Origin of the sequence: Virgibacillus sp. LDC-1, from assembly GCF_030137545.1 — a bacterium.
Lineage (GTDB): Bacteria > Bacillota > Bacilli > Bacillales > Amphibacillaceae > LDC-1.
The window spans coordinates 1-57,671 of the sequence record NZ_JARUVL010000013.1 but is presented as its reverse complement, the minus strand read 5'-3'; the positions used below and the strand labels follow the sequence as shown (position 1 = coordinate 57,671).

The 57,671-nt window shown below is 37.9% G+C and carries 62 protein-coding genes, 3 pseudogenes and 1 other annotated feature (1 of these 66 running past the window's edge); of the genes and pseudogenes, 14 read left to right on the top strand and 51 right to left on the bottom strand.

What is annotated here, in order from left to right:
• The 7 genes from QBK89_RS11625 to QBK89_RS11595 form a co-directional block, all read right to left on the bottom strand.
• On the bottom strand, positions 1-452 hold the 5' end (the start) of the coding sequence (locus tag QBK89_RS11625; protein WP_284141218.1) for an ABC-F family ATP-binding cassette domain-containing protein. It extends 1,435 nt beyond the left edge of the window; the window shows 452 of its 1,887 coding nt (coding positions 1-452); its start codon is at positions 450-452; the stop codon falls past the left edge of the window.
• Between the two features lie 44 nt (positions 453-496).
• A complete protein-coding gene (locus QBK89_RS11620; protein ID WP_284141217.1) occupies positions 497-673 on the bottom strand; it encodes a hypothetical protein in 177 nt (58 codons plus the stop codon).
• Positions 674-863: 190 nt separating this feature from the next.
• The gene (locus QBK89_RS11615; RefSeq protein ID WP_284141216.1) at positions 864-1,958 is read right to left on the bottom strand and encodes a sensor histidine kinase; all 1,095 of its coding nucleotides are present in this window, start codon (positions 1,956-1,958) and stop codon (positions 864-866) included.
• Entirely contained in the window at positions 1,945-2,628 is a 684-nt protein-coding gene (locus QBK89_RS11610) for a response regulator transcription factor (protein WP_284141215.1), read from the bottom strand. The genes QBK89_RS11615 and QBK89_RS11610 overlap by 14 nt, the downstream gene beginning before the upstream one ends.
• Positions 2,629-2,706: 78 nt before the next feature.
• Positions 2,707-3,300 (bottom strand): TlpA disulfide reductase family protein, encoded by a 594-nt coding sequence (locus tag QBK89_RS11605; protein ID WP_284141214.1) that lies wholly within the window; start codon positions 3,298-3,300, stop codon positions 2,707-2,709.
• Between the two features lie 17 nt (positions 3,301-3,317).
• Positions 3,318-4,061 carry a cytochrome c biogenesis CcdA family protein gene (locus QBK89_RS11600; RefSeq protein WP_284141213.1) on the bottom strand — a complete coding sequence of 248 codons (744 nt, stop codon included), beginning with the start codon at positions 4,059-4,061 and terminating at the stop codon, positions 3,318-3,320.
• The gene (locus tag QBK89_RS11595) at positions 4,062-4,709 is read right to left on the bottom strand and encodes a hypothetical protein (protein WP_284141212.1); all 648 of its coding nucleotides are present in this window, start codon (positions 4,707-4,709) and stop codon (positions 4,062-4,064) included. It lies immediately after the preceding gene.
• A 271-nt stretch (positions 4,710-4,980) separates the two neighbouring features.
• Here QBK89_RS11595 and QBK89_RS11590 point away from each other — a divergent pair, with 271 nt between their 5' ends.
• Both QBK89_RS11590 and QBK89_RS11585 read left to right on the top strand, forming a co-directional pair.
• Positions 4,981-5,961 (top strand): DmpA family aminopeptidase, encoded by a 981-nt coding sequence (locus QBK89_RS11590; protein WP_284141211.1) that lies wholly within the window; start codon positions 4,981-4,983, stop codon positions 5,959-5,961.
• A gap of 21 nt (positions 5,962-5,982) precedes the next feature.
• Positions 5,983-6,672, top strand: a complete 690-nt coding sequence (locus QBK89_RS11585; protein ID WP_284141210.1) for a copper homeostasis protein CutC — start codon at positions 5,983-5,985, stop codon at positions 6,670-6,672.
• Between the two features lie 198 nt (positions 6,673-6,870).
• Here QBK89_RS11585 and QBK89_RS11580 read toward each other — a convergent pair whose 3' ends face one another.
• From QBK89_RS11580 to QBK89_RS11550, 7 genes are all read right to left on the bottom strand, one after another.
• A complete protein-coding gene (locus QBK89_RS11580) occupies positions 6,871-7,101 on the bottom strand; it encodes an excisionase family DNA-binding protein (protein ID WP_284141209.1) in 231 nt (76 codons plus the stop codon).
• Between the two features lie 394 nt (positions 7,102-7,495).
• Complete coding sequence (locus tag QBK89_RS11575; protein WP_284141208.1) at positions 7,496-7,906, bottom strand: hypothetical protein; 411 nt, start codon at positions 7,904-7,906, stop codon at positions 7,496-7,498.
• Positions 7,907-8,072: 166 nt separating this feature from the next.
• Positions 8,073-9,527, bottom strand: a complete 1,455-nt coding sequence (nagE, locus tag QBK89_RS11570) for an N-acetylglucosamine-specific PTS transporter subunit IIBC (protein WP_284141207.1) — start codon at positions 9,525-9,527, stop codon at positions 8,073-8,075.
• A 128-nt stretch (positions 9,528-9,655) separates the two neighbouring features.
• Positions 9,656-10,477: a PRD domain-containing protein gene (locus QBK89_RS11565; RefSeq protein ID WP_284141206.1), complete on the bottom strand. Its 822-nt coding sequence runs from the start codon at positions 10,475-10,477 to the stop codon at positions 9,656-9,658.
• A gap of 106 nt (positions 10,478-10,583) precedes the next feature.
• Positions 10,584-11,075 carry a PTS sugar transporter subunit IIA gene (locus tag QBK89_RS11560; RefSeq protein WP_284141205.1) on the bottom strand — a complete coding sequence of 164 codons (492 nt, stop codon included), beginning with the start codon at positions 11,073-11,075 and terminating at the stop codon, positions 10,584-10,586.
• 278 nt (positions 11,076-11,353) lie between these two features.
• Positions 11,354-11,602: a DUF3949 domain-containing protein gene (locus QBK89_RS11555; protein WP_284141204.1), complete on the bottom strand. Its 249-nt coding sequence runs from the start codon at positions 11,600-11,602 to the stop codon at positions 11,354-11,356.
• A 46-nt stretch (positions 11,603-11,648) separates the two neighbouring features.
• Positions 11,649-11,933 (bottom strand): GNAT family N-acetyltransferase, encoded by a 285-nt coding sequence (locus QBK89_RS11550; RefSeq protein WP_284141203.1) that lies wholly within the window; start codon positions 11,931-11,933, stop codon positions 11,649-11,651.
• A 154-nt stretch (positions 11,934-12,087) separates the two neighbouring features.
• Between QBK89_RS11550 and QBK89_RS11545 the strand changes: the two genes are divergently transcribed.
• The gene (locus QBK89_RS11545) at positions 12,088-12,849 is read left to right on the top strand and encodes a glucose 1-dehydrogenase (RefSeq protein WP_284141202.1); all 762 of its coding nucleotides are present in this window, start codon (positions 12,088-12,090) and stop codon (positions 12,847-12,849) included.
• A 48-nt stretch (positions 12,850-12,897) separates the two neighbouring features.
• On the opposite strand, the gene QBK89_RS11540 is transcribed toward QBK89_RS11545, so the two are convergent.
• The gene (locus tag QBK89_RS11540; RefSeq protein WP_284141201.1) at positions 12,898-13,248 is read right to left on the bottom strand and encodes a YflT domain-containing protein; all 351 of its coding nucleotides are present in this window, start codon (positions 13,246-13,248) and stop codon (positions 12,898-12,900) included.
• Positions 13,249-13,425: 177 nt separating this feature from the next.
• Here QBK89_RS11540 and QBK89_RS11535 point away from each other — a divergent pair, with 177 nt between their 5' ends.
• Positions 13,426-14,643 carry an MFS transporter gene (locus QBK89_RS11535; RefSeq protein WP_284141200.1) on the top strand — a complete coding sequence of 406 codons (1,218 nt, stop codon included), beginning with the start codon at positions 13,426-13,428 and terminating at the stop codon, positions 14,641-14,643.
• 95 nt (positions 14,644-14,738) lie between these two features.
• Here QBK89_RS11535 and QBK89_RS11530 read toward each other — a convergent pair whose 3' ends face one another.
• Positions 14,739-16,217, bottom strand: coding sequence for a SulP family inorganic anion transporter (locus tag QBK89_RS11530; protein ID WP_284141199.1), 1,479 nt, complete (start codon positions 16,215-16,217; stop codon positions 14,739-14,741).
• Positions 16,218-16,548: 331 nt separating this feature from the next.
• On the opposite strand from QBK89_RS11530, the gene QBK89_RS11525 reads away from it, so the two are divergent.
• On the top strand, positions 16,549-16,965 hold the full coding sequence (locus QBK89_RS11525) for a universal stress protein (RefSeq protein ID WP_284141198.1): 417 nt from the start codon (positions 16,549-16,551) through the stop codon (positions 16,963-16,965).
• Positions 16,966-17,264: 299 nt separating this feature from the next.
• Here the strand turns inward: QBK89_RS11525 and QBK89_RS11520 are convergent, their stop codons facing one another.
• The 14 genes from QBK89_RS11520 to QBK89_RS11455 all read right to left on the bottom strand — a co-directional run bounded on the left by QBK89_RS11520 (position 17,265) and on the right by QBK89_RS11455 (position 31,088).
• Entirely contained in the window at positions 17,265-17,756 is a 492-nt protein-coding gene (locus QBK89_RS11520; RefSeq protein WP_284141197.1) for an OsmC family protein, read from the bottom strand.
• A 76-nt stretch (positions 17,757-17,832) separates the two neighbouring features.
• Positions 17,833-18,486: a Crp/Fnr family transcriptional regulator gene (locus QBK89_RS11515; RefSeq protein WP_284141196.1), complete on the bottom strand. Its 654-nt coding sequence runs from the start codon at positions 18,484-18,486 to the stop codon at positions 17,833-17,835.
• A gap of 66 nt (positions 18,487-18,552) precedes the next feature.
• Positions 18,553-19,785 carry a peptidase U32 family protein gene (locus tag QBK89_RS11510; protein WP_284141195.1) on the bottom strand — a complete coding sequence of 411 codons (1,233 nt, stop codon included), beginning with the start codon at positions 19,783-19,785 and terminating at the stop codon, positions 18,553-18,555.
• 86 nt (positions 19,786-19,871) lie between these two features.
• A complete protein-coding gene (locus QBK89_RS11505) occupies positions 19,872-20,789 on the bottom strand; it encodes a peptidase U32 family protein (RefSeq protein ID WP_349774630.1) in 918 nt (305 codons plus the stop codon).
• Between the two features lie 228 nt (positions 20,790-21,017).
• On the bottom strand, positions 21,018-21,839 hold the full coding sequence (locus QBK89_RS11500; protein WP_284141193.1) for a metallophosphoesterase: 822 nt from the start codon (positions 21,837-21,839) through the stop codon (positions 21,018-21,020).
• A complete protein-coding gene (locus QBK89_RS11495) occupies positions 21,836-22,843 on the bottom strand; it encodes an ABC transporter ATP-binding protein (protein WP_284141192.1) in 1,008 nt (335 codons plus the stop codon). The genes QBK89_RS11500 and QBK89_RS11495 overlap by 4 nt, the downstream gene beginning before the upstream one ends.
• Positions 22,840-23,820, bottom strand: coding sequence for an ABC transporter ATP-binding protein (locus QBK89_RS11490; RefSeq protein ID WP_284141191.1), 981 nt, complete (start codon positions 23,818-23,820; stop codon positions 22,840-22,842). The genes QBK89_RS11495 and QBK89_RS11490 overlap by 4 nt, the downstream gene beginning before the upstream one ends.
• Before the next feature lie 11 nt (positions 23,821-23,831).
• Positions 23,832-24,650, bottom strand: a complete 819-nt coding sequence (locus QBK89_RS11485) for an ABC transporter permease (RefSeq protein WP_284141190.1) — start codon at positions 24,648-24,650, stop codon at positions 23,832-23,834.
• Between the two features lie 6 nt (positions 24,651-24,656).
• Complete coding sequence (locus QBK89_RS11480) at positions 24,657-25,601, bottom strand: ABC transporter permease (RefSeq protein WP_284141189.1); 945 nt, start codon at positions 25,599-25,601, stop codon at positions 24,657-24,659.
• A 20-nt stretch (positions 25,602-25,621) separates the two neighbouring features.
• On the bottom strand, positions 25,622-27,181 hold the full coding sequence (locus QBK89_RS11475) for an ABC transporter substrate-binding protein (protein WP_284141188.1): 1,560 nt from the start codon (positions 27,179-27,181) through the stop codon (positions 25,622-25,624).
• 15 nt (positions 27,182-27,196) lie between these two features.
• On the bottom strand, positions 27,197-27,931 hold the full coding sequence (locus QBK89_RS11470) for an MBL fold metallo-hydrolase (RefSeq protein ID WP_284141187.1): 735 nt from the start codon (positions 27,929-27,931) through the stop codon (positions 27,197-27,199).
• A 15-nt stretch (positions 27,932-27,946) separates the two neighbouring features.
• Entirely contained in the window at positions 27,947-28,789 is an 843-nt protein-coding gene (locus QBK89_RS11465; RefSeq protein WP_284141186.1) for a MurR/RpiR family transcriptional regulator, read from the bottom strand.
• Positions 28,790-29,497 carry an HAD family hydrolase gene (locus tag QBK89_RS11460; RefSeq protein ID WP_284141185.1) on the bottom strand — a complete coding sequence of 236 codons (708 nt, stop codon included), beginning with the start codon at positions 29,495-29,497 and terminating at the stop codon, positions 28,790-28,792.
• Between the two features lie 415 nt (positions 29,498-29,912).
• Entirely contained in the window at positions 29,913-31,088 is a 1,176-nt protein-coding gene (locus QBK89_RS11455; protein ID WP_284141236.1) for an NAD(P)/FAD-dependent oxidoreductase, read from the bottom strand.
• A 200-nt stretch (positions 31,089-31,288) separates the two neighbouring features.
• On the opposite strand from QBK89_RS11455, the gene QBK89_RS11450 reads away from it, so the two are divergent.
• The 3 genes and pseudogenes from QBK89_RS11450 (at position 31,289) to QBK89_RS11440 (ending at position 33,243) form a co-directional block, all read left to right on the top strand.
• Complete coding sequence (locus tag QBK89_RS11450) at positions 31,289-31,558, top strand: (2Fe-2S)-binding protein (RefSeq protein ID WP_284141184.1); 270 nt, start codon at positions 31,289-31,291, stop codon at positions 31,556-31,558.
• Positions 31,551-31,856 (top strand): annotated as a pseudogene (locus tag QBK89_RS11445) ((2Fe-2S)-binding protein); the annotation flags it as partial. The gene QBK89_RS11450 and the pseudogene QBK89_RS11445, both read left to right, overlap by 8 nt.
• Positions 31,857-31,950: 94 nt before the next feature.
• A complete protein-coding gene (locus QBK89_RS11440) occupies positions 31,951-33,243 on the top strand; it encodes an NAD(P)/FAD-dependent oxidoreductase (protein ID WP_284141235.1) in 1,293 nt (430 codons plus the stop codon).
• Positions 33,244-33,329: 86 nt separating this feature from the next.
• Here the strand turns inward: QBK89_RS11440 and QBK89_RS11435 are convergent, their stop codons facing one another.
• Entirely contained in the window at positions 33,330-34,595 is a 1,266-nt protein-coding gene (locus QBK89_RS11435; RefSeq protein ID WP_284141183.1) for an MFS transporter, read from the bottom strand.
• An 89-nt stretch (positions 34,596-34,684) separates the two neighbouring features.
• Positions 34,685-35,440 (bottom strand): SDR family NAD(P)-dependent oxidoreductase, encoded by a 756-nt coding sequence (locus QBK89_RS11430; RefSeq protein ID WP_284141182.1) that lies wholly within the window; start codon positions 35,438-35,440, stop codon positions 34,685-34,687.
• A gap of 196 nt (positions 35,441-35,636) precedes the next feature.
• Here QBK89_RS11430 and QBK89_RS11425 point away from each other — a divergent pair, with 196 nt between their 5' ends.
• The 3 genes from QBK89_RS11425 to QBK89_RS11415 all read left to right on the top strand — a co-directional run bounded on the left by QBK89_RS11425 (position 35,637) and on the right by QBK89_RS11415 (position 39,471).
• Positions 35,637-36,233: a TetR/AcrR family transcriptional regulator gene (locus QBK89_RS11425; protein ID WP_284141181.1), complete on the top strand. Its 597-nt coding sequence runs from the start codon at positions 35,637-35,639 to the stop codon at positions 36,231-36,233.
• Positions 36,234-36,676: 443 nt separating this feature from the next.
• Positions 36,677-37,543 carry an ATP-binding protein gene (locus tag QBK89_RS11420; RefSeq protein ID WP_284141180.1) on the top strand — a complete coding sequence of 289 codons (867 nt, stop codon included), beginning with the start codon at positions 36,677-36,679 and terminating at the stop codon, positions 37,541-37,543.
• Positions 37,544-37,557: 14 nt separating this feature from the next.
• Positions 37,558-39,471 (top strand): vWA domain-containing protein, encoded by a 1,914-nt coding sequence (locus QBK89_RS11415; RefSeq protein ID WP_284141179.1) that lies wholly within the window; start codon positions 37,558-37,560, stop codon positions 39,469-39,471.
• 58 nt (positions 39,472-39,529) lie between these two features.
• On the opposite strand, the gene pdxR is transcribed toward QBK89_RS11415, so the two are convergent.
• A complete protein-coding gene (gene pdxR / locus QBK89_RS11410) occupies positions 39,530-40,930 on the bottom strand; it encodes a MocR-like pyridoxine biosynthesis transcription factor PdxR (RefSeq protein WP_284141178.1) in 1,401 nt (466 codons plus the stop codon).
• 124 nt (positions 40,931-41,054) lie between these two features.
• Here pdxR and pdxS point away from each other — a divergent pair, with 124 nt between their 5' ends.
• On the top strand, positions 41,055-41,930 hold the full coding sequence (pdxS, locus tag QBK89_RS11405) for a pyridoxal 5'-phosphate synthase lyase subunit PdxS (RefSeq protein ID WP_284141177.1): 876 nt from the start codon (positions 41,055-41,057) through the stop codon (positions 41,928-41,930).
• Between the two features lie 150 nt (positions 41,931-42,080).
• Here pdxS and QBK89_RS11400 read toward each other — a convergent pair whose 3' ends face one another.
• The 4 genes from QBK89_RS11400 to QBK89_RS11385 form a co-directional block, all read right to left on the bottom strand.
• Complete coding sequence (locus QBK89_RS11400) at positions 42,081-43,376, bottom strand: hemolysin family protein (protein WP_284141176.1); 1,296 nt, start codon at positions 43,374-43,376, stop codon at positions 42,081-42,083.
• 96 nt (positions 43,377-43,472) lie between these two features.
• Positions 43,473-43,877: a MerR family transcriptional regulator gene (locus tag QBK89_RS11395; protein WP_284141234.1), complete on the bottom strand. Its 405-nt coding sequence runs from the start codon at positions 43,875-43,877 to the stop codon at positions 43,473-43,475.
• A gap of 252 nt (positions 43,878-44,129) precedes the next feature.
• On the bottom strand, positions 44,130-44,666 hold the full coding sequence (locus tag QBK89_RS11390) for a hypothetical protein (RefSeq protein ID WP_284141175.1): 537 nt from the start codon (positions 44,664-44,666) through the stop codon (positions 44,130-44,132).
• A 196-nt stretch (positions 44,667-44,862) separates the two neighbouring features.
• Positions 44,863-45,411 carry a hypothetical protein gene (locus QBK89_RS11385; protein ID WP_284141174.1) on the bottom strand — a complete coding sequence of 183 codons (549 nt, stop codon included), beginning with the start codon at positions 45,409-45,411 and terminating at the stop codon, positions 44,863-44,865.
• Positions 45,412-45,699: 288 nt separating this feature from the next.
• Here QBK89_RS11385 and QBK89_RS11380 point away from each other — a divergent pair, with 288 nt between their 5' ends.
• Positions 45,700-46,221, top strand: coding sequence for a hypothetical protein (locus QBK89_RS11380; protein ID WP_284141173.1), 522 nt, complete (start codon positions 45,700-45,702; stop codon positions 46,219-46,221).
• A gap of 32 nt (positions 46,222-46,253) precedes the next feature.
• Here the strand turns inward: QBK89_RS11380 and QBK89_RS11375 are convergent, their stop codons facing one another.
• The 13 genes and pseudogenes from QBK89_RS11375 to QBK89_RS11315 all read right to left on the bottom strand — a co-directional run bounded on the left by QBK89_RS11375 (position 46,254) and on the right by QBK89_RS11315 (position 55,196).
• Positions 46,254-46,847 carry a sugar O-acetyltransferase gene (locus QBK89_RS11375; RefSeq protein WP_284141172.1) on the bottom strand — a complete coding sequence of 198 codons (594 nt, stop codon included), beginning with the start codon at positions 46,845-46,847 and terminating at the stop codon, positions 46,254-46,256.
• Positions 46,840-47,676 (bottom strand): aminoglycoside adenylyltransferase domain-containing protein, encoded by an 837-nt coding sequence (locus QBK89_RS11370; protein ID WP_284141171.1) that lies wholly within the window; start codon positions 47,674-47,676, stop codon positions 46,840-46,842. The genes QBK89_RS11375 and QBK89_RS11370 overlap by 8 nt, the downstream gene beginning before the upstream one ends.
• A gap of 136 nt (positions 47,677-47,812) precedes the next feature.
• Entirely contained in the window at positions 47,813-48,568 is a 756-nt protein-coding gene (locus QBK89_RS11365) for a phosphotransferase family protein (protein ID WP_284141170.1), read from the bottom strand.
• A 34-nt stretch (positions 48,569-48,602) separates the two neighbouring features.
• The gene (locus tag QBK89_RS11360; RefSeq protein WP_349774629.1) at positions 48,603-49,016 is read right to left on the bottom strand and encodes a GNAT family N-acetyltransferase; all 414 of its coding nucleotides are present in this window, start codon (positions 49,014-49,016) and stop codon (positions 48,603-48,605) included.
• A gap of 367 nt (positions 49,017-49,383) precedes the next feature.
• Positions 49,384-49,947, bottom strand: coding sequence for a GNAT family N-acetyltransferase (locus tag QBK89_RS11355; protein ID WP_284141169.1), 564 nt, complete (start codon positions 49,945-49,947; stop codon positions 49,384-49,386).
• Positions 49,948-49,978: 31 nt separating this feature from the next.
• Positions 49,979-50,811, bottom strand: a pseudogene (locus QBK89_RS11350) (lipid II flippase Amj family protein).
• Positions 50,812-50,972: 161 nt separating this feature from the next.
• Positions 50,973-51,461 carry an HIT family protein gene (locus tag QBK89_RS11345; RefSeq protein WP_284141168.1) on the bottom strand — a complete coding sequence of 163 codons (489 nt, stop codon included), beginning with the start codon at positions 51,459-51,461 and terminating at the stop codon, positions 50,973-50,975.
• A 278-nt stretch (positions 51,462-51,739) separates the two neighbouring features.
• Positions 51,740-52,288, bottom strand: a complete 549-nt coding sequence (locus QBK89_RS11340) for a GNAT family N-acetyltransferase (protein WP_284141167.1) — start codon at positions 52,286-52,288, stop codon at positions 51,740-51,742.
• Between the two features lie 227 nt (positions 52,289-52,515).
• A complete protein-coding gene (locus tag QBK89_RS11335) occupies positions 52,516-53,118 on the bottom strand; it encodes a GNAT family N-acetyltransferase (RefSeq protein WP_481937831.1) in 603 nt (200 codons plus the stop codon).
• Positions 53,109-53,663 (bottom strand): histidine phosphatase family protein, encoded by a 555-nt coding sequence (locus QBK89_RS11330; RefSeq protein ID WP_284141165.1) that lies wholly within the window; start codon positions 53,661-53,663, stop codon positions 53,109-53,111. Before QBK89_RS11330 ends, QBK89_RS11335 begins: the two co-directional genes overlap by 10 nt.
• 5 nt (positions 53,664-53,668) lie before the next feature.
• Positions 53,669-54,214, bottom strand: coding sequence for a histidine phosphatase family protein (locus QBK89_RS11325; protein WP_284141164.1), 546 nt, complete (start codon positions 54,212-54,214; stop codon positions 53,669-53,671).
• Positions 54,215-54,291: 77 nt separating this feature from the next.
• Complete coding sequence (locus tag QBK89_RS11320) at positions 54,292-54,942, bottom strand: uridine kinase family protein (RefSeq protein ID WP_284141163.1); 651 nt, start codon at positions 54,940-54,942, stop codon at positions 54,292-54,294.
• 59 nt (positions 54,943-55,001) lie between these two features.
• Positions 55,002-55,196 (bottom strand): hypothetical protein, encoded by a 195-nt coding sequence (locus QBK89_RS11315; RefSeq protein WP_284141162.1) that lies wholly within the window; start codon positions 55,194-55,196, stop codon positions 55,002-55,004.
• A 216-nt stretch (positions 55,197-55,412) separates the two neighbouring features.
• Positions 55,413-55,672 (top strand) — a binding site (T-box leader).
• A gap of 57 nt (positions 55,673-55,729) precedes the next feature.
• On the opposite strand from QBK89_RS11315, the gene metG reads away from it, so the two are divergent.
• Positions 55,730-57,367 (top strand): methionine--tRNA ligase, encoded by a 1,638-nt coding sequence (gene metG, locus QBK89_RS11310; RefSeq protein ID WP_284141233.1) that lies wholly within the window; start codon positions 55,730-55,732, stop codon positions 57,365-57,367.
• 146 nt (positions 57,368-57,513) lie between these two features.
• Here metG and QBK89_RS11305 read toward each other — a convergent pair.
• Positions 57,514-57,671, bottom strand: a pseudogene (locus QBK89_RS11305) (IS256 family transposase); the annotation flags it as partial.

Sequence of the window (57,671 nt, the reverse complement as noted above, 5' to 3'; positions counted from 1 at the left end):
TCAAAGTTTATAATTCCTAGCTTTGTTAAAACCGTTTTAGCTACGGTATTTGCTTCCCATGCTTCCTGTTCATCCATTCGTTGCTGCTGCTTAAGCAGTTCTTGTTGTGCATCCTCGCTCTCTGGAAAGCGTGATAACTGCTGCAACGCACTTTCATAAGCACGCATCGTTTTCATAATGGTGGAATCTCCGTAATAAATTTGCTCTAATACGGTAAGCGTTGCATCCAAGCTTGGCTCCTGTGCTAAATACGTAATCTGATAATCATTTGCATGATGAACCGTTCCGGATTCAGGCGAATCGAGCCCTGCAATCACCTTTAAAAAGGTCGACTTTCCCGTTCCATTAACACCAATTAAGCCGATTCGATCCTGTTCCTTAATAACACAAGAAATCTGGTCGAACAAGGTTTTTTCACCGTACGTTTTTTGCAGGTTCTCAATTGTAAGCATATGTTTCCCTTCTTCTATTAAAAATAGTTACATTACGAAATACATTAATCCTTGCGCCTGTCTCTTACTACTTTTTTTCCTAACAGTACGATTAAAAATAGTAACCAGGATGTCACAACATAAAATATTAACTTACTCATTTCATCCATTTTATCAAAAAAGATAGCCATCCCTGTCCATATAATACCGATTCCTATAATTTGATATATGTAAAATTTCACGTTAAAATCCTCCCCCATTGCCAACTATCCGTACTCTAGTGTATCTTAGAACAGCGCTTTTTTCCATTAATTCATCGCAAATGAATCAATCTCTTAATCCCTCACATGAAAAATCCGAACTATGATTCAACATTCGTTTGAATCAGCTCGGATTTTCAACAATTCAAAATGACTTCTTTCGTTGGGGAAATTAACTTTCTTCGTCTTGTGGAATTCGAAACCAAAATCGATTTTGGTTTCCTTCTGTCCTTACACCTATCGTACCACCATGCATTACAACGATTTCCTTGGCAATAGCTAACCCAAGACCGCTGCCAGCACGGTGGTCTCGTTTTGCTTGTTCTGATCGGAAGAATCGATCAAAAATACGCTCCTGATCCTCTATAGCAATAGGCGCTCCAGGTCCGGCAACTTCAACATAATAGCTATGCTTGCTAGACTCACCCGTTATTTGAATTGGACCTTCTCCATCATAATAATGGATCGCATTTTCAAGTAAATTATTTAATATTTGCTGGATTCCTTCTATATGTACAAGCATGTCTTTATCTTGAATATGGATTTCAATTGGAATATTCCGTTGCTGTAGCGTATATTGAAACATTGCACAGCATCGCTCGATCTCCGCTTTCATGCTCACCCATTTTTTCTCAACAAAAAGAGTTGTACTTTTGTAATCCCATTCCTTCAGCAGTTCTAATTGCTCTACCATAGAGGTTAGTCGCTTTGATTCTTCATATAGGGATTTAAATAGCTTTTCATCTCCGTGAATGACCCCTTGCTCCAATGCTTGTAAATATCCATTTAAGTTCGCTAATGGCGTACGTAATTCATGGGAAAGATCGGTTACAAGCTTTTTTCGTTGCGCCTCATTTGTTTGCAACTGTAAAAATAAATCATTCACATGCTGCACAAGCTGCCCAACCTCATCATTTCCTGTTTTTTCTACAGGTGCTGGATATTCTCCTTGCCGCATTCGCTTTGTAGATTCGATAAGCTGCCGAATTGGTTCAATGAGCTTGTTAATCATATAAAAATGCAGCACGCCTCCGATAACGATAAAGAGAACGCTAAATATTAATACATATTGAAGTAGTGTCGCATTAAATTGACGTTGTCTTTGTACATCAAGGTTACCAATTCCTTGCGCAAGAAAGCATGCCGTATCATACACTGCCCAACCACTTATACCGATCGCAGCTGTAATGACCAGTAAATTTATCGCAGACAGCCTCCACACAAATCCCTTTGGAATAATGGAATGTCTCCGTTTATTTACTGGCAAATTTATACCCCATTCCTCGAACCGTTTGAATGCGCTCAGGCATCGACGGATTGTTTTCTATTTTTCGGCGCAGCTTTTTAATATGGGCATCAATCGTACGGTCAGATACATCCTGCTCGGCATATGGATATATCTCATCCATGAGCTGTTCTCGAGACAGCACAACATTTGGATGCTGCATAAAATAATACAACAAACTGAATTCATGCTTTGTTAAATGAATTGGCGCATCATGCAACAGTACCTCTCCTTTGCGTGGTTTAATACAAAGGCCGTCATGGACAATTTTTTGACAATACTGCCCTGTTCTACGCAATACTGCTTCCACATGTGCCACAAGCTCATTCGGGTCGAATGGCTTTGTAATATAATCATCCGCTCCCATTCGTAATCCTTCGATGCGATCATCAATACGAGCCATTGCAGATAATAGAATGACGGATACATCTTTGTTTTCCTGATCCTGCAGCCATTCTAAAAACTGCTCTCCAGGTATGTTTGGAAGCATCCGGTCTAAAATAATTAAGCAAGGATGATAAGTTAAAAAAGCTGTTTTTGCTTCTTCCCCATCGCTTGCTTCAATTACTTCATAGTCTTGTCTTTCTAAGTAGATACGGACAAGATCACGTATCATCTTGTCATCCTCTACTACTAAGATCGTCTGTTTCATAAGAAGACCCCCATCTAGGCAAACTATCTTAAGCTTCGACTAGCTTGCTCACTTCTTATTTTATACGATAGAGGCACTTTATTTCATCTTTTCGAATTCCTGCACCATGAGCTCATAATTTAATGCACCAAAAGCCTTATTGTGAATAATCCCTTTTGAATCTATTAAAAACGATGTTGGAATAGGCTGTATTTGATACGTGGTTGAAACAGACAGATCTTCATCCATTAAAATACGGAAGGTAAGACCAAAATCCTTTGTAAAATCAGGTACATCCTGCCTGCTACTTTCGGTATCTGTCAGGTTTACAGCTAGGATGACAACATCTTTATTTTCATGAAACTTTTGCATATCTGGCATTTCAGCTCGACAAGGAGGACACCATGTCGCCCAAAAGTTGAGCATCACACGCTTGCCTCGAAAATCAGATAACTTAACCGATTCACCATCGAGTGTTTTTAATTCAAAATCTGGAGCAATGTCTCCTTTTTCCAAACCTACTTTAGGTTTCTCCGTCTCTTGGTCTTTTGTCACAGCTTGATCAGCAGATGGCTTTTCCTCCTGTTCAGTGGTTTCATTTTCGGAAGCAGACTTTCGATTGTCCATCGTAAAATCATACACTGCCCAAGCAAACATCCCTACAATAACAACAATTAAAATCGTTTTTTTCATCTATAACCCTCCATTCATCAACCTAAGTTCATTAGCCATGTATCCTGCACAAGGCGTAACAAGAAATTAGAAATCCGTGTCATTTGTCCGGTAAATAAAAGCACTCCCATTGCAATCATAATTGCTCCGCCAACCTTCATGATTTTTTGACTGTGACGAACAATCCATCGTGTTGATCCAAGAAAAAATGAAAGAACAAGAAACGGCACAGCAAAGCCAAGTACATAGCTTAGTGTATAAATGGTTCCTTGCGTAGGATTTGTAGCCGCAACAACAAGAATGGATGCAAAGATTGGACCAATACAAGGAGTCCATCCAGCAGCAAAGCCCATTCCTACAAATGTGGTTCCAATATAGCCTGCCGGTTTTTTACGAATGTTCCAGCGCTTTTCTTTCATAAATGGTTTAATCGTAATCCAGCCTGCTACAAACAATCCCATTACAATGATAAAAATCCCTGCAATTCGCTGAATGAAAATACCTGTTGTGCCGGCTAGTAAGCCTTGAATCCATTGTCCAAGAAAAGATATTCCGATACCTAAGCCGATAAAAACCGATGAAACACCGATTAAGAAGAAAACCGAGTGAAGCATTAATTTACTTCGAATCTTTATCGCTTTATTGTGTTCTAATTCTTTCACACTTATCCCAGTAATATACGAAAGATACGCTGGAAACAAAGGCAATGTACATGGAGAAAGAAAGGATAAAACCCCTGCCCCAAATGCTAGCCAAATCGTTATGTCTGCCGCAGCACCCATCTATATCAACCTCCTCTTAAATTCTCTTATCAATACACTTAAAAACAAAATTGCGCTTACCGCATAGAAAATCGGATGTAACATATATCCAAAAACACTCGTATAAGGCTCGAAGAACAAGAGAAGTAGCTTTCCTATACTCCATAGAAACATGACGAAAAAAGAAGCTGTCATCCATCTTGTTTTCCCTTGCAGCAACAAATACAGCAATACTAAGAAAACGAGTAACACGATGTAACTAAAGGCGATATCATCGCCAAGTGAAACCATTTGAATAAACTCATACGTTAACGAACCGAACAAAAAAATGGGAATAAATGAAGTAACTAAAAGATACCCATCTAATTGCTTCCGCTTTACTTTATAAGCAACCTGTACGCATATCGCTAAAATGGCAAAATAAAAAGCCTTGGAATCACTTGGATACGCTAATATAACAAGTGGATCCTTTATAAACAAAGCGATATTCAATACGATCTTCCCTACCCAAATAAAAATAACAAAATTAATAAGAAGAGAAAGTATTGTTTCGGCTTGTTTTTTCTTTTCTTTTTTTGCTGATAGACTTGTTACATAATAAAAGATAAAACCCGCTAATAAACTTGCGATAATAATCCCAATCACACTTAACTTCCACATTGCTGCCATTCGACATCCTCCATTACCTACTCATCTGTATTTCAGCATAGCGAAGCAATGTGAAAATTTGATGAAAGGCGGTCCATTTTTTTCTACTTACAGAAAAACAAAAGGGTAAACGTTCATCTCGTCCTGCCTAAACTCTATAACAAGGTAGCTTTTTCCTAATCACGATATTGAGTCAATGGCTCAAAAACCTCATGAAAGAAGCATGTCCCCACTTCAACCTTTTGTTATAATAAAGGTATTAGATCCTGATACCTTTCATAGGGGGGATGCAATGAAGCTGACAAAAGGAACGTATAACGCCATTACAGATGTGCATGGTGTCAACGTAGGACATGTTACATTATATGAACAAATTGATGAAGCGAATACTATTTGCACCGGAGTAACTGCTATTCTTCCTCATGGAGGAAACACCTTTCAGGAAAAGCTACCTGCTGGCTGTCATGTTATCAACGGCTTCGGAAAGACTACAGGTCTCGTTCAAATGGATGAGCTAGGGCTTTTAGAATCTCCTATCATGCTAACGAATACATTTTCTGTTGGAGCCGTTTTACAAGGGACGCTTGATTACATGCTGAAAGCGGATAAAACAATAGGAGATACAACAAGCACGATCAATATTGTTGTTGGTGAGTGCAATGATAGTTACTTAAATTCAATTCGACTGCAGGCCGTTCAACGTGAGCATGCCTTCGAAGCAATTAAGCGCGCAGCTAGTGGTCCTGTAGAGCAAGGTGCAGTCGGTGCTGGAAAAGGAATGGTTTGCTTCGGTTATAAAGGAGGCATTGGTTCTTCTTCGCGCATAGTCGATCAATATACAGTCGGTTGTCTTGTATTAAGTAATTTTGGTAATCGGGAGGACGCACTATTTGCAGATTGGGCAACAAATGACATAGAAACTCCTGATGGATCGATTATGATTATCGTTGCAACTGATGCACCCTTATATGATCGTCAGCTTAAACGGCTTGCGAAACGTGCAACAGCGGGGTTAGGAAGAACAGGAAGCACGATTGCGAATGGAAGTGGTGATATTGCAATTGCATTTTCCACCGCTAATCGCCAAGCACATACGGAGAAAATGCCTCTTACAGCGTACTCGTTTATCCGGGATGACCATCCAATAATGAACAAGCTCTTTCAAGCTGTCATTGAAGCAACAGAAGAAGCGGTTATAAATTCATTACATTATGCAGAAACAACTTATGGACGAAAAGGAAGAGTTATTTCCAAAGCACCAATAATCGATTAACATAGAATGGAGCGTTGCAGAATGAAATTAGAAATCATTACCCTTCATGAGGAAGATACATTACAAGCACAGCAGCTAGGTGCAGATCGCGTCGAACTCGTCAGTGCCATGCAAGAAGGCGGACTCACACCAAGCTACGGCACGATTAAGAATGTATTGCAAGCCGTTACGATTCCCGTACAAATCATGGTTCGTCCCCATAGCTTTGGATTTGTGTATGATGAAAAGGACTGGAAAACAATCAAAGAGGACATCTCTATCATTCGCGAGCTTGGAGGAAATCGAATTGTATTTGGAGCAATTACTTCTGAAGGGGAAATTGACGAACCGTTACTCGATAAAGTAATCTCCTTTGCACCTGATTTTGATATAACCTTTCACCGTGCCTTTGATGCAGTGGAATCACAAACTAAAGCCTACCAAACATTAACGAAATACAAGGAAAACATTAAACGTATTCTTACTTCTGGAGGAAAACCAAAAGCTGAGGAAGCAATTGAAGAGTTAAAACATCTTATAGCGCTTTCCAAGGAGCTTGATGGACCATCCATTTTAGTAGGAAGCGGAATAAGCACAAATAATATTGAATTGATTCACAACCAACTTGGAGCATCGGAATACCATGTTGGTTCGGCTGCCAGAATCAATCATGACTTTAATAACCCTTTAAGTAAGGAAAATGTAGACAAAATTACCCGCGCACTGAACTAGAAGTTCCGTGCACGGGTTTTATGATCTCTGGACTTTTGCTTTTTCAAATTTTAATCCTAAAGATTTCCTAATATAGATGATCCAACTTCACAAACGATTGCACGAAGCCAATTTCATATCGGATTAAAAAAAGTTCATTGTGAGGGTTAGTCTTCTCTTAGGTCAGCCGCTATGGAAAAAGCAGTAAGCTGTATCTTCTTAATCTTCATCTTTCACATCAATATCTTCAGGAATTGGCTCCCGTAAATAGGCTTCGATCATTTCACGGTATTTTTCTACCTGCTCAAAATGGGTTTTAAATTGCGCTTGATTAATTAAATATTGCTTCCCATCATGTACTGCTCGAATACGTCCTTGAAGAACGAGTTTTTCAATTTTTGCTTCATCTATCGATAAATACTCTGCCGTCTCTTTTATTGTTAAATACATTCGAATCACCTCACATATGCTTCCTGTTATTTTACCACGAAGCAAGCGCGAGCGTCTGTTCAGAGAACGTAAAAGAAGAAACCTAATATACGAATGCTTTCCATTTCACGTAGATTATAGCAGCTGTCTAACGTTTCTATGTGAATTACGACTAAAAAGCCACCTCATTTCAACTAATGAGATGGCTACTGTTTCTATTTGATTGATGTTCTCGATGAAATTATTGTGACTGAATAATTTGGTCATTAACAAATTGCTTTAAGAAAAATAATTCATTATCATTAGGATCCCTGTTATTTTCTGCCTTAAAGGACACTATCGAATTTTCTAGTGAAGTGGAATTAACAGCTTGACTTGCTCTCGTCAACTCTTCCCAATAGCAACAATTTAAGTTTTAATCAATATACTTTGTCAATTCACCTAATTCCTTTTTGGAAATAAACCGATGCTCGTAAGATAAAACACTGTATTTAGAGTCTTTTTCTCCAGGTATTCGAATTGTCGTACGAATCAACTTGAAAGGAGGATTATGTGGGCCTTCAAATCCAATCACTCTTAATGAAACATCATACGAATCGTTTTCTATATCCCTTGATATTTTTTCAATTCGCTCGTATGTAAATAATTGTCTATCATCATGTGCATCCATCACTTCAAGAATTGTACTACCAAGAAATCTTAAAAAAGCTAACTCCATTATAGAAGGATATTGATTTTGTGGGATTATTTCTGTTTTGGCTTTAGACTCCACGCTATTTGCGAACAAGAATATAGGGATAAGTAGGAACAATAAAGTTTTTTTCATTTTAAAATCTCCTTGTATTCAGTTAAATTAGTTTTTCACGAGAATAAAAGCTTTTATTCATAAAAATCCTAATTAGACTAAAGGAGACTTTAATTGAATATGACAAAAAGCTTGGGGATATCCCCAAGCTTTTTAGTCAATTGTATTTACTTCTATCTTTGAATGATTATTTTTTACCACGTAGCTTGCCTATTTCATCGGCTACGAATTGAACATTTGTACCAACTATGACTTGGATACTATGTTTTCCAACTACATTAATTCCAGGTACATTTGTTGCTTTAATTTTTCCTTCATCCACTTTATCCATATCTTTTACTTCGACTCTTAATCGCGTAGTACAATTATCTACTGAAGTAACGTTTTCTGCACCGCCTAAACCTTCGTAGATTTTAGCAGCCATTAGAGCGAATCTATCTTGCTTATCTCCACTCTCATCTCCTGTTACTTCTTCCACAATTTCTTCATCCTCACGACCAGGAGTCTTTAAATTGAATTTTGTAATTAAGAAACGGAATAAGAAATAGTAAATTACCGCAAAGACAAGTCCTTGTACAATAAGCATATACGGTTCATTAGCTAATGGAAGTTTTGAGCTTAGGAAAAAGTCGACAAACCCGGCACTAAAACCAAATCCTGCTGTCCAGTTAAACATTGCCGCAATGGCTAATGATAGTCCTGTTAAAACCGCATGAACAAAGTAAAGTGCAGGAGCAAGGAACATAAATGCGAATTCAATCGGCTCTGTAACACCAGTAAAGAAAGCTGCAAAACCTGCTGCAAGCATTAAAGAAGCAGTTTGTTTTTTACGTTTTGTTTTTGCAGTGTGGTACATTGCCAAAGCTGCTGCTGGTAAACCAAACATCATGATTGGGAAAAATCCTGCTTGATACATTCCAGTAACACCTTTTACGCCTTCACCTGACCAAAACTTACCGATATCATCGATTCCGGCAACATCAAACCAGAACACCGAGTTTAAAGCATGGTGTAGTCCAGTTGGAATTAAAAGGCGGTTAAAGAAGCCGTATAAACCAGCACCTGCAGCGCCTAGCTTACTAATCGATTCTGCAAAGTTTACTAATCCAGTATAAATAACCGGCCAAACAAAGAATAATACCGCTGCTGCTAAGATCATAGCAAAGGATGTCATGATCGGAACTAATCGCTTTCCACTAAAGAAGGCAAGTGCATCCGGTAACTGCACATGACTAAAGCGATTATACATATTCGCTGCAACAATACCTGAGATAATCCCGATAAAAGCGTTACTAATTTTTCCAAATGCTGCGTTGACACTCTCTGGATCTATCCCTTGTAAAAGAGCTACTGTATTCGTAGAGAGTAGAGTTGTTACAACTAGAAAAGCAACTAATCCACTTAATGCAGCGGAACCGTCCTTTTCCTTCGCCATTCCTAACGAAATACCTACCGCAAATAAGATTGGGATATTATCAATAATTGCTGATCCTGCTTTAATTAAGAAAGCAGCAACTGCACTTCCTTCCCCCCAGCCTGAAGGGTCGATCCAATATCCAATACCCATTAAAATCGCTGCTGCCGGTAATACTGCAACTGGTAGCATTAATGAACGACCGAGTCGTTGAAAATATTTCATCATTTTGTTTTCCTCCCTTTCATCATTTAAATGCTTACTTACATTTTCCTGCCGTTCTATTACACTTCACTTCTAATCAAAGCAGATGAATGTGTATCCGCTCTCAAAAAAGATATTAATAAAGTCAGTAATCATTGATATTTCCGTAAGCGTTCAATATGAAGTGTAATATAGCCTAATTCTTCCTCAGGTAAATGGATTCCGTGTGTTGCGGACAACTGCTTTGAAACAGCCACGGCACATTCAAAAGACAATTTAAATTTTCGTTTAATCATTTCTAGCATTTCTACATCCATGGAATGTACCTCATAATGATTTGCTCTCATTAAGGCAAAGCGAAGATGTGTCATAAGCCGTTCATAAGCGACATCGTCCTCTTTCAGTCCAATGTTTAAAAAGCGCTTGATCGTCTTAACCATGTCTCGTACAATTGCTGTTTGTCGAACTGTTTCGTGTAAATCACCTCCTTGAATTTTCATTGTGTGTATATGAAGGGCAATATAGGCTGCCTCATCTATCGGCATTTCAACCTGAAGTTTTTCCTTTACATGCTGGATAGCCCATAGCCCAATTTCAAACTCTTTTTTGTACAAAATTTTAATTTCCTGTAACAGCTTATTCTTCAGATGAATACCCTTTTCTTCTCGCTCAATCGCAAAGGATAAATGATCGGTCAGCGCAAGTAAAACATGCTCATTTAATTTTGTATCGAGTTGTTTTTCTGCATAGGAAATAATTTCTTCTGAAAGAATAAGGTGTTCTTCCGGTATTCTTAACAGAAGCTGTTGAAGCTTTTCATTTTCCTTTAATACATATAGTTTTTCTATTTTACTTTGATTGACAATATCATTTCGTTTTTTCTGAAACCCAACCCCTGCGCCGATGGCGATTTTTTCTTGTTCCCCATCTGCTATGACGACTGCATTATTATTTAGGATTTTTATTATTTTCACCGGAAGACACCTCCTTATACATCATTATTGAATAGCATACTATTGTTCTATTACCATTCTATGAAAACGGTTCCGCGGATATCCTTGTATCAACCTGTTTACTTTCTTACTCAGAAACCGTTATGATAACTGTTTTCCCGGCATTAGCTTTCTTTTCATCTGTCAATGTAAACTGTTTTTCACCTTCATTACTGTTCGTGATAACCATTGGCGTGACAATATCCTTTGCATGGTTCTGAATATATTCTAAGTCAAACTCTAATAAAGGCTGTCCAACTGTTACCTTTTCTCCAGTTTCGACCTTTAGTTCAAATCCTTCTCCCTTTAAAGCAACTGTTTCTAAGCCTACGTGGATTAGAACCTCTGCTCCATCGTCTGACAACAATCCAATTGCATGCTTTGATTCTGGAATTTGAATAACCTTTCCATTCACAGGAGAAAGTACTTGCCCATTGGTTGGAATAATTGCCATTCCTTCTCCCATCATTTTTTGACTAAACACTGGATCTGGCACTTCCTCCAATGGAATGACGTTACCAGTTAAAGGTGCATATAATTTTTGTTCTTTTGCTGGTTTTTTAAATAAATTTTTAAACATCGTAATTACTCCTTTCCTATCTTCGATGACTTTTCTTATTAGAGAAATCCGCATACATAGTTTCCCATGAAAATAAAGAATTATTTTTCCACCCACATCGGATGGCACTAAAAAAGGCATGGGGCACCTAGAGGAATGAACTCCCTCTAATTGTACCACCATGCCTGATCGAATCAGTAACATGTGATGCATAATTTTATTTTCAAATTCATCATACCATTTACCTAAAAAAAAATCAAACTGAAAGCGTAATCATTGTGTGACCGCTATGACCCTGCTTATTCTTTTCCATGGCGAAGCTTATAAATAAGCATCGCGACAAAGACAGCGGGCATGTTAAAAATATTCCCTTGTAAATTATACTGCAACTGTTGCTGTTCAAATGGTAAGGTTTCATGTAACTCGTTATGGGTTTTCTTTGATTTCACAGAGGCTGATTTCGTTTCCGTAATAGTATCATATTGTAGTTTCGTTAAAACAAGATAGTAAATGATGATAGGCGTGCCTAGAATGAAATAAATCTCCATGCCTCCACCTCCTTGCTTACAATACGAAGAAATGACCTGTAAGGTTTCATTTAAAACCGTCTGCTAACAAGGATTGGTATTTTTTATTTGACTGCATGTATGCAGCAGCATAAGAGCATTGTGGAATTATCTTTTTGTTGTTTGCTTCTGCATGAGCTAATAACTTCTCCATCAACAAGGCAGCAATTCCTTGACCACGTAATTCCTTTGAGACATACGTATGATCAATAATCCATATCGATTGCCCCTTCTCAACATACGTGATTTCAGCCTTAGCATGTTGTTCACTATCTCCTAAATAAAACGTATTGTTTCCCTCTTTTATTTCCATCTTATCCCTCCATTTGTTTTTACTATTTCTTTATAATATCTTCATTATAACGTGACCTATGACAATTTGTTTAACGTAAGTTGTATTACATGTATCAAGTAGAGCAAAGGTGTATGATAACAATGTAAGTGAATTATTATTAGGAGGTATTAGCATGGGTAGATTAGACAATCAAGTAGCAATCATCACTGGCGGAGGATCAGGTCTAGGTAAAGCGATTGCAGAGCTTTATGCAAGCGAAGGTGCAAACGTTGTTATTGCAGACATGAATTTAGAAGCAGCCGAGGATACGGTTAATGGTATTAAGCAAAATGGCGGACAAGCTCTAGCCATCAAAACAAATGTCACAGAAGAAAATGATATTGAGCAAATGGTTTCAAAAACAGTAGACACGTTTGGAACAATTGACATTCTCGTTAACAATGCTGGGATTGTTGATAATATGTATGCAGCTGCAAATGTACCAGATGATGTATGGGAACGCGTATTTAATATAAACGTAACTGGTACAATGCGAACGATGAGAAAAGTCTTACCTCTCTTTATGGAGAAAAAATCCGGAACGATTGTGAATATGTCTTCTGTTTCAGGTGTTGCTGGAGGCCGTGGTGGCCTTACGTACACTGCTACAAAGCATGCCATTGTCGGAATGACAAGAAACGTTGCCGCACATTATAAGCATTTAAATATTCGCTGTAACGCAATTGGACCTAGCCAAGTGCCAACAAATTTAACCAATTCAATAAAGCAGCCAGATCCATATGGCATGGAACAAGCTCTTGCTGGTGTAAAAATGATGCACCGTCCAGGTACTACAGAAGAAATTGCTAATATTGCTTTATTCTTAGGTTCAAATGAATCTTCTTATGTAAACGGTGTTATTGTGACAGCCGACGGTGGCTGGTCTGCATATTAATAATAGGAGAGCTGCCTGTGAATAGGCAGCTCTTGTTTAACCTTTTCATTACAGTAAGATTCTTTGTGATTCAGGATGATTTTCCACCATTAATAAAACTTTCCCCTCATCCATATCTTCTTCATATTTCTCCGCTTCAACCTGTGAGAATCCCATTTCTTTCATTTTCGTGCGTAATTCATCACCCTGCTTGCGAAATAGATTTCCTACCATATCCTTCAAATCCATTTCTTCCATTCCAATTGTATTCGCTCCTGCATTCGAAGCAATACGATCTGTACGATCATCATCATGTGCTAAAATGTAAATATCTTCTTTACGTACGCCGTTTTCTTTTAGTTTGTTCACATCATTCGCTAATTGTTCATCATTTAAATATTCTTTTACAAATGGTTTCATGTATATACCTCCTAGTTAGTTGCTTAGTGTGTATATTCCCACCTCATTAAGGAATAAACATAGATTGTTTTCAGCCAAGTAGTGTAAAGTTGCTGCAACAAGAATAGGAAAGCGACTTCCAACTTTTATTAGGGTAAAATTAGAGTGATAGTTTTATAATGATTAGGAGCGTGAAGGATGAGGGTGAATTGGTCTGTTTGGAAGCATCCATTTATTTTGTTAAATTCAGTTGGTATCGCTGGAATCGGGGACTTTATTTATTTAATAGCGATTAATCTACTCGTATTTGACATGACTGGCTCAGCTGCAGCAGTAGCTGGTTTATGGATAATTGGTCCGTTCGTTAACGTCGTTACGAAATTTTGGACCGGAAGCTTTATCGATTATCGTAGCAAGCGGAAGATTATGATGATAACTTATATCGCAAGAGGGGTATTCATTTTTTGCATCCCTTTCTCTTCAAACATTATGATGGTCTATTTCTTTTTAATTTGTATTAGTATAGCAAAATCTTTTTTTGTTCCTTCATCCATGACATATACAACACAGCTTGTACCAAAGAAGCTTCGAAAAAGGTATAATTCCATTCACGCATTAACATCTTCTGGTGCCTTTATTATTGGACCTGCGGTTGCAGGGACATTAATTCTTATGACTAGTATTAAAGATACGCTCTTTATCAATGCAGGAGCTTTCATTCTTGCTGCTTTGTTACTTTTGTTTCTTCCAGATAAAGAAGCCTTCACTACAAAAGCACCTGCAATCTCTTTACATCAAATAAAGCAAGACTGGACAACTGCTGTTCAATTTTTAACAGCGTTTAAATATGTAGCAATTGTTTATGGTGCATATTTGACGACAACTATTTTCTCTTTTGCAATGGATACACAAGAGGTTGTATTTACCCAGCAAGTCGTTGGTTTATCCCAGCTTGATTACAGTCTATTAATCAGCATTACAGGTATTGGATCTATTATCGGCGCTTTTTTACTAGCAATCTTTACACAAAAACTATCGCTACAGCTTTTAATCGCAATTGGTATTTTCATGCAAACGGTAGGTTATTTATTTTATGCTTTCTCTTGGTCTTTTTTCTCGATTGCATTTGGCTTTACAGTGCTCGGATTTTTCAATGCTTTTCTCAATGCAGGGATGATGACGTTTTATCAAAATAATGTACCTACTGAATTAATGGGAAGAGTAACAAGTATTTTACAGCTATTACAAAGCAGTTTCCAAATAATCTTTGTTTTAATGGTAGGTGTAACAGCAGAGGTCATTCCTTTACGTGTCACGATTATTTTACTCGCTTTTGGTATGCTCATTTTAGCAATGGTGCTTATCTGGAGTGTTAGTTTACCAAGCAAAAAAAGATATTTTGAGGAAGCTACTTAATCGTAGAATCTGTATCCATATATAATGAAACGTTCATTAGTCAAACGATAAAGCCAGGCAGCTCATCAATAATTTGATGAACTACCTGGCTCTTTTTAGTTATTCACAGCCTTTTGAATGGTTTCTGGCTTATGATAAATAGCCAGTTTATCCAATAGCTGATTACTTTCCTCATTTAATCCAATTAGTTGCACAGAAATTCCATTTTGGGAAAATTTATAAAGCACTCTGTCTATTGCATCAACAGCTGAATCATCCCAAATATGTGCTTGGCTTAAATCAAGCTTTACTTCCTTGATATTTGCTTTATAATCAAAGCTCGCTATAAGATCTGTAACAGAGGCAAAAAACAATTGCCCTGTAACACGGTAAACTACTTTCGACGCTTCAGCGGATGTAATCGTAGTTACCTTTACCTTTGATATTTTCGCAGCAAAAAACAGTGCGCTCAGGATAATTCCAACGAATACTCCCTTAGACAGGTCATGCGTAATCAAAACCGTACCAACGGTTGCAACCATGACGACTGTATCGGTTATCGGTGTTTTATGGAGCGTTTTTAATGAGCCCCAATCAAAGGTACCTACCGAAACCATAATCATAACGCCTACAAGTGCAGCCATCGGAATTTGAACTAAAAAGTCATGTAGCAGTAAAATTAATATCATTAAAAAAGAACCCGCTACGAAAGCAGAGAGTCTTCCTCTTCCACCTGACTTCACATTGATAACAGATTGTCCAATCATCGCACAGCCTGCCATCCCGCCAAAAAAACCGGATACGATATTCGCGATCCCTTGTCCTCTTGCTTCTTTATTTTTATCACTAGACGTATCTGTCATATCGTCCACGATAGATGCAGTTAAAAATGACTCTACAAGACCAACAATCGCAATTGATAAAGAGTAAGGGAAAATAATTTTCAATGTTTCTAAATTAAATGGAATATCCGGAATAAGGAACATCGGTAACGTTTGTGAAAGCTGTCCCATATCTCCTACAGTACGAACATTACTATCGCTTACTATCGCGATAATGGTTAATACAATAATTGCGATCAGTGGAGATGGTATTGCTTTTGTGACACGCGGTATAAGATAAATAATTGCTAAAGCAAAAACAACCATCACATACATTACCCAAGTTTCCCCAACAAAATGCGGAAGTTGCGAAGTAAATATTAAAATGGCAAGTGCATTCACAAAACCAACCATCACCGATTTAGGAACAAACTTCATTAAGCGACCAAGCTTTACTATTCCCATTCCAATTTGGATAATCCCAGTTAAAATTGTTGCTGCTAACAAATATTGTAGTCCATAATCAGCAACTAAGGTAACCATGACTAAAGCAGTCGCTCCAGTTGCAGCAGATATCATCCCTGGGCGCCCACCAACAAAGGAAATAACAACTGCAATACAAACCGAAGCATATAATCCAACCATTGGATCTACTCCTGCGATAATAGAAAAGGCAATTGCCTCAGGTACTAATGCAATTGCTACTACAATTCCCGCTAGAATATCGCCCCTTATATTGCCGAACCATGCTTGTTTTATTGTTTCATTAATCACGTTTCATCCTCTTTCTATTTAATTTTTCTTACCTATGCACGAATAGTAGTCCATAACGGCAGTGCAAAAGGAAATATTCCTCGTTTGAACAGTTCACAGTCCAAACCTAAAATAGATTCCTATTTTAGGAGTAAACGATTAACTTTCCGATTACTACTGAAAGATAAGTCCGAAGACAACAAACTGTATTATAAAGGCTTTATCACTTGTTTGGCAAACTTCTATGTAAACGCAGTCATTGCTCTTTTTCTCTCTTATCCTTCTATTTTCGCTCTTATTATACTTCATGCTATACTAAAAAATAGAATTGGGTATATAGGAGGAGTTATCGATGTATGAAAACATTTTGCTAGCTACGGACGGCTCTGAGCATTCTATCCGTGCCGCAGATCATGCTTTTAATCTAGCTACTCTTTATTCAAACACAAAAGTAACCATAATCTATGTCATTAGTGATGCAAGCGCAAAAGAAGATGTCATTCACAACTGGGGAAAAGATATGAAGCAAATTCGCAAGGAAAAGCTGTTGCTAATTGAACAAAAAGCAAGACATGCGCGCATTGAATATGAAATTGTATTTCTGCATGGAGAACCAGGGCCGACAATTGTCCAATATGCGAATGAGAAGGTTTTTAATCTCGTAGTAGTGGGAAGTCGCGGTTTAAATACATTACAGGAAATGGTACTCGGAAGTGTTAGTCATAAGGTCGCAAAACACGTTCACTGTCCTGTGCTTATCATTAAGTAGATTCCAATTTTACAGAAGCTTTACACTGGGGTCATCGTTCATTCATAAAGTTTTAGTATGCTAGAAATAAACAAAGATAATCTCTCTCCTTGGAGGTGCCGAATGCGATTTCTTATGAAAGTAATGGTTTGTTTGATCGGCATACTGTTTATTAGCTAGATTGATGTTTCACTTGTTTCATATACAAGGTCGGATACAAATTGAATGCATCCGACCTTCTTTATGTTTTGAAGTATTATGCAAAAAGAGAAAACGCCTTTTCAAAAGAAAAGACGTTTGTTAGTTACACTAAAGTGAATCTATGCAATAACTAGTTTTAATTCAGCTTTTAGACTCGCTAGAACTGGCGATTTTTCAAGTGCTACCTTTGCAATCTCCGTAATTTGCTGCTTAGATGCATCTGACTCAACCGTTAACGTTAACATTGGATTAAGAATACCACCATCGCCTTCCTCCAAGCCTAAAAATACAGCAGCATTTAAGTCTGCATCCACTTCAACAGAAACATGTTCAAGTGCAATACCTGCCTGTGATGCAAGCACTTCAAATGTTATCGCAAAACAGCTTCCTGCTGTTCCGATAAGCATTTCAATCGGATTCGCCCCTTTATCAGTACCACCTAAAGGAGTAGGTTCATCCATCAATATAGGATCAAAATCACGAATCTTTAAGCTGTTAACGATGCCTGATTCTCTTTTCACGTGTGCCTTCCAGCTTTTTATTTTTAGTGAGGGATCTGCTTTGATCGCCTTTACGGTTTGTTCCATTGCTTCGAAATTAATTCCATTCATTATAAATCCTCCATTCATTAATAAACATTACAATAGTAAGCATACCAACGATGAAGGTTTCCGTATGTAAGCAAGCTTACATCGAACTAGAAATCCATATCCGATTATTTTCAATTTTTACCGTTCCATTTTGTGTTAGTTTATTAAGCAAGAAGGTCACTGTTTCTCGAGTAGAAGCAATCATTCCTGCAATATCGCGATGGGTTAAATATGCAGGGAGTGGATACCATTCATCCGTTTCCATTGATGTATCTGCAAGCTTTATTAGCATTTTAATCAAGCGCTCTTCTACTTTATCGTAAGCAACCTGTTCTAATATCGAAATGACGTCCTGCATCTGATTCGCAAAATGGGTAAGTAATGTAAAGGATAATTCTGGCGTTTGTTGAACAACCTCTCGTATCTCCTGCTTCGTTATTTTCACGACCTCAACATCTGTTAATGCAATCGAATAGGCACCACTCGTTTTTTCGGTAAATGCACTTGGTAAATCAATAAAGTCTCCTGCTGATAGAATACCTAATACACATTCCTTTCCATCTTCATGCAAGTGAAAAACACGTACATCTCCAGCTAATATCATATAGATTGCATCATCTAACTTGCCTGGGTAGCATAATTGCTCCCCTTTTTTAAATTGTTGCTTTGTTCGTTCTCTCCATTCTCTAAGCTTAGAATCTTCGATAAAACGAAGCAGACTTGCTGGCTGAAAAAACTGATTTGCTTCCATTCCGCACATCACCACCACATTATTCTAGCAATCCACTTATTAGAGCCGCGCTTCGTTTTCCTCTTTTCACTTTCGTTTTCGAATCATATCCAATGGTGCTACAGGATGATCTACTTTAACCTTAAGAACCATCATTGGATGTGGAGCAACATTGATCGGATTTCCTGCCTCATCCCACATTTCTTTTACATGCTGATACACATGCTTGAATTGTGGCCCATAAAATTCAATTTCATCTCCGACTCCAAAAGAGTTTCGCTGTTGAATGGTGGCAATTTGGGTATCCGCATCATATGCTAACACTTGTCCAGCAAACGTATAGACTGGTATTTTCCGTCGTTTCCCAAACAATTGCTGCTCTTCTTCTGGTGTACCATAATAAAATCCTGTTGCTAATTCACGCTGGGCAACCTTCCACAGTTCATCTTCCCATTCTGGATTAAATTGATAGTTTTCTGGATCATTACAATAAGCATCAATCGCCTGGCGATACACATTAGACACGGTTGACACATAGTGAATGGACTTCATTCGTCCTTCGATTTTTAGACTATCCACTCCCGCTTCTACAAGATCAGGAATATGACGAATCATGGACATATCTACTGCACTCATCGAAAAAGCTTCCTCTGGATCTCCAGCTAGCAACGATGTTTTTCCCATTGGCTCATCCATTTCAAATAAGTCATATTTCCAACGGCAGGATTGTGAACAGCCGCCTCGGTTTGCATCTCGCATCGACATATGATTCGAAAGCACACAACGTCCAGAATATGAAATACACATGGCACCATGAATGAACACTTCTATTTCTACATCTGTATTTTGACGAATTTCATTGATCTCATTCATTCCAACCTCACGAGCCAACACAACACGCTCTAATCCTTCCTGCTTCCAGAAATTTAATGTTTCATAGTTTGTAGCAGAAGCCTGTGTTGATAAGTGAATTGGCAAGCCTGGCGCTTCTGTTGCACATATCTCAATTAATGCAGGGTCAGATACTATAACAGCATGAATGCCGATATCGCGAAGTGTCTGGAAGAAATCTCCCGCACCTTTTGCATCTTCCTCATGTGTCACCATATTTGCAGCTACGTATACTTTTGCTCCATGTGCATTGGCAAAGGCAACCCCTTCTCTCATTTCATCATAGGTGAAATTACCTGCACGACTTCGAAGGCCATATGCATTTCCACCAATATATACTGCGTCTGCACCATAATGTATCGCTGTTTTCAATTTTTCTAACGTTCCAGCTGGTGCTAGCACCTCTGGTTTTTTAAGCTTTGTTTGCATTTTTATTCCCTCCAACTCAAGTAAAGCATCAACATCATTTCCCCATTAAAAATAAATACACTTTCTGTATGTTTCTTATCATTTATTTATTTTATATCAGCAGGATCCTTTAAAAAGAAGCCGGTCCCTAACCCTCTTCCTTTCGGATGCAGTGCATGTAATTGTTTTGCACGTTCCTCAAGTGCTTCCACAGACCATGTATTATTCATTATCGCGTCTCTTTCGTTGACGAATAACCGCACGATATCTACAAATGTATCCCCTTGCACAAACAATCCATCCAGCTTCCATTTTCGAATGCCTACATCCTTTAGTTTTTGCAAATGCAGGATTAAATTAATATCATCCGTGGCGAAAATATGCGTTCCATTCATGTCCTCATAAATAGAGTAATGCGTATCTTCATCCTTTGCTTCTGATATAAATAACCCTTTCTCTTTTGCTGTATCATTTGCTTGCTCTACAAAATGCATGTAATTCGATACAAGTGGCCTTTTCGACTGATGGATACAGGTTGAACCATATACTTGTACTTCTACAGGAACCGTTGCTTGCTCACTTATCGTCTTTAACTCTTCATACGTAAGTTCTCTTGCAAGTACTGCGCCTACCGCACCACGTTTTGCCCAAAAATTTACCTGGTTTGCACTTGTTACCATTGTTTGGGCATCATATACGAATGGAAGCTCTATTTTATTTGTTTGCAAAAGATGGATAACACCTGGATCTCCAACCGAAATCCAATCAACACCTATCTCCTCTAACGTACGCAAATAAGGGAGCACCTGTTTTATACGCTCATTATGCATCAATGCATTTACCGCAACACCTACTTGTTTTCCTTCATGATGTGCTATTTGTGTAAGGGTTTTGATCTCATCCCCGGTAAAAGATGCGGGTAGTCTTAAGCCGAACTTGTCTTCGCCAATATAAATCGTATCTGCACCAGCTTGGAGCAGTTTTTCTCCTTGCTCTACAGATTCCGCAGTAGCAATTATTTCAATCATTCTCATACACCTCTTTACTATTCCTATCCTCAAAAATCGTATCATAAAAAAAGCCTATAAAGTTTGTGCTTTTTGTGACAATCATTACTATGCGAAATGGAACTATTTCAAATTTTAAAAAGAGTATATTGGATTTGTTTAAAGGAGCCAACTATCTTTTTGAGAGGAGCACAAAGGGGAAATGCAGGATAAGGAAGAAATTCCCTATCCTTATCCAAACACCAATTATTCAATATTAAATGTATAAAAAGCTTCGTTTATTTCTTTGCGGATACTTACACTTTCCCATTCAGCATAATTTCCGAGACAAGCACAAATCATTTTCGTGTGGTTACTCGTATCAGTTTTTCTAAAATGAACATGTCCCATAATACTATACTGTATATTATAGTCTTCAAAAAGTCTGTGATAAGAATCACTGCCTAAAAATGCATTAAAATAATCCCATACTTCATGCGGCATTGGGACAATGAAATTTGGATGTGTAACCATATGTGTCATCATAATTATGTTCTTGTTTTTATATGCTTCTAGATCCTGTTTTAGTTTTTCATAGAAGAATTCATGTACTGCTTTATTATCTAAGTTCCAATTTGTATAAACAGAATCCTTCCACGTTCTACCGTTATATTTCATTTGATTAAATTGTTCGTTGTTAAATTTTCTGCTACCAAATGAGTGGTCATACCAACCAGAATTCCCTACTACAACCCATTCCTCATTAAGCACATATGGATTTTCAGCAATACAACCATCCCATTGTTTCAATGATTCATAAACCTTCCAAGTGTCTGTAACATGATTATCCTTTGACCAATAGTCATGGTTACCAGGAACAAACAACACTTTGACCTCGGTACTTTCTTCTAATGATGTTAGAAAGTGAAGTGTTAAACGATAATCGTTTGACACATCTCCCGGTATTAGCAATATATCTATTTTGGATTCCTTAATTTTCTCAACTAAAACAGTAAGTATATTTTCACTTGAGGATTCAAGCACACGATTTTTATCAATATGCAAATCAGAGATAACGCCAATTTTCATCGTATCGCCTCCTCTATTGTATCTTTGCTATTCCCTTCAATTGTCTTGTATAGGTGACAACGAACAACATGCGTTTGATTCAAATGCACGTCGGACGGTTTAAAAGATGAACAGGTTTCCATTGCTTTTGCACAACGAGGATGGAAAGGACAGCCAGCTGGCGGCGTACCTGAGTTAGGAACTTCTCCTCCTAAAACAATTTGAGTCTTATTTTCATCTACTGTTGGGTTTGCAGAAAATAATGCTTGTGCGTAAGGATGCTTTAAGTTAGAGCCAATTAGATCAGTACGACCTTGCTCTACAATTTCACCTAAATACATGACCGCAATCCGATCACAAAAATATTGTATGACATTCAAGTCATGGGAAATAAATAAATAAGTTAATTTATATTTATTTTGCAGCTGTTTTAGTAAATTTAAAATTTGAGCTTGGACAGAAACATCTAGAGCTGAAACACCTTCATCAATAACGATAAATTCTGGATTTAATATGATTGCAGTTGCAATGGCCACCCTTTGCCGTTGCCCTCCGCTCAATTCATGCGGATAGCGATGTAAATAGGATGCATCCAAACCAACGTCTTCCAACACTTCTACAACTTTTTCCCGCCGCTCGACCTTTGTCCTTATACGATGAATCACTAGCGGTTCACTTACAATCCATTCGATTTTCTTTTTAGGGTTCAGTGAAGCATACGGATCTTGGAAAACTATTTGCACTTTCTTACGCCATGCTTTCATTTGTTTATTAGTAAATGTTGTCACATCACTTCCTTTATAGAAAACCGTTCCAGACGTTTGTGATATAAGCTGAGCAATAATTTGGCCTGTTGTTGATTTCCCACTTCCACTTTCTCCAACCAATCCAAGGGTTTCTCCTTCAAATAATCGTAGAGAAACACTATTTACAGCTTTTACATACGATGGTTTCCCTAAAAAACTGGAACGATTCGATTTATAATGTTTTTGCACTTTATCCAGTTCTAGTAACGGAGTGCTCATATATTTATCGCCTCCTGAGCATAAAGATGACATTTCACTTGATGATTCCCATGTTTCTTACCTTCGGGATATGTTGTTTGACATATATCCATGCGTAACGAGCAACGGTCAACAAATGGACAGCCTCCTCTTCGTTCTCGTAAAGCAGGAACTCTACCTGGAATTGTATGCAATGGCTCTCCTCGTTTTTTATAATCTGGGATAGATTGTATTAGCCCCTGTGTATATGGGTGTTTAGGATGCTGCAAAATCTCCTCGATTGGTCCTTCTTCCACGATGTGACCAGCGTACATAACAATGACTCGGTCACAAACTTTACGAATGACTCCCCAATCATGTGATATAAAAACTAATGATGTATTTCGGGTTTGCTTAAGCTTACGAAAAAGCTCTAAAATTTGTAATTGGATTGTAACGTCAAGTGCAGTAGTAGGTTCATCAGCAATGACCAAATCTGCTTCACCAATCAATGCGATTGCTATAACAACACGCTGCCTCATTCCTCCAGAAAGCTGATGAGGATAGGCACGATACAATTCCTCTGCTCTTGGCAAGCCGACCTCTTTCATCAGTGCAATGGTCATTTCTTTTATTTCTTTATTGCAAAAGCCGGTATGCTTTTTTAACACCTCAGAAATTTGCCTACCTATTGTTAAAAGTGGATTCAGGGACGTCATTGGCTCTTGGAATATCATAGATATTGCGCTACCTCTTATTGACTGCCACTCTTCATTAGTAAGTGAAACAAGATCAGTACCTCGATATTGAATACTACCTTTTTTAATCATTGCATTTGTTGGAAGCATACCTAAAATAGCGTGAGAGGTTAAACTTTTCCCGCAGCCTGATTCACCTACAATACCGACAATTTCCTTTGGATAGACTGAAAAGGAAATATTCTTCAAAGCAGCATAATCTCCATCTTGGAAAGTAAACGATACATCTAAATTTTGTACTGATAAAAGCGGTTGTGACATTGCTTATCCTCCTAGGATTTTTTATCTTGCAAATCACGGATTCCATCACTAAGTAGATTGAACCCAAGTACCATGAAAGTAATAAACAGTCCCGTGAGAATTACATACCAAGGTGCTGTACTCATAAACGGCTGTGCTTCTTTAAGCATCCGCCCCCAACTAGGATCTGGAGGCTGTACCCCTAAGCCTAGATAGCTTAATCCTGCTTCTGCTAGAACAGAACCTGAAAAGCTTAACGTTACTGCGACTAAAATGGGCGATGTGACATTTGGTAATATATGTTGAAATATTATGCGAAAGGAACCAGCTCCTTTTGCAATACTCGCTTTTACAAAATCAAATTGTTTTACTTGAATAAATCCACTGCGCACAATTCTTGCAAATGATGGGATGCTCATTATCCCAAGAGCAATAATTGTATTTCGTATTCCGGTCTCAAAAACAGAAATAAGCATAATCGCAAATAAGATACCTGGCAATGCCATCATTGCATCAATTATCCGCATACTAAGCTCATCAATCCATCCTCCGAAATAGCCTGCACATGCACCGATCAAAAATCCAAAAAACAGACCGATAGAAACTGCCGAAAATCCAATTAAAAATGCGGTTTGTGATCCCTGCATCACGCGACTAAAGATATCTCTTCCAAAATTATCAGTTCCGAATAAATGTGTGAACGAAGGTTGTGCTAATCGATCACTTGGATCCATTGCATTCGGACTATATGGTGTATAAAACAAGCTAACGAGCATCATTATTGTCAATACAGTTACAAAACTAACCCCGATTATTAACGGAATGCTTTTAAAGATATTATGTTTTTTCATATTTCGTCACCCCTTTAATCTAACTCGCGGGTCAATTAGCTTATAGAGCAAATCAACAATAAAATTGACTAAAATTACGAGAATCGCAATGTACAGAACCATGGATTGAACTAACGGAAAATCGCGAGATGTGATGGATTGAATTAATAGATTTCCTAATCCTGGTAATGCAAATACGTTTTCAATAATGATGCTTCCACCTAACGTATCGGCAACAATTAATCCCATTATTGTTAGGACTGGCATAAGCGCATTGCGTAATATATGTCCATACATAATTGTTTTTTCTCTTAATCCTTTACAACGTGCTGTGCGGACATAATCCATTTTTGCTTGATCCAAAATCGTATTTCGCAAATAACGGATAACTACAGCAATATTCGAAATAGCTAAAGCCAAGGAAGGTAAGAAGTAAGAACGTAGCGCTCCAATAAAGCTTTCAGACCAAGGCACATATCCAAAAGTCGGAAATAGCTGAAATGTAACCCCGAACACTAAAATTAATACAAAGGCAAACCAAAAAGAAGGAACAGCTATCCCTAACTGTGTAAACATAGAAAGAAAAACTGATATCCATCTACCATCTGTGCGAGCAATATAAATCCCTAAAGGAATACCAATACATATTGTTAACAGAATTGAATATATCGCTATAGAAAACGTAACAGGAATTCTGTCCTTTAACACATCTAAAACAGGTTGCTGATATTTTAAAGAATCTCCTAGATCTCCCATTAAAAATCCGGACAACCAGCTCGTATATCTTTCTCCAATAGATTTATCTAAACCGAGTTCTTTTTCCAGCTGTGCAATTTGTTGTGTATCGGCATCCATGCCCAGAATAATCTGGGCAGGATTACCAGGTAACACTTGAAAAACAGTGAAGATTATTAATGAAACAAGTAAGATGGTCATCAGAAAAGTAGATAGTTTATACAACGCATATTTCATATTAAAAACTCCTTACTTTTCTATTTTGTAACTGTTACATCCTCTAAATTAAACTTTTGAATCGGAAATAACTTTAGTCCATTTACTCCATTGCGCATGGCAGTAGTACGATCAGGATCCATAATAAATAATGCCGCTGCCTCATCCGTTAGAATAGTTTGTGCTTTTTTATAAAGAGCCGCTTTTTTCGTTTCATCGGTTTCACGAACAGCTTCTTTAATCAGTTCATCATACCGCTCGTCTTGAAACTTCATAAAGTTTTTTCCGTAGTCACTAACATATCTTACGAGCACTTCATAAGGATCCAATTTCCCTGTAAATCCAATTATTGTTGTTTCGTATTGCGCATTATTATATACATTTTCCAACCAGGAACTGAATTCAATTTGCTTTATTTCTGTTTGAATATTAATTTGACTTAATTGATCCGCAATGACTTGCGCTGTATCAACGTGGAATTGATAATCAGACGGAACAGTTAACTCCATCGTAAATCCAGATGCCAATCCCGCTTCATCTAATAATTCCTTTGCTTTTTCAATATTTTGCTCGTATCGATCTTCTAAGCCTGGTTCATAATAAAATTGCATTGCTGGACTCATGTTCGTACCTAACTTTGTACCCATTCCATCTGCAACCGTATCAATAATTACGTCTTTATTAATTGCTAGATTTATAGCCTGACGTACTCTAACATCATCAAATGGCTTTACACTATTGTTCATTGCCATAAGCTGTACCATGTTTTGCGGACCGGATATTGAGTGCACCGTATCTCCTAATTGATCCAACCCTTGTTTACTAATTCCTGGTAGAATATCGATCTCACCAGCCTGCATTGCTAAAATGGAAGACTCTGGATCTGGCATAATTTTAAATTGGACTTCATCTATTTTGGGAGTGTTTTCCTTATCATAGTAGTTTTCATTTTTACTTAAACGGAGCTCCTGCCCAACCTTGTATTCCTCAAACTTAAATGGTCCTGCGCCAATAGGCTTTGAGCTCTGTTCTTCATAATCTTTCGGAACAATTGCTACAATATTACGAGCAAGAAAAGCCGAGTCTACTTCCTTCAATGTTACAACTACCTCAAGCGGAGACTTCGCTTCCACTTTTTCTACTATTTCGAACCTTGAGGAAAGTGGTTCTCCTCCATTTAAGCCACCAAGCTTTGCATAAGAATAAACAACATCGTCAGCAGTTAATTCAGAACCATCATGAAACATGACACCTTCTTTTAAATAAAATGTATATGTTCGTCCATCATCCGAAATAGCATACTTTTCTGCAATAGCCGGAACTAATTTCCCATTCTCATCGGTATCCAATAACCCATCAAATACGTTATCCATCATAGAGCCTGTATCTGTAGCTGCAGATAAGTATGGATCCAGATTATCAATTTCTGTACTCATTGCTATACGTACAACTCCACCTTCATTACTGCTCTTTTCTTGATTCTGTTCAGAATGGTTTGTTTTTCCTTGTGTATCTTTAGAAGCTGTTGGAGAAGAGCATCCTACAATAAACAATAATACAAACAACATAATGAATAGGCGCTTTATCGTGATCATTTTCATATTTAAAACCTCCAATTATAATAGAATGGACAAGCCAGTATGTGCTTTTGAAATCTTTTTTTGAAAATAAGGACGTACCTCGTTTATTAATTGTGAAATATCGCCAAAGTGTGGCAAGTGTGTTAACACGAGCTCTCCAACATTCGCTTTTGAGGCTATTTCACCAACCTCAGTAGTAGACAAATGTCCTTTTACATACCCTTTCTGCCTTTGATAAAAGCTACACTCAATCAACAACAAATCCGCGTCCTGTGAAAATCTAATTAAATTTGGTGTATACCCTGAATCACCGCTGTACACTAGCGATGTTCCTTTAGCATTCGTAGCCTTTATTGCACAAGTCGGAATTTCATGAAGCATTTCTGCAAAGGTCACTTCTAATTTTCCAACTTTAATCACACTCGTTAGGTTAATTGAATGAGCTCGAATAGCTGTTGGATATTCCAAGGGAAGATGATTTAAATCCTCCGTGTAAATATAAACATCTAGTGCGGAGTTTCGATTTCCAAGCTGTTGTTGTATACGCATCGCATATTCTAAGCAATAAAGATCCGCTATGTGATCTGCATGTATATGACTAATAAAAACCGCATCTATTTCGTTAATACTGATGTAATTTGTTAATTGAGATAATGCACCACTCCCACAATCAAATAAGATTTTTGTCTCATCTTGTTCAATCAAATAACATGCAGTTGCTTCATTTTCCTTTGGATACGCTCCCCAATAACCAATAACAGTGAGCTTCACGTAATCCCCTCACTTTTATTCCAAGCTATTTTCTTCAAAGAGTTCAAAGTAATCTTCCATATTTTTAATATTTTTTTTAATACGTTCTCCACCAACATATGAAATTTCTTTTAAAATTGCATGGCATACTGATAACGCGGCAGTATAGGAATCTAAAAAGCTTTTTGACTTATTTTTCGCTAGAATACAATAATCAGCTAGAGTATATACAGGAGATAAGGGAGAATCAGTTATTGCAATGACACATACTCCCTGTTCCTTTGCAGCTTTCACTACTTGAATTGTTTTTTTACAGTATCGAGGAAAAGCACATATGAAAAGTACTTCTCCATGACGTAAATAAGCGGTATTTTCAGCAATCTCTCCTTGTGGAATAAGCATGGTGTTTCCTAGCATATACTGTAATGCAAAACGCATATATGATGTAACAGATAGTCCCATTCTCCAACCAGCTATCCATATTTTGTTTGCATCCAAAAAAGCATGCGCAATCATAGTTACTGTTTTCTTTTCGAGCTGCTCATTTGTACGAAGGATATTCTCCGCTTCTTGTATAAAATGCTGCTCTAGCCATGATTCCTGTTTCACCGTTGTTGTTGAAGCTAGCTTGTGTACAACCCGTTGATCTTTTTTCATAAAGTGATGTATAGCTTGCTTCATTTCCAAGAAGCTCCGAAATTCAAGTGCTTGTGCTAGACGATGTACCGTAGCTTCACTAACATTGGAATTAACACCAATTTTATGTGCTGATAGAACCGTGATCTCTTCCATATTTTCTAAAATATAATGTGCTGCTTTTTGTTGGGTTCTGCTTAATGACTCATACTTTTGCTTGATTATTTCATTAATAGAATTCATCTATAGCCCTCTTACAGGAACGGAAGCTATTAATTGTTGAAGATTTCCAACTCCTCGGATGACTTTCACGCCAGTATGGAGCAACTCTTCAATCCCTGTAATTCCATGGGCATTTATTAAGACACAATCCATTCCAACTCGATTACTACCAATAACATCATCATAATAATTATCACCTACGTATAAACACTCTGATGCGGAAACACGTGCTTGCTGCAATGCATGTGTGAAAATTTTCTCATCAGGCTTTTCAATCTGAAGATCAGAGGATATGATGATTTGTTCCATAAATGGTTCAATGCCTGTCTTCTGCAATATAGTTCTCGCAGTTTGATCCCAATTAGAAATCAATCCTAAGCGATAACCGGAAGCTGTTAACGCCTGTAATGCTGGAATTGTCTCAGAATATATTTGCCACTCCATTTTCTCGTTTACCTCATGGGGAGGAAATGGGGGTAGTGATATACCGATAAAGTTATGAAGCTTTGAATAATATACATCATAAAAGTCTGTCCCTTTATTACTAAGAAAACCTGGGTGTTCTCGCATAAAATACTTATCTGTCAAATGAAATGCCACTGCTAAATCTTCAACTGATCTATCAATCCCTTCCTCCTTTAAGAGCTGGTGATAAATTTCTTCACGATTTAGATGAACAAGAGTATAACCAAGATCAAACCAGATGAATTTTTTTGCTATCGTCTCCACTCTCCCTTTGACGTGTTTCCGACACTTCTAATCATGCCGAATTATTTCCTACACATATTATTATAGAGAGCGATTGTTCTAGTAGTATTAACCTTTCGTAAAGAGTTCGTTAATTCCCTACTTTAAATCTTTGGCAAGCTTTATTTAAAAATATAGTCGGACATGCAATTGATAAAGCATACGTATAACCATCACAAAAGAGCAAAGCGATGTCACTTTCTTTCGTTGTAATGTTGCTCTTATGCCCGTGATAAAAGCAACCACCTGTAGTGCAAGGTAAACGTCGATGCCATCTGCAGGGATGGAAAAAATCAGGATTATCTTATTCATTAAAAAAAGTCAGACAGTCCATCGAAAGATGAACAATCTGACTTTCTTCATTTACTTGAGTTTTGTCCTAGCTCCGCAATGCAGTCTAAGAAACAGGTGTTTTTGTGAATCGATCAAATCGCAGCGGATTTACTGGGATAATCGTTTCTTTTTCACATAGCAACGCTTCAATTAATTTACCCGTTACTGTTGCAAGACTGATTCCGTCTCCTTCATGCCCGGCAGCAATGTAAAACCCAGGCATCTCTTCCACTGCGGATACGATTGGCAAATGATCGGCTGTCCATGGTCGGAAACCAGTGTAAGTACGGATCATATTAAAATCTTCCATTTTCGGAAAGAAACGCATCGCCCTTCTTGCCATCGTTTCGACAACCTGCATATCTACACTACTATCATAGCCGACAAACTGACGACTGCTTCCAAGTAAGAAGTTTTGACTTTCTGTTGGTTCAAGGACTAATGCAACACCATGCTCCATTGTACGTGCATCGGCAACTCGCTCACGCTCGAACTTGTTCATCAAATAGCCAAATTCCATGACGTTTCGCATCATAATCGGCTTTTGCCTTGCTCCGACAATTATATGTCCTTTTCGAGGCTTAATGGGAATATCGATACCGAGCATTTCCCCGATAAAAGGTGCCCACACTCCTGCCGCATTTACAACTTTTTTCGCTCGAAAAGTCCCTTTCTCTGTATCTATTTTAAAATCGTCTTGCTTCGTAATACCTTTTACTTCAGCATGTGTATGTAATTTAAGCCCATATGCTTTTGCTTTATCAATGAGTGAATAACAAAATAAATAGGGATTTATTAACGAATCCGTCTCACACTCTAACCCACCAGGTAAATCATCTGCAAAGTAGGGCGATTCCTGTTTGATATCTGCTTGATCAAGTACTTTAAAGCGTAAACCAGCTTCATTTTGAATCTTTACCCACTCCACAGCTGCTTCCATCTCTGCATCATTTTCACATACAAGGATGCTTCCTAATGCTCGATATTCAAATGGAAGATCAAGATCGTCTCCTAGTTCCGTGGTGAGCTCCTGACTTACAAGGGACATTTGACTATCAAATCCAGGGTCCTTATCTACAATCGTTATATTGCCATCACATTTAGAGGAAGTGCCACTTGCGATATCATTCTTTTCAATAAGCATGCAATCTATTCCTGCCTTTGCCACGTAATAGGCAATTGCACAGCCTACAATTCCCCCACCAATAATGGCTACTTCTGCTTGGTTCGCCTTTTCCATCATTATCCCCCTCGTATATTTTATCCACTACCAACTACGTAACATATTCGGATCATTTATTTTTCTAAAAACACTTGTTAAAAAATTTATTCAATTCTATCATATATGTTAGAATAGCTTTGAATCACATGTCAATCTTTTTTAATGCATTTTTGAAATCGCTTACATGAATATGATTGGGAACAGGGGGACATCAAAAAATGGAAGATATCATTATCTGTAGATGTGAGGAAGTAACCTTACAGCATATAACAGAGACAGCAACAAAATATAAGTGCTCTGCTCGTGAAGTAAAATTGCGTACAAGAGCAGGAATGGGATTTTGTGGAGGACGCACATGCAGACCAGCTATTGATACAGCACTAGCTACTATAACAGGTGAAACTCCTGGTCATGATATTCCCTTAAAAGTCTCGCCTCCGATTAGACCTGTATCTTTGGCGGTACTAGGAGGGAAGTCGAATGAATAGCAATCGCATTATCGATCACCCAGTTTTAGGGAGCTTCGAAGACCGTCCTATTATTCGTTTTACATTTGATGGTAAAGAATATGAAGGCTTTCAAGGAGAAACCATTGCTGCTGCATTACTTGCCAATGGTGTACGCACTTTGCGTGTTCACGAGGAGAGTGGAAGCCCTCGTGGTATTTATTGTAATATTGGACATTGTTTTGAATGTCGGGTTACCGTTAATAACCAGTCGAACACCCGCGCTTGTATGACAGAAATCAAAGAACATATGCGAATTGAAAGTGGTAAGCTACAGCCTGCTCCTTTAAAATCTGAAGCTGGTTCAGCGCATTTACCGCGGACCTATGCAGCTTTCGCAGAAAAACACCCTACAAGAAAAGACGGTGATTTGGATGTATGATGTCGTCATTATTGGAGCAGGTCCTGCTGGATTATCTGCTGCAATTGCCTGCCGCGAATGGGATTTACACGTGCTTGTCATCGATGAATTCCCGAAGCCTGGAGGTAGATTGCTAGGACAGCTTCATCAAGAGCCAAATGGTGAATGGTGGAATGGCATTCACGAGACAGAGCTTTTATTACATAAAGCAAAAGAATTAAACACCGTGATTCAATGTGGAGTTTCCGCTCATCATATCGAGAAGCTAGCGGACGGGTTTTCCATTCGTACGAACGAAGGGAGTTTTTCTGCAAGAAAGCTATTAATTGCAACAGGAGCAGCAGAAACCGCTGCACCAATTCCTGGCTGGACATTGCCAGGTGTTATGTCGATTGGAGCAGCACAAGTAATGACGAACGTGCATCGTGTACGTGTTGGAAAGAAGGGCATTATCGTTGGTGTGAATGTGTTATCTGCTGCAATTGCACGAGAGCTGCAATTAGCGGGAATAGAACTACATAGCATGGCTTTACCAGCTAAAAACACTATAAACGCGGAACATGGCCACCCTAAAAAAGTAATGGAAGGGCTTGTTCGAATTGCTCATCTTGCTCCTTCCTTCTTTATTCGCTTTGGAAGTAAGTTTGCGAAATCGAGCTGGATACGAAATCTTGCGGTTACTTTTTATCCTAAAAGCGGGGTGAAAATGTGGGGTATGCCGATTCATATAAGAAAAGCAGTGCTTCAGATTAATGGTACNACTTTTTATCCTAAAAGCGGGGTGAAAATGTGGGGTATGCCGATTCATATAAGAAAAGCAGTGCTTCAGATTAATGGTACGGATAAGGTAGAGTCGGTTACAATTTGTAATATCACCGCTGAGGGAGAGCCGATTAGCGGAACGGAGCAGGAAATTAAAGTAGATTTCGTATGTATTGCGGGAGGCTTATATCCGCTCACAGAGCTTGCAGCGGTGATTAACTGTCCATTCCAGTATGTAGAAGAGCTTGGTGGTCATGTGCCTATCCATAACGAACAAATGGAAACAGCCATTAGCGGACTTTATGTTGCTGGAAATATTACTGGCATTGAAAGTGCGAAGGTTGCAAGAGCACAAGGACATCTAGCAGGGCTTTCTATCGTACATGCGAGCATTCAGGTCGACAAGATAAAGTATAAGATAGATGAAGCCATTGCAGAGGTTAAAGCAGTTCGTGAAGCAGCATCCATTCAATTTCATCCAAGCATCCAAGCAGGTCGGGAGAAAATCGAGCAGGCTTTCAACAAGCAGAAGCAAGCGACATAGGAATGTCAAAACGAATTAGTAAAAAAAGCAAGAGCTTTAGGGCAGTGCAACCTAAAGCTCTTTCTCTTTAAAGCATTATGAAAAAATTACTTCCACATTCCGTTGTCTACTAATGTCTTCTTCCCTTTAAACGCAAGGATAACAAGTACAATATTAATAATTAGCATAACAACAATCGTATATAATACAGACGTATAGCTTCCTGTTATATCATATACGAAACCATAGCCAGGTAAAGCAACAATTCCCGCTACTGCTAATCCAATTCCAACAGAAGCATAGATAACACTATATTCTTTGTTTCCAAAAATTGCTGTTGTTAAAAGTGGTCCTAATGTACCGATCGAAGCTGTAACAAATCCAAAGATCCCAATCGCTACAGTAAATACAGTTGCATTTCCAGGTACAAATAACAATAAATTAACGGATACAATACCAGTCAACATAGAAAAAATTGCTGTGTTTCTCGCACCGATTTTGTCAGTTAGAAAACCGAATGCCAATGCACCAACTAACATTCCAACCATAAATGCACCCATTACATTACCCGCAAATTCTACATCATATCCAATTCCCATTGCATATGGGGCAATGTGCTGTGCAAAGCTGCCGATCGCAGTCATAAAGAAAAAGAATAATAAAATTGCATAAAATGCCATCGATTTTTTCGCATCCGCCATTGTCACACCGCGTTCTGCAGAATCCTGGGATTGGTCATCTGTTCCTGTCATTTCTTCCATGCCATATGGTAACAGACCTTTTTCCGCTGGTGTTTTCCGAATCATTAACAACACAACTGGGATAATAATTACAATTGCAGCTACCCCAAGAATAATGTATGCGTTTCTCCAGCCTTGTTCTGCAATTAATCTTCCAACTAATGGTTGAATAACCGCTCCAAATAGTCCTACCGCTGCCATCATAACACCCATTGCTAAACCGTTATGCTTTTTAAACCAACGATTAATTAGTACTGGACCTGCCATTGTTGTTACAAAGATTGCTCCGATTGCCATTGGAACTGAAAAGATATACCAGCCCCACACAGAATTCATTAATCCGAACATTGCAAATGAACCTGCTTGCAAAATGATTGCAAAAATTAATAATCCTTTTATATTAAAGTTCGCCATCATTTTCCCAGCTATAGGTAAAAATATCATCGTTACAATAGAAGAAATACTAAGATATAGTGTTAAACTACCAATCCCTATTCCTAAATCCTCTGAAACCGGAGTTAAAAATAACCCACCGGCATTATTTATTCCACCTCTTGCCAGTCCAATCATAATGGATAATCCTAATAATACCCACCAAGCAAAGTGAATACTTTTCTTTTTATTATTACTCACCGTAATTCCCCTTTTCAGTATTCTATTTTTACAAAATAGTATTCACAAACTAGCAATATACTAGCTTGTGAATCTATTTCTTTAACCCCTTAACGCAATTTGATTGATCCACCGTCAACCATAAATGTTTGACCTGTAATATAATCTGAATCCTCACTCGCTAAAAATACGGCAACACGACCAATATCACTTTCTAGTTCACCTAGTCTTCTTAGTGGAATATTGGATAGCATTCCTTGATAGTATTCTGGATTGGCTTCTGCCCATTGCAGCATACCTTCCGACTTAGCAATTGGAGAAATAATATTAACATTAATTCCAAACGGTCCAAACTCATTCGCTGCAACACGTGTAATCCCACGAATTGCTTCTTTAGCAGCTGCATATGAGCCCTGATTTTTATCTCCTTTTAATCCAGCTCCTGAAGCAAAATTAATAATCTTACCTTTTGTTTCTTTTAAATATGGTAATGCAGCTTGCATCAAATAAAATGTCGGATAAAATCCTGTATTAAAGGATAAATCCAATTCCTGCTGGGTCGTATCTTCAATCGATGCCATTTTAGATGCGTGTGCGTTGTTTACTAATATATCAACTTGTCCAAATGCATCTACAACTTGTTTTACAATGTCAGCTAATTTATCATGCTCTGCTAAATTGGCTTGAATAAAAATAGAGTCAGACTGATGCTCTTTTAAAACTTCTAACGTTGCATTTCCTGCTTGCTCATTTAAATCAACAATTGCAACCTTTGCTCCTTCTTTTACAAAAGCAGTTGCAATTCCTTTTCCAATTCCTCCTGCACCACCTGTAATAATGGCTACTTTCCCTTGAAGTCTACTCAACTCCCCCACCCCTTCTCATTCGAATTTTATTCATACCAATGTAATCATATTCAATATTGACTAACAAGTCAATCAAAACATATTCCTTTTATTTGTGGTAATATATGGAAGATGAGACTTATTCACTTTTGCATGAAGTCTTTTTTTAGAACATGTATAATAGCAATATATATATACAAGGGGGGGGAACTATATCATGGCAAAAAGTGAAGAACAATTTAAAATGATTCGTGATCAACGCTATGAAGAAATTAGTAATGCAGCATTGAAAATTTTTGCCCGAAAAGGCTATGCTGGGACAAAAATTAGCGATATAACGTCTTCTATTAATTTAAGTCATGGATTACTGTACCATTACTTTAAATCGAAAGAAGATATTTATATGTCTTTAATTCGCAATGTACTTGATTTGTTTATCGAAGCAGTCGATCAAGCGGAAAACATGGAAGGTACTGCACTAGATAAGCTAAATTGGCTAACAGAGCTTACCTTTTCTGGTGCTGCAGACACCGCATTAGATCGACATCTACTCATTATTGAAGCACTACATGCCGATTACCTTTCTTCTGAAATGAAACAAACGATTTCCAAGCATTACTCGGAGTCATTACAGGGAATTGCTAGGATTATAACAGCTGGACAACAGGATGGAACGTTTCGTTCAGGAGATGCCATGGAGCTAGCGTCTATTTATTTATCGCTTTCACAGGGACTCGTCCTTTGGAATGCAAAACAGCTCTATCCTATTAATGTTTCCACAGAAATGGTAATGGATCCTATTTTAAACAAGTGAAAAGCGATGGATTAGTTAGAGGAGAAGAAACGAACAAGAACATTTATCTCAAAATCCATTTATTGGCATCGCAGTTTATAAGCGGGTTCGCTTTCCCCGGTCACAGTCTCCACTCGGAAAAGAAGGAAGGCTTTTCCGAGTAGGTTTTTCGACATACAGGACGTACTAGTGCAGATGTTGCCACAGGGCGTAGCGGTTTTCGTCTGCGTTCCTCTGTTGCTATTTCCGTGGAACAAGGAATGCTTCGGCAGCAACACATCGCACGGACAAAGAGCGATCTTCTTTTTCAAGGAGGATCCCCTATTTCAACTGCTCGTTTATCTTATAATCAAATCCCAACCATCCATTTCCGTTAAATTATTTTATATTAATCCGATTCCATAAGCCAAACGCTTTTTATCCTTCATCAAAAAGCTTACAATGTGAGGGAAAGGGGATATTATATGAATAACTTACCTGAACAAATTCATGCAATATTACAGCAAAATAAAAGAACAGACCCCACAAACTACAACTACTTAATTAAGCAAGGAGGCTATGTTGCGCCTAACTCAGCCTTGATTACTGACGCGATTACAGCACTTAGCTTAGGAAAGAACATCCTCTTAAAAGGACCTACTGGCACCGGAAAAACAAAGTTTGCAGAAACCTTATCCTTTCTGTTTCAGCAGCCGATGTTTAGCGTGAATAGCTCCATTGATTTAGATGCTGAGAGTCTGCTCGGCTTTAAAACGTTAACATATGAAAACAACAAGCAGCAAATACAATTCGTTCCAGGTCCTGTTATTAATGCGATGAACGATGGTAGTTTTTTATATATTGATGAAATAAATATGGCGAAGCCTGAAACACTACCACTCATAAATGGTGTATTAGATTACCGCCGAACGCTAACGAATCCATTTACAAATGAAGTAATAACGGCGAAGGAAGGTTTTCGAGTCATTGCCGCAATTAATGAGGGGTATATTGGAACCGTACCTTTAAATGAAGCGTTAAAAAATCGATTTATCGTGCTTGAAATCCCTTATATTGCAGGAGACCAGCTACTAGCACTCATAAAATCTAATTCAACATTAACGGACATGCAAACAATCAAGCTTTTTGTACAGCTGTCTGAGGACCTTGTTCGTGGTGTTAAGCAAGGTAAGCTAGCAGAGGATGCAGCGTCGATTCGTGCATTACTGGATGCTTGTGATTTAAGTAGCCTTATTCCACCGGAACGTGCAATTAAACGCGCGATTGTCGACAAGCTAGAGGATGACCGTGAAAAGCAATTTGTACAAAATCTAGCAGAAACACTTTTCTAGAAAGGAGCCTTTCTATGTATCGATTTCACAATCAAAAAGTAGATACGGGGCTTTTTCTACAATTACAGGATTTAACGACCGTCCTTTCTCGACATGCTAAACTAAGCTTTTCTTTTCAGAATGGCGCAATTATTGATCTTGTTCATCAACAGGTGAGCGCAAGTCGTTTTTGGGATCATACTGCTGAAGACGATCGACCATATGGCTATAAAACGGATATTTATTTACGAACTTTAGGAACACTTTACTTTACATCTGTTCCAGCATTCAACGATTTTCGAGCACGTGCAACAACTACCACGCTTGAAAATTTTGCTTTACAGCTCGTAACCCTTTTTGAAGATATTCGCTTAGAAGAAATCATAAAACGCATTCGTCCTGGGACAAAGAAAGCATTTCAGATTCGAAAAAAACAGCTTCTTCATCATTTTTCACATCAACTTACCGCCAATGTTACGAGAAGCTATGAAACAGACGAATTATTTTGCTTAATCTATCTGCTCCTGCAAGCAGATCGCCCAGATCCAGATTTTCCACAGGCAAATGCGAAACAGCTTCACTATTTGAATGCGGTTAAATCGCTTGTTTTTTCGGTGTTTGACGCGAATACAACAAGCGAGGTAACCAATATTACCGAAGCGATTGTACAAAAGCTAAACACCCATTATACCGATTCAAAAAATATCTATTTCCCTTTTCCAATTGCTAATATCGAACACTATACGCGAAATACATTATTCGATGAATTAACACGAACTGACGCCTTAAACAATGATGATATCGAACAGGTAGATGAAGATAAAAGCGATTATTTTGATGAAGCGTTTTCTACATGGCATCGGGAAAACAAAAACAGTACAGGCAAGCAAAATTTTCTGCAATTTGAACTAGAACAAGGAACAAAAACAAGCTTAATGGGCGGTGGCGCGCGTGAAACTGAGGATGGCGATCAAGCTTTTGCAGCGATTCAAGGTGCCTCGGGAAAAGCCAAGCAACAAGACTATTCCAAGATGGAAACACTTGAGAAGAAAGAAAACACCGATGAAGATTCGATACAAGCGTCGATCTTTGGGAATGAAAATAAATATGCTGTTATTCGGAACAAGCCTTCCATACAACCATCCTTGCAGGATAAGCGAGTCTACGAAGCTTATGTTGAAGCAATTAGCATCTATAAAAAAAAGCTCGCCAAAACATTAGAAGCAACCTTGGAGCATAAGCAAACAATGCCTCGAAATGATTTACATTATGGACGACTTGCTAAAAATCTTTTGCCAATCGTTACAGACAAGCATCCGCGCATTTTTTATAAAAAAGAACAGCCTGCTAAAGAATTGGATGCAGTCTTTTCACTCCTAGTTGATTGTTCTGCGTCTATGCATACGAAAATGGCGGAAACTAAAAAAGGAATTACCCTATTTCATGAAGTGCTAAAGCACTTAAAAATAAAGCATGCAATCACTGGTTTTTGGGAAGATGCTAGTGAAGGGACAGATTCCATTCAGCCGAATTATTTTCACCAAATCCATTCCTTCACAGATTCCCTGTATCGTGAAAATGGTCCAAAAATTATGCAGCTAGAGGCAGAAGAAGACAATCGAGATGGCTTTAGTATTCGAGTCGCAACGAAGGAGTTGGAAACAAGAACCGAAAAAAATAAGTTTATCATCGTTTTCACCGATGGCGAGCCCGCGGCAGCAAATTACCACGAAAATGGGATTGTCGATACAAATAAGGCGGTTTATGAAGCGCGTAAAAAAGGAATCGAGGTCATCGGGATATTTCTAGCAGACGGTGAGATTCAAGAAAACGATGATCAGATGATGCAAAATATTTACGGTAGAGAACGACTAATGATTCCAAACATAACCGAGCTGCCGGCTTATTTTACACCCTTGTTAAAAAAACTTGTTTTAAAAACGATGTGAAGAAGGACACACCCCTTTGAAGAAAATCTGTAATAGAGTAAGGGAGCATAGTCTCCCCTTATTCTATCTGCCAGCTCTCTAATAATAAGGGAATAGCAATTTCAAGCTCTTCCTCGGGTATTCCTGCAAATCCTAGCACGATCTTTGGAGCAGAATTTTCCATTTCTGATAATGAATAAGCGGACAGGGAATGAATTTTTATGTTCGCCTTTTTTGCCCGTTCCACCAATTCTTTTTCCTCCATCCCATTATGCACAGAAAGCATCATATGCAATCCAGAATGCTCGCCAATGACGTTAATTTGACTTGCATAAGGCTTTAATAGTTTTAATGTCTTATCTAATTTGCGACGATAAATTTTCCGCATTCGATTTAAGTGACGCTCAAAATCTCCTGCCCGCATAAATCGGGCTAAAATATGCTGATCTATTCGAGATACCGAGCAATGAAAGTATGAAAAAAGATTCCGATAGATAGGTAATAAGCCTTTCGGAAGCACCATATAGCTAATACGTAAGGAAGGAATCAAGGATTTCGAAAAGGATCCTAAATAAATAACCTTTTCTGCTTTGTCCATGCTTTTCAAAGCTGGAATCGACTTCCCACTATAGCGGAATTCACTGTCATAATCATCCTCAACAACATAATGATCTTCCTTCGAGCTCGCCCAGTTTAACAGCTGTACGCGACGATTAGCAGATAATACCGCCCCATAAGGAAAATGATGGGAAGGAGTTGTATACACGAGTTGCACATTGCTTCCCTCTAATGCGCCAACATCTAATCCTTCTCCATCCACCCGAAGCGGATATACATGGTTTGGATAATGCGCAAGAATTCGAGAAATCACATGATAACCAGGATCTTCCACACCATATACGGCACGCTCACCAAATAAGAGAACAAGCTGTTGCAGGAGAAGCTCACTTCCTGCTCCAATAACAATCTGTTCTGGGTCACATTTAACACCGCGAGCATGATATAAATAGTAGGCAATCTCTTCACGCAGCTCTAACTCTCCCTGCCAGCTGCCCATCAAGAGCAAGCCATGATGTTCTTGAGATAAAAGCGTCTTCGCATGTTTTCTCCATTTCGTGAATGGAAAGCTTGCTGTATCAATCCAGCTTGGGTGAAAATTATAACGAATAGGTTGTTTCTGGGATTGATGATTGTCTCGTTTCGTAGCTGGCGTTTGAATATATTCCAAATCCTCATAGGCTAAAACGAAGTAGCCTTTTCGCGCACGTCCTTCCACAAACCCTTCTGCAATTAATTGTTCATAGGCTGTCTCTATTGTATTCTGACTCACCTTCAAAAACGCCGCAAAATTGCGCTTTGATGGAAGCTTTTCCCCGTAGCCTAGTCTTCCTTCTGTAATTTCTTGTTTGATATATAAATATAATTGCTCGTATAAAGGGGTACTATTTGAACGGTCTAATTGGCACGCTAATATTTCCATCTAAACATCCTCCATTTATCTGGCATGGTCAATTCACTCAAAACTGGTGCTTTTAACCATATCACTTACTTTCTATAATAAAGGAAATAAGAAATAATACAATATGTTGATAGGAGACGATTAGATGTCAATTTCAAATCAATCAAAAAAGCAGCTTAGTTTTAAACAAGGTGGCGTCATCATGGACGTGATCAATGCCGAACAAGCAAAAATAGCAGAAGCGGCTGGCGCTGTTGCAGTAATGGCTTTAGAAAGAGTGCCTTCCGATATTCGCGCAGCAGGTGGTGTTGCCCGCATGGCAGACCCGCGCATAGTAGAAGAAGTAATGAAAGCTGTATCCATTCCAGTCATGGCAAAGGTACGAATTGGACATATTACCGAAGCGAAAGTATTAGAAGCAATGGGGGTTGATTATATTGATGAAAGTGAAGTGCTAACCCCCGCAGACGAAGAATTCCATTTATTAAAAAACAACTATGATGTTCCTTTTGTTTGTGGTTGCCGTGATTTAGGAGAAGCAGCTCGTCGCTTAGGTGAAGGCGCTTCTATGCTGCGCACAAAAGGAGAGCCAGGAACAGGGAACATTGTCGAAGCAGTTCGTCATATGCGTAAAGTAAATGCACAGGTCCGTCGCATTTGCCAAATGCAGGATGACGAGCTTATGACCGAAGCAAAGCTGCTCGGTGCGCCATATGACGTGTTAAAGCAAATTAAAGCAGCTGGAAGATTACCAGTAGCTAATTTTGCAGCAGGCGGAGTAGCGACACCTGCAGATGCCGCGCTTATGATGGAATTAGGAGCAGATGGCGTATTTGTTGGCTCGGGTATTTTTAAATCAGAAACACCTGAAAAATTTGCAACAGCTATCGTACAGGCCACAAAGGACTATCAAAACTATGACCTGATTGGCAAGCTATCGAAAGAGCTAGGAAGCGCAATGAAAGGACTGGACATTGCAAAGCTTGCAACGGAAGAAAGAATGCAAGATCGCGGCTGGTAAAACTTTCGCTTTCACAGAGGATAGCTGCACAAACAGAAAAGGTGAGTTCCTTTTACAAGGAAGCTCACCTTTTCCAATTACTTGCTAGGCATAACAAAGAGCCGCTTTGTTTGGCTTTTTTGTATACACTTCGCCCTATCAATTTTTTATTTAATCGGTCGCTTTTAGTATTTCTAGTGATCGAATATGATATCCATCTGCTTCAAGCACTTTAAACTGATAATCAGCGAAATGAATCGTATCACCAGGCTTTACTTCTGTTTTCTGAAGCAATACCCAGCCACCAACCGTATCAACATCGGTGTCATCAATTGCAAGACCAAGCAAATGATTAATTTCTTCAATCAAGACCTTACCATCTACAATGGTTTTGTTCTCATCAATTTGATTAATTTCCGGAACCTCATCTACATCAAACTCATCCCGGATTTCCCCGACAATTTCTTCTAAAATATCTTCGACCGTAACAATTCCCTCTGTTCCGCCATATTCATCAATCAACACAGCCATATGGATACGTTCTTTTTGCATTTTCACTAATAAATCATGAATTGGCATGACACCAACCACTTGTAAAATTGGTCGCGTATAGGTTTCTAGTGGCTCATCCACTGATTTTCCATTAGCATGATGCAGCAATACTTCCTTTAAATTGACGATACCAATAATGTGATCCTTATCGTTATCCATAACAGGATATCTCGTATACGTTTCATTTGAGACCGTTTTAATAAAGGTTTGTAATGAATCACGCTTATCAAAAGCAATGATTTCCGTTCTTGGCACCATGATTTCCTTCGCAATTCGGTTATCAAATCGGAAAATATTTGTTACATAATTATATTCAGATTGGTTTATTTCTCCACTTTTATAGCTTTCTGAAAGAATCATGCGAAGCTCTTCCTCTGAATGTGCTACCTCATGCTCGGATGCAGACTTCATTCCAAATAAACTTGTAATCATACGTGCAGAACCATTCAGCACCTTAATAAACGGGTACATCAATTTATAAAATAGAATCATCGGCTTTGCGAACAATAGTGTAACTTCTTCTGCTTTTTGAATTGCTATTGTTTTAGGCGCAAGTTCCCCAATAACAACATGCAGAAACGTAATGAACGCAAACGCAATCATAAACGAAAGAATCGATGCCACTGTATCTGATACATGTAATTGTATAAAGAGCGGTTCAAGAATTCGCTTCACTGTTGGCTCACCTAACCAACCTAAACCTAATGCGGTGATTGTAATCCCTAGCTGACAAGCCGAAAGATATTCGTCGAGATTGTTTACGAGCTTACTTGCTGTAATGGCTCGCTTATTCCCTGCCGCAGCTAATTGATTTATTCTTGTACTTCGAACCTTTACAATCGCAAACTCAGTTGCCACAAAAAAACCAGTTAATGCAATTAATATTGCTACCATGACCAAATTAAATATTTCCAAATAAGTTCCTTTTTTGCAAGCGCAAAAAAGGATACACCTCCTGTTGATGTTCAATTTTTTTCTTTGCCACTAGAAGGACTTGATCATGGACGACGTTTACCCTAACAATACAAGGATCGATTGGGATAGTGCGGCTGTATGCGGAAGAATATGCTTTAACACGATTTCGCGTTGACTATGATCCAATTTATCTAGCTTGGATGCAATGTCCTGCACTTCAAGCTCTAAAAACTCCATCATATCTGCTAACTGTCTAGCTTGTTGTTTTACTCTATCGCCATCAATCGCATTGGTTGATATTTTAGCGCCTATGATCTTTTTTATTTCATCTAGCGGCATGTGAAGCTTCTTATAATAGTTGATTAGCTTCAACACCCGTAGGGCATTTTCATCGTAAATCCGATAGTTTGTTTTCGTTCTTTCAGGATGTAGTAATCCTAAGTTCGTATAATAATCTATCGTTCGTTTTGATACATTTGCAGTTGCTGCTAATTCTCCAATTCTATAAAACTTCCCAATTAAATCACTCCATTAAAATAAGATAATTTAAATCTACTATACCCAAACCGTACAGTCAACGTTATTGTTTTGTATGGATGAATTATCATAAATCATGATTTTTGTGGGAAGGTTTTATAGACGTCAGTTTAGTTCCTTTAAATCAATTTTAAACAATCGTAAAAAGCATGAAATCAAATTTAATTCTGATTTCATGCTTTTTGTCACTTATTGAGCTTTGCGTCGTTTATTATTTTAATCTTTTTTTACTTGTTTTAGTGCTGTTGTGAATTTTTCTCCAAATGTCTCTTCCGTATAAGAACCTTGAATCCCTCTAATTTTTACTTTATACTTTCCATTTTCCTCTTTCACCTTTGAATTTCCATCAACTTCATAATAATAATCTCCATTTTTTTCAAGAAACATTAAATACGATTCCCCAACGTTTACATACTCAAGAGCTTGATCTAAAACTATCGTATCTGAAGTAGATACTGAACTTTCACTATTATATAAGGTTTTCGTTAATTTTAAGGTTGCTAATTGCGCATTCAGTTCTTGTTCCTTATCTTTCTTATCCGTCACCGATTCAACCTTTACAAAGGCAACTAAGTCCGCTCTTTCATTCATGATTTTATTAAAATCATAGACAGGCCAATCAGCATGTGCTTCAGAATTATATTGAGGTGTATTCGTTGAGCTTTCCTCCATACTCTTTATACTCATCACAGCAACCACTGTTCCAACAGTAAAAAAAGCTATTAGAGCTACGAAAATAATGGTTTTTTTCATTTTGATACCTCCTCGTATTTTGGTTAGGCTTCACTTTTCGCCTCTTAATTATTACCTTTTTTGTTACTAGCAGAAGCTTTCCGAGGGCATTTGTTAGGTAATTCCTTTAAAAGCTCTTTGTCTGCTGTATACTATTTTCAACTCAGTGATAGTTACTTGTTCTAATTAAAGTTATCATAAATAAACTACATGTCTTTTATCTCATATTTTGAATATCCGTAATATCATGTGATTGTGGTTTATATATCGTGTCTCTGTTTCGTTCATAGCTCATAATTGATGCATTACCCCAACCAGATTCAAGATCATTTAGAAATTGTGCATGACCAAATTCGTGAGTAGCAGTACTTACGATAGATTGCCAGCTAGCATAACCACTATCTGAGCCATAATCTCGAGCTAATGTTCTAGTATTCACCCGAATATCAAAAGCATAGGTTTTTCCACCGCTTACTTTCGGAGCATATTGTCCATACCAAGTATAACTATAAGAAGCTAACCTAGCTGTATTACCACTATAGCCATTTTGAGAAATATTTGTTCCTACTGCATTCCCCCAATTTTTCGCGGCTTCACTGAAATACCAGTCTCCACCTGTTTTAAGATTATAAGTCATCGAGTAGAGACTATACCCATATGCATAGTAATGGGCGAGAGCAGAAGTTGCCGAAACAAGAAAAATAAAACCCGTTATGATAGTCACAGAGGTTAAATTAAAAACCAATTTCTTCAGCTTTTTCATCACAATTTTTTCCTCCCTATCAAAATATATACTATTCTGTTTATTTAAATAATTATACATGGCAAGTTAAAAATCCTCTATTTTTATATAAAATAAGTCTTTATTACCATAAATTGTTAAACGAAAGTGAATAAAGATATTTAAAACGCGATATTTGTTCCACTCCATGACTGAAGACTTTCCTCTCAGGGTGTTAATGATAACTATCTAGCATTCTACAAAAATACCTTTATTTTCTTTTATACATGTGTATACTGAAAGCGTACAGATAGTAGAAAAAAGGGGAAAACAATGGATTTCAAACAATTAAAAGAGGTTACACGTTTACTAGAGGAACAGCATATATCTTATGCTTTAGGAGGAAGCGGACTTCTCTATAGTCTCGGATTAACGAAAACTGTGAATGACTGGGATATAACAACAGATGCTTCTGAAAAAGAAATAACAACAGCCTTAAAGGAAATTCCATTTCATAAAGCCAAAGTAGGAACCTATCCTTTTGCTAGTCCTTTCCTGCTTCAAATTCCGTCCTCACCAATGCCCATTGAAATAATTGGTAGATTCTCCATCTTTACTGCAGAGGGGAAGGTTTGTCCTATTCCAACAATCCACACTTTTACTTGGCAAGGAATAAAAATCGGAAGCCCTGAAGCTTGGTATGTTGCTTACACATTAATGCGGCGTGAGGAAAAAGCAAAAATACTCCTTCACTACTTGCAAGAAAAAGGAGTATCGAGCACTTCTATTGATGAATTATTAAAAACACCATTACCGGAATCCATCACTTCCACATTAAAACGATTGCTGAATTAAAGCTATTATTTTTTTATAAAATTAGATAGATACTACCGTTCTAAATCATGGAAATAGGCCGTCCGTTCTTCATCTGTAATTTTTCGAATAACACGGCAAGGGTTCCCAACTGCCACAACATTTGCAGGGATATCCTTTGTTACAACACTTCCAGATCCAATAACCGTATTGTCGCCAATCGAAACCCCTGGGTTAATAATAGCTCCTCCACCGATCCATACGTTATTTCCAATCGTAATTGGAAGTGCATGCTCCCAGCCAGCATTTCTAGGCTTATAATGTACGGGGTGTCCAGCAGTAAATACGCTCACATTCGGGGCAAGCATCACATTATTCCCGATTGTTACAGGTGCACAATCTAATATCGTGCAATTGTAATTGGCATAAAAGTTGTTACCGACAGCTATGTTATATCCATAATCACACCGAAAAGGTGGCTCTACATATAAGTTTTCCCCCACCTTCCCAAGAAGCTTTTTCAATAAGTCATGTCGTTGCGTCACTTCAGTTGGGGGCAACGTATTGCATTGATACAAAAGCTCCTTCGCATATTGCCGTTCCTGAAATAATTCATCACCAAACGCTTGATACGGCTTTCCTTGTATCATCTTTTCTTTTTCAGTCATCGCTTGTAGCTCCTTTTACTATCGTGTTGTTTATGTAATCGCACTCATGAATATAAGCTTGAACCTGTGAATGGAGATAAGTTTTAATCTGGATAAGTTCTTCATTATTCAATTTCGTTCCGTGCTTCCTAAGCATAACCTTTTTCACCGTATTTGCCAGCGGTTGTGGCAACACGTCCATCCCCCATTTACCAGCTTCTTGCTTAGAAGCAACTACGCCTTTCTTCAAATATATGTAGACACGAAGCATGTTTAAGATGGAATAACGAGGATCTTCTATTATTTTCACTAGACAATCTTGAAAGTCAGCCATGATCGAATCGAGATAATCCTTACGAGGAATGTGCGGAAAAACAGTTTGAATTGCCTCGCCTTCTAAGCATATACCACGCTCTTTCGTAATCACGATATGGGCGGCTAAATCACGATCGGTGAGCGTAAGTTTTGATAAATAATCGGATGTGTCTAAATTCACATCATGTGTATAACTTTCTCTCCAAAATTCACTATAATGAAGGTCATACGAACACGGATGATGCCATGTTTGCAACTCTGATTTTATCAAAAAACTAATTTCTAAAGGATAGGGTTTGTTAGAGTACGACAGAAACAAAAGAATTAGCTTTTTTTTCGTCTCAAAATCCATCGCTTCTTTTGTAACGACTAATACGTCAATATCACTTTGCTCTGGATGAAAGCCCCCCATCGCCAATGAGCCGTGAAGATAAAAGCCAACAAAATTTTCCTGGACAATATGTTTTATTTCCATCCGAACATTTTCCACCCAGCTTTTTACATCCGTTGGACATGCATCCCAGCTATACACCATGCCCCAGCACCTCCAAGTCATTTTCCAAAACACGAATATAAGATTACTTCCATAGTTAGATGCCTTTAATTCCTCTATCATTTCTTAAAAACTACATCTACCTTATCACAATCTCGTTCGGCAGCTGAGGCTATAATTATAGTGCGTCCCGAATTATCGTGAGTAAGCGTTCAGCGCTTTCGCTAGGCACATTTTCCGAGAGTCTTGCAGCAGCAATAATAGGCATCCATTGAAGAATTTCCTCTCGAGCATATCCACTCTTTTTACAATAAAAAAATAAATAGCTCTCTGCAAGATCCGTGGAATATGATAGGTATAACAAATATGTACGACAAACATCTGCACGAACATCACCTGCACTGGAATCAACCCAATCAATAATGGTCACGCTACTTCCAGATTTAATCAGGTTAAATAAGTGAAAGTCTCCATGACAAAGCTTACTTTCATAATGAAGCGCATCCATTTTAGCGATAATTTGTTGCTTCTCATGTTCTTCTAATTGGGATGTGTTATTTATTTGTCGTTTTAATTTTACTGACATTGCTTCCATAGCTGGAGCATAAACTTGGTGCATCTGTTGCTGTACATCGATAGAGAGCTTTACATAGTGCTCTGCCTTCGCTTTATTTTCAACAAACAAATGACCTAATGTTTTTCCATTAACATATTCCATCAAAATTGCCGGTTTTCCATCAACCGTTGTTACATCCAATATTCGTGGAGCACAGATACCATAGTTTAAGACTTGTTTTTGTTTCGCTGCTTCATACATTGCTTCTGAAGCAGAAAAACGGGCGTTAAATAATTTATAGATAATCCCTTCATGAAGATAAATACATGCTGTATTTCCTCTTGCAATTGGTTCTCCGAAGTCCATCACATCACTCATTCCTCTACCTTTTTAGAAATGGCTAGGTGCTTTTCTAAAATAATCTTATGTAATCCCCTTTCATCAGTGCATGTATCGATAATATCAAATCCATTTTTATATTTAATAACAACATGTTGCGCCATCGATTCATTGTTTTTGTTTGAATTACTTGATAGCCTTTTCCCCTCAAATATTGATGCTGCACATCCATCAGCTTGGAAGCAATCCCCTTTTTTCGATAGTTCGGATTTACTCCACCTAGCCAGCTGTAATATGTATCTCTATCCATTTCATAGCCGATTATTTTCTCTTTATCTTTCGCAACAACAACCGTCAAGCTAGGCTTCGATTCAAGCTTAGGAATTAATGTTCCTGCATCTCCAAAAATAGTCTGGTGAAGTTCAACAATCCCTGCTAGAACGACCTGTTGTGGCATGCCATTTATCATCTGATACGTGATAGTCATCTATCGTATTCCTTTCTAGTTATTGTTAAACCGTTCTTCATCATCTATCCTGTTTATTTTAACATAATTTTCTAATATCTTTTCAAAACAAAAGAAAAAAGCTAAATCTATCCAACTGATTTAGCCTTTCCTTTGCACCGATCATTTTAGGGTAGCATCAACTACACCAAGCTTTACTTCTTTTCCATCCACATAAAAGCTCTCCATTTCTTCCAATCTTTCATCATAGATAGTGTTTAACAGAAGATTTTTATGGATCATCTCCATGTGTTTTTTGCAGCACTTGAATAACAGCTGTATCTGTATTGATATAAAGATCAATTCTTAATTCAACTGGTAGCTCTAGTTCTTTTCGATATGGAATAGACTAGCAATTGGAAGATTCTCCCTCCACCTTGTTATTATACTCCATCAACCAACAATTACGATATTCTCCTTCATGCCATTCGTGTCTTGGAAGCAGCTTTACCTTTTGAAAGCCACTTTTTTTATAGCAGTGAATCGCACGTTCGTTCCAAGCTTGAGGATCCAATACTATTTTGTCCGCTTCATATTGATTAACTAAATAGTGAACCAATACTTGGATAAGCAATGTTCCAATTCCTTTATTCCAATAAGTTGATTCCCCTATAAATTGATCCATACCATATATAATATCTGGGTTATTCTCGTAACCATATATTTTTCTTGTATGATTATCTAACGGATAAAATTGACAATAACCGATTTCCTCCACGCCATATTCCACAATACATCTTGTTACTCTGCCTTTCTGATTGAAGAATTTTCTATTTACCTTCTCTAAGTTAAAAGGATTGTCTCTTCCTTCATAATATTTTAGAATGAGTGGATTAGAAAGCCATTTTACTAATAACTTATTATCTTTCTTTTCTAGACTTCGAACTACTAAACGATCCTTTTCAAAGAACATACCTTTTACCCCTCTTCTCAGCTATAGATCTTTATCCAATATTAAATAGCTCAAATGTGAATTTTGTAAGCCAGGCAATATATTTAGCTCCTGGAATGAAAAGCACTTGTGCAAGGATGGTTCCAAATAAGCGCGAAACAATCATCATTAACGATAATGACTTTAACTGAAGGTAACTTCCCTTTTGATTAATAACTTCATCAGCAATGACAGAAACCTTAGGGTCAATAAAAACAATCAATAGAATCGTAGCTATGCCATTTATTAACCCCGATGCCATAATGGCTGTCGAAGCCCTTTCTGGTGCTAATAAAGAAGCATATAATGCAGCTAACACACCTATCGTATAGATTGCCGTAATGATCATGTTCAAGAGGAATAATTTTATCGGTATTTCTTTCCATCTAACATCCTTTAAGTAGGAATTCTTTGGTAAATGGATATATTTAATCCCACGCCGTATGTATTCAAGGGTAAATCCTTTTTTAATTAAAGAAGGAATCGATCCCTTTTCGTGCGTTAAATGAATGATTGCTCGTGAAAAAATTGCAATAAACGTAGGAAGTAAAAGAATCCCTAAGAGCTCCCTATCGTGGAGGCACCAATAATGATTCTGTATTGCGTTTCCACTACTTGCAAGGCATTTTCGACCGGGGCCGTATCAATAAGACTTCCTGTAGCAGGCTGCTGCAGCATATTTGCCGTTCGCGACACAATGACCATAATGTTAAACAAGGAAAGAGCAGAAGCTAATAGTCTTACCCGTGCACCAGATAGTCGAACTGCATATGCCAACGTTTCCACGCAATGAATGATTAATACAAAAAGCGAAACAAATATAACGACGATTGTGACCGTTCCCATTTTAATAAGCCTACCTTCTCTATTTTGCTCATAGATATGAATGTACTGACGTTCACCTTTCCTTCCATACGTTGAAAATATCTATAATTCTAATTTGGTGAATCTACGTCTTATAAGTTTGTCTACCACTGAACTCGAATGCTTTACTGAACAGAAATCCGCTAATTATTTTCTAACGCTTTTCTCAGTAGTTCAATCGCTTCCTTTACTTCTTGAATCTCTTTTTTACCTCTCTTTTGATTTCGAGCATGCAGTAACACTGGTCTAACAGATTCCACAGACCGCCCAAATTCATACATCCAATCATACCTAGGAACCATCCATGTATGAAAATGATGGGTTGTATCTTCGTTATAAAAATAATAGACATGCTCAATTCCTAAAATTTCTCTTTGAGCCTTTCTTATCTTTGCCAGCAGATTGATATAATCATATCTTTCATTTTCTGTTAATTCATCGAAGCATGTAATATGGCGCTTTGCCGCCAATATAATTAGTCCTTTAATAGGATACGCAACATCTTGGTGCGCATGAAAATACTTTGTTTCAATAACTGTTCCACCTTCGGGCTCAACCCATCCATTTACTAATGCACAACTCAAACATTCAACCTCTACTACCTTACCAGTGGATAAAGTAATTGTTCTCATGGGCAGGCTCCTTTCCCTAATAAAAATCTCCTCTATTAGTTTGTTGTAGATTTATCTTATCATAAATTTCTTAATTATTTGGTAAATTATCCCTTACTACAATTGAAGCCTTTTCACATACATAAAAAGAGACTAAACCCTAACAGCTAGTCTCCAATCGATTCTTCTATTAAACACCGATACTATTCCAAGTTCCAGTAAGCTTCATCTATCAAAGATATCCCTAAGTTCACAACCCCTCGCCTTACAAATATCCTCTGCGAATTATTTATATAAGCCTATGAATCTAGGTTGATTACTCCACAGTATACGAGATCCTTATACTGATTTTCTTTCCGCACATGGTCAACGAGTACCCCTTCTTTTTTCATGCCTAATTTTTCTAAAACCTTGCCCGAGGCTGGATTCGAATCAAAGTAACGGGCAAATACTTTATGATATTTCTTTTCCTTAAAGGCAAAGTCTAACATTGCTTGCGCTGCCTCCGTTGCATAACCATTTCCCCAAAATGGTTCTCCTACCCAATATGCTAGTTCACCATTAATAAATTTTTCATTGTTAGAAAGTGCAACCGCACCAAGCAAATCTCCACTATCTTTTTTCGTTATCGCAAATTCATAGGACTTATCTGCATTAAAGTTATCAAGATGATGTGTTATCCATGATAATGCGTCCTGTAAAGAATACGGGTACGGTAAATGTAGTGTGTTTTTATAAATATTGTAGTTATTGCAAAGCTCCGTCACAGCTGGGGCATCCTTTTCTTGAAATAATCGAAGTACTAGCCTATTCGTTGTAATTGTTTTATTTTGACTATCGTGAATCATGATAAAATTCTCCTCCTTCAGCATGGCGCAAATGATATTGTTTCACCTGGGAGACCTTTTTCAGTATTATGTGAGATGAATTCTATTTAATCCACATTATTATTTGGTTTCCAGTTTTTTTTAGTTTCTGAATATAAACATTATGCGTGGGCAAATTGCCGAGAACTTCCCACCACATGGCTTTCACAAACTCCTTCTATAATTAGTTAGACTTCTAAGCAATCCCATTAAAAGTGGAGCACCTTTTCAAAACAAATGCATTCATGAACGCGTTTAAATCTGTTTCTAATTTTTTCTTTTTCTTCCCCTACATAATGCGCGAAGGCATGAACTGGATATAGATTCGATACTTCTGGTTTTAGTGCACCCTTTATTTCTTCATCACCATCAATAAATACATGCAAATAAGATGCTACCTTTGAAAAGCTGTTCTGTATATACCAATCGTTTACCCATTTATCATCTCTAGTCCAAGCTTCTAGTCGGTTCAGCCCTTTTTCTTTTGCGATTTTTTCGGCTTCGTTTAATAAATGCGTCCCAATGCCTCTTCTACGATAGTCTGGATGAACTGCAATATGCCAAATCATACCGCCTAAGCCGCTTCCTCTTGAACAGACAGTCCTTGCCTCCACTTCATACTCGACATCTATTAATCCAACCACTTGATTATCTTCAATTGCGACAAGTTCAATTGCTGGATTCTCATATTTCTCCTTCTCTTTTAGAACATTGTCAAAATATGCAGTATCTAAAAATGACAATACTCTGCAGCGGAGCCAACCCGTTTCATCTTCCCTATGATAAGCTCGAATTTCCATATTTACCTCCATATTCGTTGAATATCTATGCATTTCTTTCCGTTAAATGATAGTTTATAGATATCTGGCATTTCGAGTTCTTTCCAAAAATCAAAGCCATATTGATTATCGAAATAATTCATTATTAACACCATTATATTCCCATGCGTTCCGATTACTATATTTTTACCTAAATGCCTCTCTAATACGTTGAAAGTCGCGTTAACTCCTCTTAGTTGGGCAACCCTGTTTGATTCTCCACCCTCCCATGAAAAATCATCATCTTGCCAAACCTTTGTGATGGCTACTTCAAAATCTTCTACAGGCTCTTCCGCCAAGATACGTTCTTTAAAACCATCTAATTCGTTTATCTCTTTGTTTATGTATGCGGCAATTCCCTCAACTGTTTGGATTGCACGTTTATATGGACTTGAATATACAAAATCGATCGCTTCTCTTTTTAGCAAATCGGTTACAGTTTTTGCGTCAGAAAACCCACGTTCAGACAACGGTCTCCCTAACTCGTCTGGCGTATATGTAGAATGCGCATGCCTAACGAAATACAAGTTCGTCTGCAAACGAATCACCCCTTCCACAAACGTGTATATTGTGCATCATTCTTTGTGATTCGCAATAAATACACATCAGGGTTCGTTAACTCTTTCCACCGTTCAAATCCAAATTCCTTATCATAATAGTTTAATAATAGAGAAATAATACCGCCATGTGCGACCATCACTGTATTTTCAGTATCACTTACCTCAATTTCTGTAACAACGTCTATAATTCGGTTCATCGCTTCCCTACTGGATTCTCCACCCTCATACGTTAAATCCATATCGTTGAATGTTGCTTCTAATTTCTCCATCCAATCTGAAAAAAAGCTAGAGCTAAGAATACGTTCACTTAATCGGTTATCTATTTCAATTTCAATATTTGCGTCCTCCGCAAATGGCTTTATCGTTTGAATAGCTCGTACGAAAGGGCTGGAAATAATTCGATCGACCTTTCTATTTGATAAAAACTTAGATAGTGCATTTGCTTGAGTAAAGCCTTTTTCCGTTAATGGAGAATCAGAAGACTGTCCCCCTGCTTCACAATGCCTTATAATATAAATGTTTTTATTCATACTTCCTCCTATACAAAGGTAATTTTAGGTTGCGTCTTTTAAACAAAATCAAAATCTCTTCTTGATGATACATCTTTCTAGTATTGGTTAAAAAGATTCTTTTCCACGATAACCGCCTCATTGGAATTTCTTATCACGATATCAAAATACCGATGATACGGATGCATAAACAATTCGTATTGAATTCTACGTTCCTTGTGTGAATCCCTTAAATAATTGATGACTGCTCCCCTCTCAGAGACATCCCGATCACTTCTTCGCATGAATTCTGTTTCTCCATCCGTATAGAAGTAAATCGTCAAATCGAACAGATCTGGATTACAAAATGCCACACTCATTCCTTCAACAATAGTTACGTTATTATGTGAAGCGAGTAATGTACTTTCCATATAATGTGTTTCAATCGTATAAAGATCTAACCCCTCCCTAATCATATTAATGTCTCTTTCTAAGGCCAAGAGATTATGAGCCGCAGGGTGGCATGCTGTCATTTTATAATGATGTTTTCTTTGTTTGAATTCATAATCTATTGCAGCGTATTTCCTTAGATTCGATCCAATAATATAGGGATCCGTGTTCATATAATTTATATCGTTCTGTTTTAATAGCTTCATAAGCTTGTTAGAAAAGGTGGTCTTTCCAGAAGCACCATGACCTGAAATTCCAATGATAATTCTATTCTCTTTTTCATTTATCAAATTAGCTATCCGTTGCAATATCTCGTCCATGAGTTTCCCCCTTTACACCATCCAAGTAAAATTCTAAACATATTCTCATCTATCTATAATCATTCATTTTCTTTTTTACTTGAAATAGCTAAGGCAGTAACTCCAAATAACAAACCTAATCCAGCTCCTAAACTAATGAAGTAAACTAGAAAATCTGGCTTGAAAAACATCGATAAAATTATCCCGATATTACATCCGAAAAGCATCCCCATTGGAATGAATAAACTTTTTATATTTCCTTTTGAATTTTTCATCCTTGTTTTTCCTTTCTAATTTTTTCTGACTACTTCTCTCTTTAAATCATTATCATATATAGCCTCTATTTTTATGTATTTTTAAAACTATTTCGTCTTTTTATTATAGCATTCAGAAAAGCTTTATAGGATATAGAAGACAAACCTTTATAAAATAACATGGAATGTTGATTTTTCTGATATCTAGTGCCATAATAATAAAAATGAATAACAACGAACACAGTGATGATGGGAAAAGTAAATCTGCTTATTCTTTTACAGAGAGCTTCGGTAGCTGAAAGGAAGCATGGAAGAGTTGATTGAAGATGGTCCCAGAGCTGCATGGCTGAGCTTTTTGAAAGTAAGGGCATGACGAGATTTGGCACTCGTTACAAATGTCAGAGTATAAGAACAGGTCTGTTCCGTACTTGCTGAGATCAATCATGTGAGTGGTTGGTGAACAAAGGTGGTAACACGAGAATAATCTCGTCCTTGGACAATTTTTTGTCTAGGACGAGTTTTTTTATTGCAATTATTTCAAAGGAGGAATCATGATGAATATATTTATTGGCGGTGCTTGGCCATATGCGAATGGCTCCTTGCACTTAGGCCATCTCTCAAGCTTGCTGTCTGGTGATATTTTGGCACGATATTACCGAGCAAAAGGACATCGGGTGCTGTATGTGTCAGGCAGTGACTGTAATGGGACACCTATTTCCATTCGAGCGCGCCAAGAAAACGTATCCGTACAAGAAATCGCTGATCGTTATCATAAGGAATTTGCAAAATGCTTTGAGCAACTTGGTTTTACGTATGATTGCTATACCCGGACAGACACCCTACATCACCAGCAGGTCGTTCAGCAGCTGTTTCTAAAATTACTCCAGAACCAGAGCATCTATAAAAAGGAAACCGAGCAAGCCTACTGCAATACGTGCCAGCAATTTCTTCCTGATCGTTACGTAGAAGGTGGGTGTCCTAATTGTGGAAGAGAAGCAAGAGGAGATCAATGTGACTTTTGTTCCAGCATCCTCGATCCGTTAGAGCTTGTGGATAGCAAGTGCAAGATTTGTGGTGACACGCCTGTAAGCAGGTATACTGAACACTTCTATTTCAGGCTCCGTGCATTTCAAGATGAACTCGAAGCGTATGTAAAGCAAGCAAAAAGAAAGCAATTGTGGAGGGAAAATGCAGTTCAACTAACTGAAAGATACCTAAAGGAGGGACTCCATGACCGTGCAGTTTCACGAGATCTACCAATTGGTGTTCCTGTACCAGTTAAGGGATACGAAGACAAGAAGGTCTATGTCTGGATAGAAGCTGTGTCCGGCTATTACTCAGCTAGCAAGCTGTGGGCACAAAGCACAGAACAGGATGATACAGCATTTTGGAATTCCGATACAAAATCCTATTATATTCATGGCAAGGACAATATCCCTTTTCATTCCATTATTTGGCCAGCCATATTAAAAGGAGCAGCGATCAATAGTTTGCCTACACATATCGTCTCCAATGAATATTTAACAATTGAGAGAAAAAAACTTTCTACCAGTAGAAATTGGGCAGTTTGGGTTCCTTATATGTTGGAAAAATACGATCCTGACTCTATCCGGTACTTCCTAACAATCAATGCCCCAGAAACAAGGGATTCCGATTTTTCGTGGAGGGAATTTATTTACAGCCATAACAGCGAATTATTAGGAGCATACGGAAACTTTGTAAATCGCACACTAAAGTTTATTCAAAAGTCATTTAACGGAGAGATTCCAAAAGGAAACATTGATAACCGAATGCAAACGGAAACAAGTGAACTTTATGAGAATGCAGGAATATTAATCGAAGAGGCTCATTTCAAACAGAGCTTAGAACTTATATTTCAATACATCCGAAATGCGAATAAATATTTTGATGAAAAACAACCTTGGATACAAATTAAAGAAAAACCCGATGACTGTAACGACACACTGATAACATGTGTCTACCTGATAGCGAACATGGCACAGCTTCTTCACCCTTTTTTGCCATTCTCAAGCGAGAAAATTATGAAGACACTCGACATGACGCACCCGAAATGGGAGCCAGTAATCTCTCCTATTCAAAAAATCAAAGCTGTCACACCATTATTTGCACGGATTGATGTTGAACAAATTGACAAAGAAATAGAAGCATTGCACAAACAGTCAGAAAAATGATTTGAAGAAAGAATGGGGCATATTGATAATGCGGAAGTTCGTGGTTTCAGAACGGCAAAGAAAATCATAGATATGCTGCATGGAGTCCGAGAATCTTATAATGATTCTCGGTTCGGGTTTGTCAAATAAAGTGTGTAAGTTCTAATTTACTCAAGATACTTTAACACTCTATCTTTTAATTCATCTTGAAGAAGAAGTTGGTTCATAACCATTGCCCAGTTCTGGATATGGCCACTTTCCCATTTCGTCTCTAATTCTTTAATTCGTAAAAATAATACTTTTAATAAGGCGTTCTCGTTTGGGA

Excerpts from the sequence above, each read along its gene's own strand:
- QBK89_RS11610 (WP_284141215.1), bottom strand. The coding sequence starts at position 2,628 with ATGAAACAGACGATCTTAGTAGTAGAGGATGACAAGATGATACGTGAT.
- QBK89_RS11605 (WP_284141214.1), bottom strand. The coding sequence starts at position 3,300 with ATGAAAAAAACGATTTTAATTGTTGTTATTGTAGGGATGTTTGCTTGG.
- QBK89_RS11600 (WP_284141213.1), bottom strand. The coding sequence starts at position 4,061 with ATGGGTGCTGCGGCAGACATAACGATTTGGCTAGCATTTGGGGCAGGG.
- QBK89_RS11595 (WP_284141212.1), bottom strand. The coding sequence starts at position 4,709 with ATGGCAGCAATGTGGAAGTTAAGTGTGATTGGGATTATTATCGCAAGT.
- QBK89_RS11590 (WP_284141211.1), top strand. The coding sequence starts at position 4,981 with ATGAAGCTGACAAAAGGAACGTATAACGCCATTACAGATGTGCATGGT.
- QBK89_RS11585 (WP_284141210.1), top strand. The coding sequence starts at position 5,983 with ATGAAATTAGAAATCATTACCCTTCATGAGGAAGATACATTACAAGCA.
- QBK89_RS11580 (WP_284141209.1), bottom strand. The coding sequence starts at position 7,101 with ATGTATTTAACAATAAAAGAGACGGCAGAGTATTTATCGATAGATGAA.
- QBK89_RS11575 (WP_284141208.1), bottom strand. The coding sequence starts at position 7,906 with ATGAAAAAAACTTTATTGTTCCTACTTATCCCTATATTCTTGTTCGCA.
- nagE (WP_284141207.1), bottom strand. The coding sequence starts at position 9,527 with ATGATGAAATATTTTCAACGACTCGGTCGTTCATTAATGCTACCAGTT.
- QBK89_RS11560 (WP_284141205.1), bottom strand. The coding sequence starts at position 11,075 with ATGTTTAAAAATTTATTTAAAAAACCAGCAAAAGAACAAAAATTATAT.
- QBK89_RS11555 (WP_284141204.1), bottom strand. The coding sequence starts at position 11,602 with ATGGAGATTTATTTCATTCTAGGCACGCCTATCATCATTTACTATCTT.
- QBK89_RS11550 (WP_284141203.1), bottom strand. The coding sequence starts at position 11,933 with ATGGAAATAAAAGAGGGAAACAATACGTTTTATTTAGGAGATAGTGAA.
- QBK89_RS11545 (WP_284141202.1), top strand. The coding sequence starts at position 12,088 with ATGGGTAGATTAGACAATCAAGTAGCAATCATCACTGGCGGAGGATCA.
- QBK89_RS11540 (WP_284141201.1), bottom strand. The coding sequence starts at position 13,248 with ATGAAACCATTTGTAAAAGAATATTTAAATGATGAACAATTAGCGAAT.
- QBK89_RS11535 (WP_284141200.1), top strand. The coding sequence starts at position 13,426 with ATGAGGGTGAATTGGTCTGTTTGGAAGCATCCATTTATTTTGTTAAAT.
- QBK89_RS11525 (WP_284141198.1), top strand. The coding sequence starts at position 16,549 with ATGTATGAAAACATTTTGCTAGCTACGGACGGCTCTGAGCATTCTATC.
- QBK89_RS11520 (WP_284141197.1), bottom strand. The coding sequence starts at position 17,756 with ATGAATGGAATTAATTTCGAAGCAATGGAACAAACCGTAAAGGCGATC.
- QBK89_RS11515 (WP_284141196.1), bottom strand. The coding sequence starts at position 18,486 with ATGGAAGCAAATCAGTTTTTTCAGCCAGCAAGTCTGCTTCGTTTTATC.
- QBK89_RS11510 (WP_284141195.1), bottom strand. The coding sequence starts at position 19,785 with ATGCAAACAAAGCTTAAAAAACCAGAGGTGCTAGCACCAGCTGGAACG.
- QBK89_RS11500 (WP_284141193.1), bottom strand. The coding sequence starts at position 21,839 with ATGAAAATTGGCGTTATCTCTGATTTGCATATTGATAAAAATCGTGTG.
- QBK89_RS11495 (WP_284141192.1), bottom strand. The coding sequence starts at position 22,843 with ATGAGCACTCCGTTACTAGAACTGGATAAAGTGCAAAAACATTATAAA.
- QBK89_RS11490 (WP_284141191.1), bottom strand. The coding sequence starts at position 23,820 with ATGTCACAACCGCTTTTATCAGTACAAAATTTAGATGTATCGTTTACT.
- QBK89_RS11485 (WP_284141190.1), bottom strand. The coding sequence starts at position 24,650 with ATGAAAAAACATAATATCTTTAAAAGCATTCCGTTAATAATCGGGGTT.
- QBK89_RS11480 (WP_284141189.1), bottom strand. The coding sequence starts at position 25,601 with ATGAAATATGCGTTGTATAAACTATCTACTTTTCTGATGACCATCTTA.
- QBK89_RS11475 (WP_284141188.1), bottom strand. The coding sequence starts at position 27,181 with ATGAAAATGATCACGATAAAGCGCCTATTCATTATGTTGTTTGTATTA.
- QBK89_RS11465 (WP_284141186.1), bottom strand. The coding sequence starts at position 28,789 with ATGAATTCTATTAATGAAATAATCAAGCAAAAGTATGAGTCATTAAGC.
- QBK89_RS11455 (WP_284141236.1), bottom strand. The coding sequence starts at position 31,088 with ATGGAAAAGGCGAACCAAGCAGAAGTAGCCATTATTGGTGGGGGAATT.
- QBK89_RS11450 (WP_284141184.1), top strand. The coding sequence starts at position 31,289 with ATGGAAGATATCATTATCTGTAGATGTGAGGAAGTAACCTTACAGCAT.
- QBK89_RS11425 (WP_284141181.1), top strand. The coding sequence starts at position 35,637 with ATGGCAAAAAGTGAAGAACAATTTAAAATGATTCGTGATCAACGCTAT.
- QBK89_RS11420 (WP_284141180.1), top strand. The coding sequence starts at position 36,677 with ATGAATAACTTACCTGAACAAATTCATGCAATATTACAGCAAAATAAA.
- QBK89_RS11415 (WP_284141179.1), top strand. The coding sequence starts at position 37,558 with ATGTATCGATTTCACAATCAAAAAGTAGATACGGGGCTTTTTCTACAA.
- pdxR (WP_284141178.1), bottom strand. The coding sequence starts at position 40,930 with ATGGAAATATTAGCGTGCCAATTAGACCGTTCAAATAGTACCCCTTTA.
- pdxS (WP_284141177.1), top strand. The coding sequence starts at position 41,055 with ATGTCAATTTCAAATCAATCAAAAAAGCAGCTTAGTTTTAAACAAGGT.
- QBK89_RS11390 (WP_284141175.1), bottom strand. The coding sequence starts at position 44,666 with ATGAAAAAAACCATTATTTTCGTAGCTCTAATAGCTTTTTTTACTGTT.
- QBK89_RS11380 (WP_284141173.1), top strand. The coding sequence starts at position 45,700 with ATGGATTTCAAACAATTAAAAGAGGTTACACGTTTACTAGAGGAACAG.
- QBK89_RS11375 (WP_284141172.1), bottom strand. The coding sequence starts at position 46,847 with ATGACTGAAAAAGAAAAGATGATACAAGGAAAGCCGTATCAAGCGTTT.
- QBK89_RS11370 (WP_284141171.1), bottom strand. The coding sequence starts at position 47,676 with ATGGTGTATAGCTGGGATGCATGTCCAACGGATGTAAAAAGCTGGGTG.
- QBK89_RS11365 (WP_284141170.1), bottom strand. The coding sequence starts at position 48,568 with ATGAGTGATGTGATGGACTTCGGAGAACCAATTGCAAGAGGAAATACA.
- QBK89_RS11360 (WP_349774629.1), bottom strand. The coding sequence starts at position 49,016 with ATGACTATCACGTATCAGATGATAAATGGCATGCCACAACAGGTCGTT.
- QBK89_RS11355 (WP_284141169.1), bottom strand. The coding sequence starts at position 49,947 with ATGTTCTTTGAAAAGGATCGTTTAGTAGTTCGAAGTCTAGAAAAGAAA.
- QBK89_RS11345 (WP_284141168.1), bottom strand. The coding sequence starts at position 51,461 with ATGAGAACAATTACTTTATCCACTGGTAAGGTAGTAGAGGTTGAATGT.
- QBK89_RS11340 (WP_284141167.1), bottom strand. The coding sequence starts at position 52,288 with ATGATTCACGATAGTCAAAATAAAACAATTACAACGAATAGGCTAGTA.
- QBK89_RS11335 (WP_481937831.1), bottom strand. The coding sequence starts at position 53,118 with ATGGAGGTAAATATGGAAATTCGAGCTTATCATAGGGAAGATGAAACG.
- QBK89_RS11325 (WP_284141164.1), bottom strand. The coding sequence starts at position 54,214 with ATGAATAAAAACATTTATATTATAAGGCATTGTGAAGCAGGGGGACAG.
- QBK89_RS11320 (WP_284141163.1), bottom strand. The coding sequence starts at position 54,942 with ATGGACGAGATATTGCAACGGATAGCTAATTTGATAAATGAAAAAGAG.
- QBK89_RS11315 (WP_284141162.1), bottom strand. The coding sequence starts at position 55,196 with ATGAAAAATTCAAAAGGAAATATAAAAAGTTTATTCATTCCAATGGGG.
- metG (WP_284141233.1), top strand. The coding sequence starts at position 55,730 with ATGAATATATTTATTGGCGGTGCTTGGCCATATGCGAATGGCTCCTTG.